This window comes from Vibrio sp. Vb0667 (assembly GCF_033391095.1).
Genome location: NZ_JAWPOL010000025.1, coordinates 1 through 57,671 on the forward strand (window position 1 = coordinate 1; position 57,671 = coordinate 57,671).

Below are 57,671 nucleotides of genomic sequence, written 5' to 3' on the forward strand. Positions count from 1 at the left end.
TTCTTTTAGTTGTTGATTTCATAACACTCTCCAATTTTGGGGGGTGGAAAGTGTCAACCTTATTTAGGACGGCACAGGTACAACAAAAAAAGCAGCGATTTCTCGCTGCTTTTTACTATCACGAACAGTGTCGTTATACGTCTAGGTTCGCTACTTTCAGTGCGTTCTCTTCGATGAAGTTACGACGAGGTTCTACTTGGTCACCCATTAGCGTAGTGAACAGTTGATCTGCACCTACCGCATCTTCAATCGTTACCTGCATCATACGACGAGTTTCTGGGTCCATGGTGGTTTCCCAAAGTTGGTCTGGGTTCATCTCACCTAGACCTTTGTAGCGCTGACGGCTTAAGCCACGCATTGACTCTTTCACTAACCAGTCAAGCGCTTCTGCAAAGTTTGCCACTGGCATAGTACGCTCACCACGTTTGATGTACGCGCCTTCTTCCAGAAGTCCATCAAGTGCTTCTGATAGATCAGCCAACTTGCCGTACTCTTTCGAGTTTAGGAAGTCGATGCTAATTGCATGTTCGTGCGTCACGCCGTGAGTACGAACCACAATCTTAGGCAAGTTTAAGCCTAGCTCTTCGTGCTGCTCAACTTCGTAGCTGTACTGGCTTGCACCCACTTCTTTCGCATTCAGCTGTTCAATAAGCTGCTTCGTCCAAGCTTCCACAACTGATGCGTCATGGCATTGCTCTGGCGTTAGGCGAGGAGTGTAAATCAACTCGTTTACCAAAGCACTTGGGTAGCGACGGCTCATACGTTCCGCCAGTTTAATACCCGCATTGTACTGTTGAACAAGCTTCTCTAGTGCTTCACCAGCCAGTGCAGGTGCTTCTGCGTTTACGTGTAGCGATGCATTATCCAGAGCTAATGATACTTGGTATTGGTTCATCGCTTCTTCATCTTTGATGTACTGCTCTTGTTTGCCTTTTTTCACTTTGTATAGTGGTGGCTGAGCGATGTACACGTAACCACGCTCGATAAGCTCTGGCATTTGACGGTAGAAGAAGGTCAACAGTAGCGTACGGATGTGCGAACCATCGACATCGGCATCGGTCATGATGATGATGTTGTGGTAACGAAGCTTGTCCGGGTTGTACTCGTCACGACCGATACCACAACCTAGTGCGGTGATCAGTGTTGCTACTTCTTGAGAAGATAGCATCTTGTCGAAACGTGCTTTTTCTACGTTAAGAATCTTACCTTTTAGCGGTAGGATTGCTTGGTTCTTACGGTTACGGCCTTGTTTTGCGGAGCCGCCTGCCGAATCACCCTCCACTATGTATAGTTCAGAGAGTGCCGGATCTTTTTCCTGACAGTCTGCAAGTTTACCTGGAAGGCCAGCTAGGTCTAGCGCACCTTTACGGCGCGTCATTTCACGAGCTTTACGCGCTGCTTCACGAGCACGTGCTGCATCGATGATTTTCGAACAAACCATCTTCGCTTCTGTCGGGTTCTCAATCAGGAACTCAGACAGTTTTTCACCCATTGCAGACTCAACAGCTGATTTCACTTCAGAAGAAACCAGTTTGTCTTTTGTTTGGCTTGAGAACTTAGGATCAGGCACTTTCACCGAAACAACCGCAGTTAGACCTTCACGCGCATCGTCGCCTGAAGTCGCTGTTTTCGCTTTCTTCGAGAAACCTTCTTTATCCATAAAGCTGTTCAATGTACGTGTTAGCGCAGCACGGAAACCAGCAAGGTGAGTACCACCATCACGCTGTGGGATATTGTTGGTAAAGCAGAAGATGTTCTCTTGGAAACCATCGTTCCATTGCATCGCCACTTCAACTGAAATGCCGTCTTCACGCTCAGAATTAAAGTGGAAGATTTTTTCGATGATTGGCGTTTTGTTGGTGTTTAGGTGATCAACGAACGCTTGAATACCACCTTCATACATGAAGTGATCATGTTTGTCTGCTTCACGTTCATCAACCAATTTGATCGACACACCAGAGTTCAGGAATGACAGTTCACGCAGGCGCTTCGCCAGAATGTCATAGTGGAACTCTGTGTTAGAGAACGTCTCGGCACTTGGCCAGAAACGAATTTGTGTACCGGTTTTATCCGTATCACCCACAACGGCTAGTGGCGCTTGAGGCTCACCATGGCGGTAGGTTTGCGTATGGATATGGCCACCACGATGAATCGTTAGCTCAACTTTCTCTGATAGTGCGTTTACTACTGAAACACCTACCCCGTGAAGACCACCCGATACTTTGTATGAGTTATCGTCGAACTTACCACCCGCGTGAAGAACCGTCATGATTACTTCTGCTGCAGAGACATTTTCCTCTGAGTGGATTTCTGTTGGAATGCCACGACCATCATCGCTAACGGAAACCGAGTTATCCTCATGAATTGTCACAACGATGTCTTTACAGTGACCTGCCAACGCTTCATCAATTGAGTTATCCACCACCTCGAAAACCATGTGGTGAAGGCCGGTGCCGTCGTCCGTATCGCCGATGTACATTCCTGGACGCTTACGTACCGCATCCAGACCCTTCAGTACCTTAATACTCGATGAATCGTAATTTTCAGACATGAGTTTCTCTCTTCTAGTTTGACTCTATCCTGCCATGTTCCACATGAAACAATTTACCGTTATCGTCCAACATATCGGCGATTTGGCTTTCAGTGATAGAGCTTACAAATACTTGTGCGCCCGTCTCTTTTAAGCAGTCAGCAAGACGCTTGCGACGTTGGCTATCTAATTCCGACGCGAAGTCATCAATTAGGTAAATGCATTGTTTACCGGCCATCTCTGTCAGGTGTTGCCCTTGCGCTACACGCAATGCACACACCATGAGTTTTAATTGACCGCGTGACAGAACATCTTCAACGGGCGTTCCGTTCACTTTAATGCGCAAATCAGCTTTGTTTGGGCCACTAAAGGTGTATCCCAATGCCTGATCACGCTCAAAATTCTTTTCTAGTATCTCGTGGTATGGAGTGTCTTTATCCCAGCCACGATAATACTTCAATTGGATCTCAAATTCTGGCAAAAATGTCTGACAGATAGTTTCTGCGACAGTTTTCATCTGCTCGATGTAACTTGCTCGCCATTGGCTGATGTTTTCAGCCAATCCTGCCATTTCCTGATCCCAATAACTGAGCTCACGATAACTATTGGCGGTTTTCAACAACGCGTTGCGCTGCTTGTTCAGGCGCTTGAACCTTCCCCATGCTTGATAAAAAGCGGGCTCGGTATGAAACACGCCCCAATCAATAAACGCACGACGATGTTTAGGGCCATCTGTCAGTAAATCAAACCCTTCTGGGTGTATCAACTGCAGAGGCAGAACTTGTGCCAACTGCGCTAATTTTTGTCCAGATTGACCGCCTATTTTAACCTCTGTTGAGCCATCACGCTGCTTATTAATGCCGATAGGTAGCTCAAATTGATCCGAGTTCAAAAAACGACCATGAACAAACAGTTCGTCACACTCATTTTGTATCACTCGTCCGGTGAGAGAGCTCTTGAATGAGCGGCCATGCCCGAGCAGATAAACCGCTTCTAAGACACTGGTTTTACCGCTGCCGTTCGGCCCGATAAGAAAGTTAAAGCCTGCTGATAACTCAATATCACAGGCTTTAATGTTTCGAAACTGCTGAATGATGAGACGAGAAAGAGGCATTCAGTTGGCTTATAGACGAATTGGCATCACCACGTACATGGCACTGTCATCGTCGGCATTTTCAATCAATGCGCTAGCGTTAGCATCCGACATCGACACACGTACATTTTCACAACGCAACGTGTTCAGAACATCAAGCACATAGCTTACGTTAAAGCCGATTTCGATGGCGTCACCTTCAAAGGTTACATCAAGCATCTCTTCCGCTTCTTCTTGCTCTGGGTTATTCGCGGTTATGCGCATTTCAGTATCAGCCAGATTCACACGCACGCCACGGAATTTTTCGTTGGAAAGAATCGCAGCACGAGAGAAGGCTTGGCGCAACTCGTCACAACTTGCTATTAGTGTCTTATTGGTGCTCTGAGGCAATACACGGCGGTAGTCAGGGAAACGACCATCAACCAACTTAGAGGTAAAAGTAAAGTTATTCACCTCAGCACGAACATTGGAGCTACCGATCTGAAGTACTACAGGCTGCTCTGGCGCATCCATCAACTTTACTAATTCTTGCACACCTTTGCGTGGCACGATGATTTGCTTCTGCGCAAAGTCTGCACCTAGCTGAGTTTGCGATACCGCCATACGGTGGCCGTCCGTCGCCACGCTGCGTAACGTGGTGCCGTCAATTTCAAACAACATGCCGTTGAGGTAGTAACGAACGTCTTGATTCGCCATCGAGAACTGAGTTTTGTCGATCAGCGTACGTAGATCGGCTTGGCTCAGTGATACTTCCACTTCGCTTTGCCAGTCTTCAATATTAGGGAAATCGTTCGCAGGAAGCGTTGCCAACGAGAAACGGCTGCGACCAGAGCGAACTTGTACGCGATCACCTTCTAATACAAATGTGATGATCGCATCGTCCGGTAAACCACGGCAGATATCGAGAAACTTACGCGAAGGAACGGTAATGCTGCCCGCTTCAAAATCACCTTCTAGCGTCACTTTGCTTACTAACTCTACTTCAAGATCGGTTGCCGTCATCGACAATACGTTCTCTTCTACTTTAAGAAGTAGGTTACCCAGGATTGGCAGAGTTGGTCGGCCACCTAAAGCGCCCGAAACCTGCTGTAGCGGTTTGATTAAATGACTACGTTCAATGGTAAATTTCATGCTTGGCTCTTTACGCTGTCAGCTCAATAAATGATTTGCTTAGAATACCGTTATTCTAACCGATTACGAAGACAGGGTGCGAATCAAGTTAGAGTAATCTTCTTTAATGTCGTGGCTCTCTTCACGCAGCTGCTCAATCTTGCGACAAGCATGAAGTACGGTCGTATGATCGCGGCCACCAAACGCATCGCCAATTTCAGGCAAGCTATGGTTGGTTAGTTCTTTTGCTAACGCCATAGCCAGCTGACGAGGACGCGCTACAGAACGAGAACGACGCTTAGACAGCAAGTCCGCTACTTTAATCTTGTAGTATTCCGCCACGGTCTTTTGAATGTTATCGATCGTCACCAGCTTCTCTTGTAGAGCAAGCAGATCGCGCAGCGCTTCACGAACAAAATCAATCGTAATTGGACGACCAGTAAAGTTCGCGTTCGCGATAACACGGTTCAGTGCACCTTCGAGCTCACGAACGTTCGAACGCAGACGCTTTGCAATGAAGAATGCCACTTCATCAGCAAGGTGGATTTGGTGATCTTCGGCTTTTTTCATCAAGATCGCCACACGCGTTTCAAGCTCAGGCGGCTCGATCGCAACAGTAAGCCCCCAACCAAAGCGAGATTTAAGACGATCTTCAACGCCATTAATTTCTTTAGGATAACGGTCAGACGTTAGAATGATCTGCTGATTACCTTCCAATAGTGCGTTGAAGGTATGGAAGAATTCTTCTTGTGAACGTTCTTTATTAGCAAAGAATTGGATGTCATCGATAAGGAGCGCATCCACGCTGCGGTAGTAGCGTTTGAATTCTTCAATCGCATTGTTTTGCAGCGCTTTTACCATGTCTTGCACAAAACGCTCTGAGTGCATGTAGACCACTTTTGCGTTCGGGTTGTTATCCACAATCGCGTTGCCCACCGCATGCAACAAGTGCGTTTTACCCAAGCCCGTGCCGCCGTATAGGAATAGCGGGTTGTATGCTGCACCAGGATTATCCGATACCTGACGCGCCGCAGCCAAACCCAATTGGTTCGACTTACCTTCAACAAAGTTGTCGAACTTGTGTTTTGGGTTCATGTTTGAGCGGTGATTGATAGCCGCAATCGCTTGAGCGTCGTCATCCCAGGTTTTGTGTACTGGCTTACGCGCTTGTAATTGTGCAGGTGCAGATGACTCGGCAGCCACATCTGCAGGCGTACGTGTCGGCGCTGGTTTTGGAGCAGAGACAGGTCGGCTCCCCACTTCAAAGCGTAAGTTAGGAATATCGCCACCGCAGTATTCCTGCAGTAAGCGAGTAATATTGTTCAGATACTTATCACGCACCCAGTCCAACACAAAGCGGTTTGGCGCGAATAGAGTGAGAGTATTGTCATTGAGCTCCGCTTGTAGCGGACGAACCCACATGCTGAATTCTGTAGCTGGTAGCTCTTCTTGAAGCTGCTGCAAACATTGCAGCCAAAGCGAAGATGACACGGTGCCCCCACTGAGTAATTGAATTATCGGAAAAGACTGGCAATTTTACCTGTTGATAACCAAGATCGCCAGCGATTGATCGACGATCCAGTGAATAAGATCCAAGTTATTCACAATTATTTCTGCAAACTTGATGAGATCAACACACCTTGCCCCAAATTTGCCCACACAACGATCCACAATTGGGCAAAGTTCACAAGATCGAGCGATTGGTGATAAGTCTGTGTATTATTTTATTCCCAATGCTGATTTTGTCGATCATTTCGCTAGGTTCAGTTCGCATTTTCGTCACATTTAACATTCTTCTTCTATTATCTAATAACTCACAGGTCTAGGTTATTGCTCTTGGTTATTTATTTAATTGAGCTAACTAACAGTAGTATTTCCAACCATAAAATTATGGAGATGTATTATGAAAAACTGGATTAAGGTTGCCGTTGCAGCCATTGCACTGTCGGCAGCAACCGTACAAGCCGCTACTGAAGTCAAAGTTGGTATGTCAGGTCGCTACTTCCCGTTTACTTTTGTAAAGCAAGACAAGCTACAAGGCTTTGAAGTCGACATGTGGGATGAAATCGGTAAACGTAACGATTACAAAATCGAATACGTAACAGCCAACTTCTCTGGTTTATTTGGTCTTTTAGAAACTGGTCGTATCGATACGATCTCCAACCAAATCACCATGACTGATGAGCGTAAAGCTAAATACCTATTTGCTGACCCTTACGTTGTAGATGGCGCACAAATTACCGTGCGTAAAGGCAACGACAGCATCAAAGGTGTTGACGATCTTGCGGGCAAAACCGTTGCGGTGAACCTAGGCTCTAACTTTGAGCAACTGCTGCGTCAATACGACAAAGACGGCAAGATCAACATTAAAACGTACGACACAGGTATCGAACATGACGTGGCGCTCGGTCGTGCAGACGCGTTTGTAATGGATCGTCTTTCTGCGTTAGAGCTGATTAAGAAAACTGGCCTTCCTCTGGAATTGGCAGGCGAACCGTTTGAGACCATTCAAAACGCATGGCCTTTCGTTGACAACGAGAAAGGTCGTAAGCTGCAAGAAGAAGTAAACAAAGCACTGGCTGAGATGCGCGCAGATGGTACAGTAGAGAAAATTTCCGTGAAGTGGTTTGGCGCTGACATCACGAAATAAGAACTCTTTGTACTTTAGGCCGCAAAGTGGTATCACTCTCGGACTAAAATAAACTTACGTAAAGGTGGAACTTGTTTTCCACCTTTTCTTTTCTCTAGCCTTTAGGTAAGCCGTATGGGATTTGACTTTAATTACATGTTGGAACTGCTGCCGATATTGCTGAAATATCTTGGCACAACCATGGAAATGGCGACATGGGGATTGGTGTTTTCGCTGATTTTATCCGTCATTTTAGCCAATATTCGCGTATTTAAACTGCCAGTTCTGGATCAATTAAGCCAACTGTACATCAGCTTCTTCCGTGGCACCCCACTGTTGGTTCAGCTTTTCCTGCTTTATTACGGCTTACCGCAAATTTTTCCATTGATGGTCGGTATCGACGCCTTTTCAGCAGCGGTTATCGGTTTAACGCTGCACTTTGCCGCTTATATGGCGGAAAGTATTCGTGCCGCCATTATTGGCATTGATCGCAGCCAAATGGAAGCGAGCTTATCGGTCGGTATGACGACATCCCAAGCAATGCGCCGAGTGATTTTACCTCAAGCAACGCGTGTCGCACTGCCTTCATTGATGAACTATTTCATCGATATGATCAAGTCAACGTCTCTTGCTTTCACGCTTGGTGTGGCCGAAATCATGGCGAAAGCACAGATGGAAGCCTCATCAAGTTTCCGTTTCTTTGAAGCTTTCCTTGCGGTTGCTCTTATTTACTGGGGCGTGGTGGTAATTCTGACTCGCGTACAAATCTGGGCAGAAGCAAAACTGAATAAGGCGTACGTACGATGATTAAGTTAGAAAATATTCACAAACGTTTTGGTGAGACTGAAGTGCTGAAAGGCATCGACCTCGATATTAAGCAAGGTGAGATCATCGTGATTATCGGCTCAAGTGGTACGGGTAAATCAACCTTGCTGCGTACGGTGAACTTTCTAGAACAAGCAGATGAAGGTCGTATCACGATAGATGACATCTCCGTTGATACTCAAAAACACACTAAAGCCGAAGTATTAGCGCTGCGTCGTCGAACTGGCTTTGTGTTCCAAAACTATGCCCTGTTTGCCCATATGAATGCGCGCCAGAACATTGCCGAAGGTCTAGTGACCGTTCGAGGTTGGAAAAAAGCCGATGCTCTCAAACGAGCGCAACAAATTCTGGATGACATCGGCCTTGGGGATAAAGGCGATAGTTATCCAGCGGCATTATCTGGCGGCCAACAACAACGCGTGGGTATCGGCCGAGCGATGGCGCTGCAACCAGAACTGCTGTTGTTTGACGAACCAACTTCTGCGCTGGATCCTGAATGGGTCGGTGAAGTTCTCTCATTAATGAAGAAGTTAGCTAATCAGCATCAAACCATGCTGGTGGTGACGCACGAGATGCAATTCGCGAAAGAAGTCGCTGATAGAGTGATCTTCATGGCGGAAGGCAATATCGTTGAGCAAGGTTCTCCACAGGATATCTTCGATAATCCACAAGATCCTCGTTTGAAAAAATTCCTTAACCAAGTAGGAATAGAGTAACGATCAAGCATCAGGATCGATTGATCCTTGAGATTTTACTCACACTACGTATAATCGCCCGGCCGGAATTTCGTACTCATTGAGTCATTGACACATTATGTGAGTGTGATTACAATTCCGCCTCTTTGTTGAGAGGCGTCGGTTGTCCTTCTCTATATAAAGAGCTTCTTTATATAAGAAAGCAAATACCCACGCCGGGTTTAACAAGAACCTAAAACTACTGATCAGTAAAGGTAATTATCATGAAACGCACTTTTCAACCTACAGTTCTAAAGCGCAAGCGTACTCACGGCTTCCGTGCTCGCATGGCAACTAAGAACGGTCGTAAAGTTATCAACGCACGTCGTGCAAAAGGCCGTGCGCGCCTATCAAAATAATCGCTAGTTTATTTTGAACACGTACGCGTTTAATCGGGAGTTACGTTTGTTAACTCCCGAGCATTATCAAAACGTCTTCCAGCAAGCTCATCGAGCTGGCTCGCCTCATTTCACCATCATTGCTCGCAATAACAAACTTTCTCACCCACGATTAGGTTTAGCGGTTCCCAAAAAGCAAATCAAAACGGCTGTCGGTCGTAACCGATTTAAGCGTTTGGCTCGTGAAAGCTTTCGTAACAATCAACATCAGCTTCCAAACAAAGATTTTGTTGTGATTGCAAAGAAAAGCGCGCAAGATTTAAGCAATGAGGAAATTTTTAAGTTGTTTGATAAGCTATGGCAACGCCTGTCTCGCCCTTCACGTGGATAGCCATTGGGCTCGTTTATCTGTATCGCTGGTTTATCAGCCCTTTGATTGGTCCTCGTTGCCGGTTCACACCAACCTGTTCCACTTACGCGCTAGAAGCTTTGAGAGCTCACGGTTTTGTAAAAGGATGTTGGTTATCAGGCAAACGTCTATTAAAATGCCACCCTTTGAATGAAGGGGGGTATGACCCCGTTCCACCAGTCCAAAAACAAGACAGAGATAACTAACGATGGATTCTCAACGTAATATCCTGCTCATCGGTTTGGCCCTGGTTTCTTTTTTGCTGTTTCAACAATGGCAAGTTGCAAAGAATCCAGAACCTCAAGCAGTTGAACAGGCTCAATCAAGCAGCACTCTACCTGCACCATCTTTTGCTGATGAACTTGACCCAGTTCCTGGTCAACAGCAAGCTTCTGCAAAAACTATCACAGTAACGACTGATGTTTTAACTCTGTCGATCGACACCGTTGGTGGCGATGTGGTACATGCCAACCTTAACGAATACTCTGCTGAGTTAGATTCATCAGATTCCTTTGTTCTGCTTAAAGACGCTCAAGGTCACCAATTTATCGCTCAAAGCGGTCTAGTGGGTCCTCAAGGTATCGACTTGAGCAGCACAAATCGCCCTCACTACAACGTAAGTGCAGACAGCTTCACAATGGCTGACGGTCAAGATGAACTTCGCGTTCCGATGACATTCACTGCAAACGGCATCGAATACACCAAAACTTACATCTTTAAACGCGGCAGCTACGCGCTTAATGTTGAATACGATGTAGTGAACAACTCAGGCAACAACGCAACATTTGGTATGTACGCTCACCTACGTCAAAACCTAATGGACGATGGTGGTAGCATCACAATGCCTACTTACCGTGGTGGCGCATACTCAACAGAAGATACGCGTTATAAGAAGTACAGCTTTGATGATATGCAGGATCGCAACCTGTCTCTTAACCTAGCCGATGGCCAAGGTTGGGCAGCAATGATTCAGCACTACTTTGCCGCAGCTTGGATCCCACGTAACGAACCAGGTACTAACCTATACACTCGTGTAATTGGCAACCTAGGCGACATCGGCGTTCGTATGCCGAACAAAACTATCGCAACAGGCGATCAGGCTAAGTTTGAAGCAACACTTTGGGTTGGTCCAAAACTGCAAGATGAAATGGCAGAAGTGGCACCTAACCTAGACCTAGTAGTGGACTACGGCTGGTTATGGTTCATTGCGAAGCCTCTTCATATGTTGCTTTCATTCATCCAGAGCTTTGTTGGCAACTGGGGTGTGGCAATCATCTGTCTGACCTTCATCGTTCGTGGTGCAATGTACCCACTAACAAAAGCGCAATACACGTCTATGGCGAAAATGCGTATGCTTCAGCCTAAGCTGCAAGCTATGCGTGAGCGCATCGGTGATGACCGTCAGCGCATGAGCCAAGAAATGATGGAACTGTACAAGAAAGAGAAAGTGAACCCACTAGGTGGTTGTTTACCTCTTATCCTACAGATGCCTATCTTCATCGCGCTTTACTGGGCACTAATGGAATCGGTTGAGCTACGTCACTCTCCATTCTTCGGTTGGATTCATGACCTTTCAGCGCAGGACCCTTACTACATCCTGCCTCTACTGATGGGTGCGTCAATGTTCCTAATCCAGAAGATGAGCCCGACAACGGTAACGGATCCAATGCAGCAGAAGATCATGACCTTTATGCCGGTTATGTTTACCTTCTTCTTCTTGTTCTTCCCATCAGGTCTCGTTCTGTACTGGTTGGTGTCGAACATCGTAACGCTTATCCAGCAAACTCTGATCTACAAAGGATTAGAGAAAAAAGGCTTACACAGCAAGTAACCTTTTAGGAAATGATTGAGAAAGGCGGCCAAAAGGTCGCCTTTTTGTTTTTGGCTGATTACAATTCAGCTAATTAATTGTGATGGCTCCCTAGGTATCTTCCCTATAGCCCAGCTCAAAAGGCAAAATTATGACTACAGATACGATTGTCGCTCAAGCGACCGCGCCTGGTCGTGGCGGTGTCGGTATTATTCGAGTTTCTGGCCCTAAAGCCAACCAAGTGGCGTTAGAGGTCACTGGCAAAACACTAAAGCCCCGCTACGCAGAGTACCTGCCGTTTAAGTCAGAAGATGGCACTGTGCTTGATCAGGGCATCGCACTGTACTTCCCTAACCCACACTCATTTACAGGTGAAGACGTACTTGAGCTGCAAGGCCATGGCGGCCCTATCGTGATGGATATGCTGATAAAACGCATTCTAGGTATAGATGGTATTCGAGCTGCTCGTCCTGGTGAGTTCTCTGAGCGCGCGTTTCTGAACGATAAACTCGACCTCGCTCAAGCCGAAGCGATTGCAGACCTCATTGATGCCAGTTCTGAAGAAGCCGCAAAATCAGCGCTGCAATCCTTACAGGGCGCATTTTCAGGCCGCATTAATACCTTAGTTGAGTCGCTGATTCATTTGCGTATCTATGTTGAAGCAGCCATCGACTTCCCTGAAGAAGAGATCGACTTTTTGGCCGACGGTAAAGTGGCTGGTGACCTACAAGCCATCATCGACAACCTAGATGCGGTGCGCAAAGAAGCTAACCAAGGCGCTATTATGCGTGAAGGGATGAAAGTCGTGATTGCGGGTCGCCCAAATGCGGGCAAATCAAGCCTACTGAACGCGCTATCGGGTAAAGAATCTGCAATCGTAACCGACATCGCAGGAACCACGCGTGATGTACTGCGTGAGCATATCCATATTGATGGCATGCCTCTGCACATCATCGATACTGCAGGTTTGCGTGATGCTTCCGATGAAGTAGAGAAAATCGGTATCGAACGCGCGTGGGATGAAATAGCCCAAGCAGACCGCGTGTTGTTCATGGTGGATGGCACGACAACCGATGCCACCGATCCGAAAGATATCTGGCCAGATTTTGTGGATCGCCTACCAGACAACATTGGCATAACGGTGATCCGTAATAAAGCGGATCAAACGGGTGAAGATATGGGGATCTGCCACGTCAATAACCCTACCCTTATCCGTTTGTCAGCGAAGACTGGTGCAGGGGTTGAAGCTCTGCGCGATCATCTCAAGGAGTGTATGGGCTTCTCTGGCAACAGTGAAGGTGGGTTTATGGCTCGTCGTCGTCATCTCGATGCATTAGAGCGTGCCGCACAGCACCTTCAAATAGGCCAGGAGCAGCTTGAAGGCTATATGGCAGGTGAAATATTGGCTGAAGAGCTACGCATCACCCAACAACATCTCAATGAGATTACCGGTGAGTTCAGTTCTGACGACTTACTGGGACGAATCTTCTCTTCATTCTGTATCGGGAAGTAAATAATCGAACGCGCGGTGCTGAGCTTAACTCACACCGCGTTTCTTTTTGTACGGCAAGCCATCCATGAGCTTTAGCCGTCGCATTCAATAAGGAAGAAGTATGATCCACATTATTACAGGCAGCACGTTAGGTGGCGCAGAATACGTAGGGGATCACCTGAGTGATCTACTCAACGAGAATGGATTTGAAACAACGATCCACAACCAGCCTTCCCTCAGTGATATCGAAAATCAAGGTACGTGGTTGGTGATCACCTCTACACATGGAGCTGGTGAGTATCCTGATAATATCCAACCTTTTATCGCAGCATTACAAAATACACCGCCAAAAATGACTGATGTAAAATTTGCGGTGATTGCGATTGGTGACTCTAGCTACGATACGTTCTGTGCCGCTGGTCAACACGCTTATGATTTATTAGAGGATATTGGTGCAACCCCTCTCGCAGATTGCTTTAAAATCGATGTACTGAGCCATGATGTGCCAGAAGACGCCGCAGAGATGTGGTTAAAAGAGAATATCGAACGTTTTTAAACTCACGACTTTCCCTTCAACAGAGTCGAAATTCGGCTCTGTTTTCTCCCATGTGAATAACTCCCACCAAATTATTTTGTTTAACCGCTCAAAAACCAACCAAACAGACTGTGGATAACTACAATAAGATCCAGTGATTTTCCTTTAGTTATCCCAATAACAACTTTGATCAATTTTATCCCCTGTGCATAACTGCCACTTTTGATCCCAGGTAATCCTCGATCTGATCCAATCATGATCACAAGATATGATCCAAAGAAGATCCATGATCTTGTTGATCATTTTTAGGTTATCCACAGAAACGGTCGATCCTAATAGTAGATCTAATAAAAGATCATATATATAGATCTTATATATATTTATCTTGAAGCTTAAAACGGATAAAACGAGAAAACGTTTTTCTCTCTGGCATAAAGCAGGTAAAATACGGCTCCTTTATCTGTCCATTAAATCCCTTTGAATACCTGAGGTCAGTTCATGCTTTATCACGAAAACTTTGACGTCATTGTTGTCGGTGGCGGACACGCAGGAACGGAAGCCGCGCTCGCATCTGCACGCACAGGACAAAAAACGCTTCTCCTTACCCATAACATCGATACATTAGGCCAGATGTCTTGTAATCCGGCGATCGGTGGTATTGGTAAAGGTCACTTAGTAAAAGAAGTAGATGCTATGGGCGGTTTGATGGCTGAAGCCATCGACCATGCAGGTATTCAGTTTCGTACACTAAATGCCTCCAAAGGTCCTGCAGTACGAGCAACTCGAGCTCAAGCCGATCGCGCTCTGTACAAAGCGTACGTTCGTAATGCATTAGAAAATGCGCCTAACTTAACGTTGTTCCAGCAGTCAGTTGATGATCTGATTGTTGAACAAGATCGCGCAGTTGGTGTGGTAACTCAAATGGGACTTCGCTTTCATGCGAAAGCCGTTGTGCTAACCGTGGGTACCTTCCTTGGTGGTAAGATCCACATAGGTATGGAAAGCTCGTCTGGTGGTCGTGCCGGGGATCCACCATCGATCGCATTAGCGGATCGACTGCGTGAACTGCCGTTCCGTGTGGATCGTTTAAAAACAGGTACTCCACCGCGCATTGATGCTCGTACTGTTGATTTTTCAGTGCTAGAAGCTCAGCACGGTGATAACCCAACGCCTGTATTCTCGTTCATGGGCAAACGTGAACAGCATCCGCGTCAGATTCCATGTTTCATCACCCACACCAATGAACAAACTCACGATGTGATCCGCAGTAACTTGGATCGCAGTCCAATGTACGCAGGTGTGATTGAAGGTATTGGTCCTCGTTACTGTCCGTCTATTGAAGACAAAGTGATGCGTTTCGCTGACAAAAACAGCCACCAAATCTTCATTGAGCCAGAAGGCCTAACCACGCACGAGTTATACCCTAATGGTATCTCGACCAGCTTGCCATTTGATGTGCAAGTACAAATCGTGCGCTCAATGAAAGGGTTTGAAAATGCACACATCGTTCGCCCAGGTTATGCGATTGAATATGATTTCTTCGATCCACGTGATTTGAAGCAAACGTACGAGACGAAGTTCATCCATGGTTTGTTCTTTGCTGGCCAGATTAATGGTACGACTGGCTACGAAGAAGCCGCAGCGCAAGGCTTGATGGCGGGCCTAAACGCAAGCTTGTTTAGCCAAGACAAAGAAGGCTGGAGCCCACGTCGTGACCAAGCTTACATGGGCGTGTTGATTGATGACTTATCGACCATGGGTACCAAAGAGCCGTACCGCATGTTCACTTCTCGTGCGGAATACCGCCTGCTACTTCGTGAAGATAACGCCGATTTACGTTTAACGGAAAAAGCGCGCGAGCTAGGCTTGATTGATGATGTTCGTTGGGCTCGCTTTAACGAGAAAATCAACAATATGGAAACGGAGCGTCAGCGTTTGAAAGCAACGTGGATGAATCCGAAATCAGAGGGTGTTGATGAGCTGAACAAGCTGCTGAAAACCCCAATGGCCCGTGAAGCGAGTGGTGAGGATCTTCTGCGTCGTCCAGAGATCACTTATTCGCAACTGACGCAACTTGAAGCGTTTGCTCCTGCACTTGAAGATCAGCAAGCGGCTGAGCAAGTTGAAATTCAAGTGAAATACGATGGTTACATCAAGCGTCAGCAGGAAGAGATCGAAAAATCACTGCGTCACGAAAATACCAAGTTACCTGCTGATTTGGATTACCGCGATGTAAAAGGTTTATCAAACGAAGTCGTTGCTAAACTGAGCGAGGCCAAACCAGAGAGCATCGGTATTGCATCACGCATTTCTGGTATTACGCCTGCTGCAATTTCTATTCTACTTGTTCACTTGAAAAAGCATGGTTTGCTGAAGAAAGGTGAGGAAGAATAATGAGCGCATTGCGAACAAAGCTGGATTCACTGATCGCGAAAACCGACTTGGAAGTGTCAGAACAGCAACGAGAGCAGTTAGTTGGTTATGTCGAACTGCTCGATAAATGGAACAAAGCGTACAATTTAACATCGGTACGTGATCCGCTTGATATGTTAGTGAAACATATTCTTGATAGTATCGTTGTAAGCGCACACCTGCCCGGTGAGCGCTTCATTGATGTTGGTACTGGTCCGGGGTTGCCGGGCATCCCTTTGGCAATCATGAACCCTGAGAAAACCTTCTTTTTGCTCGACAGTCTTGGCAAACGCATTCGTTTTATCAAGCAAGTCGTGCACACATTAGGGCTGAAAAACGTGACACCAATTCAAAGTCGCGTCGAAGAATTCCAACCTGAAGAAAAATTTGATGGCGTTTTGAGTCGAGCTTTTGCTTCAATGACAGACATGGTGGAATGGTGCCACCATTTGCCGAAACAAGAGCACGGGGTGTTTCTAGCGCTGAAAGGACAGCACCCTAAAGATGAAATGGATCAGCTTCCTGAATGGTGCAGTGTGACAGAGATCATATCTTTGGCTGTTCCTGAGTTGGAAGGTGATCGTCATCTAGTAATCTTATCGCGCAAGGAAAATTAGCGAGGTAATCGTGGGTAAAATTGTAGCAATCGCCAACCAGAAAGGTGGGGTCGGCAAAACAACAACGTGCATTAACTTAGCGGCTTCGATGGCGGCAACAAAGCGCAAGGTTTTGGTGATCGATCTCGACCCGCAAGGCAATGCTACGATGGCCAGTGGCGTGGATAAGTATATGGTCGACGCCACCGCATACGATCTTTTGGTCGAAGATACACCGTTCGATCAAGTCGTTTGTACCCAAACAACAGGGAAGTATGATTTGATCGCGGCGAACGGAGACGTCACCGCGGCAGAAATCAAATTGATGGAAGTTTTCGCTCGTGAAGTGCGTCTAAAAAATGCATTGTCGTCAGTTCGCGATAACTATGATTTCATCTTTATTGATTGTCCTCCTTCTCTAAACCTTCTTACAATCAATGCGATGGCGGCAGCTGACTCTGTGCTGGTGCCGATGCAATGTGAATACTTTGCGTTAGAAGGTTTAACTGCTCTTATGGATACAATCAGCAAGTTAGCGGCTGTCGTGAATGAAAACCTCAAAATCGAAGGTTTATTGCGTACCATGTACGACCCACGCAACCGCTTATCGAATGAAGTATCCGATCAACTTAAAAAACACTTTGGGAATAAAGTTTACCGTACTGTCATTCCGCGTAATGTTCGTTTGGCTGAAGCACCAAGTCACGGTAAGCCTGCAATGTACTACGATAAGTACTCCGCAGGTGCCAAAGCGTATCTTGCTCTAGCGGGCGAAATGCTCCGCCGCGAAGAAATCCCAGTTTAACTCTAACCTAAGGAATTCAATCCCATGTCTAAGCGTGGTCTCGGAAAAGGACTGGATGCGTTATTGTCGACCAGTTCGTTTGCTCGTGAAAAACAGCATATTGCATCGCATAGCCAAGAATTATCGGCAGACGGTGAGTTAACCGATTTAGCGATTGGTCAATTGCAGCCGGGCGTATACCAACCGCGTAAAGATATGGCGCCTGAAGCGCTAGAAGAACTAGCGGCTTCGATTCAATCACAAGGCATTATTCAACCAATCGTGGTTCGCCAGGTCGAAAATGGTCAGTTTGAGATCATCGCAGGTGAGCGCCGCTGGCGTGCTGCAAGGCAGGCGGGTTTAAAACGCGTGCCGTGTTTGGTGAAAAAAGTTGAAGATCGTGCCGCCATCGCCATGGCGTTGATTGAAAACATTCAACGTGAAGACTTGAATGTGATTGAGGAAGCCCAAGCGCTTGAGCGTCTACAAGATGAATTCACGCTGACACATCAGCAAGTGGCCGATGTGATTGGTAAATCAAGAACGACGGTGAGTAACCTATTACGTCTGAATCAGTTGGAAGTTGATGTAAAAGGTCTGGTTGCAGATAAAAAATTGGAAATGGGTCATGCTCGAGCTCTGTTAGCGTTAGAAGGCGAACAGCAAGTCGAAGTAGCTCAACAAGTGGCTAAGAAGCAAATGACTGTTCGCCAAACCGAACAGTTAGTAAAAAAGTGCTTAGCCCCACAAAATGAGCAAAAAGGGCAACAAGAGGATACCGAAGCCGAGCAAATGTCGCATAAATTGAGTCAGCTGCTTGATGCAAAAGTTTCTCTTACCCGTTCTGCAAACGGAAAAGCGAAATTGACGATAAGTCTTGATGAGCCTCACAAATTGGACCAACTAATTGCCAAGCTTGAGGCCTAGATGAGATAATTGATTTAGGTCAATTAATCTAATTAATCGAATTTTGTGCGAAAGTTGTCGTTTTGTAAACAAAACTGTAAGTTTTTGATGCAATCGAATTGCTTTACGTTGAACTGAACGTATAATTTTCGCCAATTTCCCAGCACAGAGAGTTAAGTGCGAAGTGGATATTACTAGAGGTACGAATACATGGTAGCTGCGTTAGCTAGACCAGGACGAGAGCTCGCAAGGCAATTGTTAATGATCCAGTCTGGCGCGGTTATTTTTGTGGCAGCAGGAATGGCGGTAGCCATAAATCCTGACTGGGGATTTTCAGCGCTGATTGGCGGAGGCATTTTTGTTGTTGCCAATGCAGTATTCGCGCTGTGTGCTTTCATGTTTAGTGGAGCTCGCGCTGCCAAGCGCATCGCTGCTTCCTTCTATACGGGTGAAGTACTGAAAATTCTCATCACGGTTGCACTGTTCTATGTTGCCTACATGTATATGCAGGTGGAACTTGTTCCCCTCAAACTAACCTATTTGCTGGTACTAGGTATTAATATCTGTGCACCAGTGCTATTCATTAACAACAAAAAATAGGATGAGTTATGGCTGCGCCAGGTGAAGCGCTAACATCGTCCGGTTACATTGCCCACCACCTTTCTAACCTATCGCTATACAAGTTGGGTTTAGTAGGGTCGGAGACAAGTTTCTGGAACGTACATATCGATAGCCTGTTTTTTTCTTGGTTTACTGGTTTAATTTTCCTCGGAATTTTTTACAAAGTAGCAAAGAGAACAACAGCGGGTGTACCGGGTAAGCTTCAGTGTGCTGTAGAAATGATCGTTGAATTTGTCGCCGATAACGTCAAAGACACGTTCCATGGACGCAACCCACTGATCGCGCCTTTAGCACTGACTATCTTTTGTTGGGTATTTTTGATGAACGTGATGGACTTAGTTCCTATCGACTTCTTACCATACCCAGCAGAGCATTGGCTAGGTATTCCTTACCTTAAGGTTGTACCGTCTGCTGATGTGAATATCACCATGGCTATGGCTCTAGGCGTTTTTGCATTGATGATTTACTACAGCATCAAAGTAAAAGGTCTAGGTGGATTCGCAAAAGAACTTGCACTACATCCATTCAATCACCCACTGATGATTCCGTTTAACCTACTAATTGAAGTGGTATCGCTATTAGCGAAACCTCTATCACTTGGTATGCGTCTATTCGGTAACATGTTCGCGGGTGAGGTTGTATTCATTCTTTGTGCGGCAATGCTACCATGGTACTTACAATGGATGGGTTCACTACCGTGGGCAATCTTCCATATCTTGGTTATTACGATTCAAGCCTTCGTATTCATGATGTTGACAATTGTTTACCTGTCAATGGCACACGAAGATCCTGATCATTAATTTTTTTAAAGCTTTTTATTTGGGCACTAAGCCAACAACTATAAATTGGAGATAGTAATGGAAACTTTACTGAGCTTTTCTGCAATCGCCGTAGGTATTATCGTCGGTCTTGCTTCTCTTGGTACAGCGATTGGTTTCGCACTGCTAGGTGGTAAATTCCTAGAAGGTGCTGCACGTCAACCAGAAATGGCTCCTATGCTACAAGTTAAGATGTTCATCATCGCGGGTCTACTTGATGCGGTTCCAATGATCGGTATCGTAATCGCGCTACTATTCACTTTCGCAAACCCATTCGTTGGTCAACTAGGTTAATCACCTTTAACTCGGGACGGGCGATTATCGCTTGTCACTGATTAACACTAAGTCCAAATAGAGGGGTAGCTGTTGTGAACATAAACGCAACTCTGCTAGGTCAAGCAATCTCGTTCGCACTATTTGTGTGGTTCTGCATGAAGTATGTATGGCCACCATTGATGCAAGCGATCGAAGAGCGTCAGAAGAAAATTGCTGATGGTCTTCAAGCAGCAGAACGTGCTGCGAAAGACTTGGATCTAGCACAAGCCAACGCTTCTGATCAATTGAAAGAAGCGAAGCGCACAGCAACTGAGATCATCGAACAAGCGAACAAACGTAAGTCTCAAATTCTTGATGAAGCTCGCGAGGAAGCTCAGGCAGAACGCCAGAAAATCCTAGCGCAAGCAGAAGCAGAACTTGAAGCTGAACGCAATCGTGCACGCGATGAGCTGCGCAAACAAGTTGCTACTCTGGCTGTAGCTGGTGCTGAGAAAATCCTTGAGCGTTCTATCGATAAAGATGCGCAAAAAGATATTCTCGACAACATTACTGCAAAACTTTAAGTCTGGGGGCGCATATGTCTGATTTGACTACTATCGCACGCCCCTATGCTAAAGCAGCCTTCGACTTTGCTTTAGAGAAAGACCAGTTGGACCAATGGGGCCAAATGTTATCTTTTGCTGCTGAAGTGGCCAAAAACGAACAAATGAACGAACTACTAACGGGTTCGGTTTCTGCTGACAAAATGGCAGAAATTTTTGTTGCAGTTTGCGGCGAACAAGTTGATGCGCACGGTCAAAACCTTTTGAAGGTAATGGCTGAGAATGGTCGTTTAGCGGCCCTTCCTGATGTTTGCACGGAGTTTTTTACTCTGAAAAAAGAACATGAGAAAGAAATTGATGTTGAAGTAATTTCAGCAACAGAGCTTTCTGATGAACAACTTGCAAACATTGGCAGCAAACTTGAAAAGCGTCTTGAACGCAAAGTGAAGCTGAATTGCAGTGTAGATGAGACCCTACTTGGTGGGGTTATTATTCGAGCCGGAGACCTAGTCATCGATGACTCAGCGCGTGGTCGTTTGAACCGCCTGAGCGATGCATTGCAGTCTTAATGGGGATTGGAGCATGCAACTTAATTCCACGGAAATTAGCGATCTGATCAAACAACGTATCGAATCTTTCGAAGTTGTTAGTGAAGCTCGCAACGAGGGTACTATCGTATCGGTAAGCGATGGTATCATCCGCATCCACGGCCTAGCGGACGTGATGCAAGGTGAAATGATTGAATTACCGGGTGGCCGTTATGCACTGGCACTTAACCTTGAGCGTGACTCGGTTGGTGCGGTTGTAATGGGCCCATATGCTGACCTTAAGGAAGGCATGAAAGTTACAGGTACTGGCCGCATTCTTGAAGTGCCAGTTGGTCCAGAACTACTAGGCCGCGTAGTAAACACGCTGGGTGAGCCTATCGATGGTAAAGGTCCAATCGAAGCGAAAATGACTTCACCTGTAGAAGTGATCGCACCAGGTGTAATCGACCGTAAATCGGTAGACCAACCTGTGCAAACTGGTTATAAGTCAGTTGACTCTATGATCCCAATCGGTCGTGGTCAGCGTGAGCTTATCATCGGTGACCGTCAGATTGGTAAAACAGCACTGGCGATCGACGCGATCATCAACCAGAAAGACTCTGGTATTTTCTCTATCTACGTAGCAATCGGTCAGAAAGCATCGACTATCGCTAACGTTGTTCGCAAACTAGAAGAGCACGGCGCACTACAAAACACTATCGTTGTAGTTGCATCAGCTTCTGAATCTGCAGCGCTTCAATACCTAGCGCCTTACGCAGGTTGTGCGATGGGTGAATACTTCCGCGATCGCGGTGAAGACGCACTGATTGTTTACGATGATCTATCTAAGCAAGCGGTAGCTTACCGTCAGATCTCTCTACTACTTAAACGTCCACCAGGCCGTGAGGCATTCCCAGGTGACGTATTCTACTTACACTCGCGTCTACTAGAGCGTGCAGCTCGTGTAAACGAAGAGTACGTAGAGCGTTTCACTAACGGTGAAGTGAAAGGTAAGACTGGTTCTTTGACTGCTCTTCCTATCATCGAAACTCAAGCAGGTGACGTTTCAGCATTCGTACCGACTAACGTAATCTCGATTACCGATGGTCAGATCTTCCTACAAACTGAGCTATTCAACGCTGGTGTTCGTCCTGCTGTTGACCCAGGTATCTCAGTATCTCGTGTAGGTGGTTCAGCTCAGACGAAAATCATCAAGAAACTATCAGGTGGTATCCGTACAGCACTAGCTGCATACCGTGAACTAGCGGCATTTGCTCAGTTCTCTTCTGACCTTGATGACGCAACGAAGAAACAGCTAGACCATGGTCAAAAAGTTACAGAACTAATGAAGCAGAAGCAGTACGCTCCAATGTCTGTATTTGACCAAGCTCTAACTATCTTCGCGGCAGAGCGCGGTTACCTTGATGATGTAGAACTTAACAAAGTTCTAGATTTCGAGGCGGCTCTACTATCGTACGCTCGCGGTCAATACGCTGAACTAGCAGCTGAGATCGACAAGTCTGGCGCTTACAACGATGAAATCGAAGCTCAGTTGAAGAAACTGACTGACGACTTCAAAGCAACCCAAACTTGGTAATTAGGTCGGTGGCAGTTTCTGCCACCAACTAACGGAGAGTAACGATGGCCGGCGCAAAAGAGATACGTAATAAAATCGGTAGTGTTAAAAGCACTCAGAAAATTACGAAAGCGATGGAAATGGTAGCAGCTTCAAAAATGCGTCGTTCTCAAGATGCAATGGAAGCTTCTCGTCCATACGCTGAAACAATGCGTAAAGTGATCGGTCATGTGGCTAACGCAAACCTAGAGTACCGTCATCCGTACCTAGAAGAGCGTGAAGCTAAACGTGTTGGTTACATCATCGTTTCGACAGACCGTGGTCTGTGTGGTGGTTTGAACATTAACGTGTTCAAAAAAGCCGTTACAGACATGCAAGCATGGAGAGAGAAAGGTGCTGAGATTGAGCTAGCCGTTGTTGGCTCAAAAGCAACAGCTTTCTTTAAACATGGTGGCGCAAAAGTTGCGGCACAGGTTTCTGGTCTTGGAGATAATCCAAGCCTACAAGACCTAATCGGCTCTGTTGGCGTAATGCTGAAGAAATACGATGAAGGTGAACTGGACCGTCTATATGTAGTATTCAACAAGTTTGTAAATACTATGGTTCAGCAACCAACGATCGATCAATTGCTACCTTTGCCTAAATCGGACAGCGAAGAGATGCAGCGTGAGCATTCATGGGACTACATCTATGAGCCTGAACCAAAACCTCTACTGGATACGCTATTAGTGCGTTACGTAGAGTCTCAGGTATACCAAGGTGTGGTTGAGAACCTTGCTTGTGAGCAAGCGGCTCGAATGATTGCGATGAAGGCTGCAACGGATAACGCAACCAGTTTGATTGACGATTTGGAACTTGTGTACAACAAAGCCCGTCAGGCTGCGATTACACAAGAACTATCAGAAATCGTTGGTGGTGCAGCTGCGGTTTAAGCTTAGGTAAAACGAAATAGTTTAGAGGATTAACGATGGCTACAGGTAAGATCGTACAGATCATCGGTGCGGTAGTCGACGTAGAGTTCCCACAGAGCGATGTACCTAGTGTATATGACGCTCTAAACGTAACGGACTCAAAAGAGCGTCTAGTTCTTGAAGTTCAACAACAGCTAGGCGGTGGCGTAGTTCGTTGTATCGTAATGGGTAGCTCTGATGGTTTACGTCGTGGAGTAGAAGTGGTTAACACTGGCGCTCCAATTTCAGTACCAGTAGGTACTAAAACTCTAGGTCGTATCATGAACGTCCTAGGTGACGCGATTGACGAGCGTGGTGAAGTGGGTGCGGAAGAGGTTTACTCTATCCACCGTAGTGCACCAAGCTACGAAGAGCAATCAAACGAAATTGCACTTCTAGAAACGGGCGTTAAAGTAATCGACCTAATTTGTCCATTCGCTAAGGGTGGTAAAATCGGTCTATTCGGTGGTGCTGGTGTAGGTAAGACCGTTAACATGATGGAACTTATCAACAACATCGCACTACAGCACTCAGGTCTATCAGTATTTGCTGGTGTTGGTGAGCGTACTCGTGAAGGTAACGATTTCTACTACGAGATGCAGGAAGCGGGCGTTGTAAACGTTGAGAAGCCTGAAGAATCAAAAGTAGCGATGGTTTACGGTCAGATGAACGAGCCACCAGGTAACCGTCTACGTGTTGCACTGACTGGTCTAACAATGGCAGAGCGTTTCCGTGACGAAGGTCGTGACGTACTACTGTTCATTGATAACATCTACCGTTACACACTTGCAGGTACAGAGGTATCAGCACTACTAGGTCGTATGCCTTCTGCGGTAGGTTACCAGCCAACTCTTGCAGAAGAGATGGGTGTACTTCAGGAGCGTATCACGTCAACGAAATCAGGTTCTATCACGTCTGTACAGGCGGTATACGTACCAGCGGATGACTTGACTGACCCGTCTCCAGCAACAACGTTCGCGCACTTGGATGCAACGGTTGTACTTAACCGTAACATCGCTGCAATGGGTCTATACCCTGCGATCGACCCGCTAGATTCAACATCTCGTATGCTTGATCCACTAGTCGTTGGTCAAGATCACTACGAAGTTGCTCGTGGTGTTCAGCAGACTCTTCAGCGCTACAAAGAGCTGAAAGATATCATTGCTATCCTAGGTATGGACGAGCTATCTGAAGAAGATAAGCAAGTTGTATCTCGTGCACGTAAGATTGAGCGTTTCCTAACTCAGCCTTACCACGTAGCAGAAGTATTTACAGGTGACCCTGGTATTTACGTACCTCTAAAAGAGACTCTACGTGGCTTTAAAGGCCTACTAGCTGGTGAATACGACGACATTCCTGAGCAGGCATTTATGTACTGCGGTAGCATCGACGATGCTATTGAGAATGCGAAGAAGCTATAAGGCTAACTAGGAGGCGATATGGCAGCAATAACCTTTCACCTAGACGTAGTAAGCGCTGAGAAGAAAATCTTCTCTGGTCGTGTTGAAACGTTTCAGGTGACCGGTAGCGAAGGTGAACTTGGTATTTTCCATGGTCACACACCGCTGCTGACCGCTATCAAGCCTGGTATGGTGCGTATTGTGAAACAGCACGGCCACGAAGAAATTATTTATGTTTCTGGTGGTATGGTAGAGATTCAGCCTGGTACAGCGACTGTACTAGCTGATACAGCTATCCGTGGTGAAGAGCTAGACGCAGCGAAGGCAGAAGAAGCCAAACGCCGCGCTGAGGAGCAAATCCAGAATCAGCATGGTGACATGGACTTCGCACAAGCGGCCAGTGAACTGGCTAAAGCCATTGCTCAGCTACGAGTTATCGAGCTGACAAAAAAGCGTCGCTAAGCTCAATTAGCAACGTTGCATGAAAAAAGGCGGCCAATTGGTCGCCTTTTTGATTAATTTTAGTTGGAAATTTACATCCCACCATTAACTAATCCTTCCAAGGTGTTTAAAATAACGCCCAATTAAAATAGAACGTCAATAGGTTATTAATGAAATTCAGTGCTGTGATCCTTGCTGCGGGTAAAGGTACCCGTATGTATTCAAACATGCCTAAAGTGCTACACACTTTGGCAGGGAAGCCAATGGCAAAACATGTTATCGATACATGTACAGGTCTTGGCGCACAAAACATCCACTTAGTATATGGTCACGGTGGTGATCAAATGCAGCAAACGCTAGCAGAAGAGCCTGTAAACTGGGTACTGCAAGCGGAGCAACTAGGTACAGGTCATGCGGTTGATCAAGCGTCTCCGAAGTTTGAAGACGATGAAAAAGTACTGGTGCTTTACGGTGATGTTCCACTGATTTCAGCTGAAACGATTGAAAACCTATTAGATGCACAGCCAACAGGCGGTATTGCACTACTAACAGTGATTCTAGATAACCCGACAGGCTACGGTCGTATTATCCGTAAGAATGGTCCTGTTGTTGCGATCGTTGAGCAAAAAGATGCAACAGAAGAACAAAAACAAATTAAAGAGATCAACACTGGCGTGATGGTTGCGACTGGTGGGGATCTTAAGCGTTGGTTGTCTGGCTTAAACAACAACAACGCACAAGGCGAATACTACCTAACTGACGTTATTGCAGCTGCACACGATGAAGGTCGTGCCGTTGAGGCAGTACACCCAGTCAATGCCATTGAGGTGGAAGGGGTCAACGACCGCGCACAGCTTGCTCGTCTAGAGCGTGCTTTCCAGTCAATGCAAGCTCAGAAACTACTAGAGCAAGGTGTCATGCTACGCGATCCAGCACGCTTTGATTTGCGTGGTGAGTTACAGTGCGGTATGGACTGTGAAATCGACGTGAATGTTATCATCGAAGGTAAAGTTTCACTGGGTGATAACGTGGTTATCGGTGCGGGTTGTGTACTGAAAGATTGTGAAATCGACGACAACACCATCGTTCGCCCTTACAGTGTGATTGAAGGTGCAACGGTTGGTGAAGAATGTACGGTTGGTCCATTTACTCGCCTTCGTCCTGGTGCTGAAATGCGTAACGATTCCCATGTGGGTAACTTCGTTGAAGTGAAAAATGCGCGCATCGGAGAAGGTTCAAAAGCGAACCACCTAACTTACTTAGGTGATGCAGAGATCGGTCAACGTACTAACATCGGTGCAGGTACTATCACTTGTAACTACGATGGTGCGAACAAGTTTAAAACCATCATCGGTAATGATGTTTTTGTTGGTTCTGATAGCCAGCTGGTGGCGCCTGTCACTATCGCTGATGGCGCAACCATCGGTGCTGGCACGACACTAACAAAAGATGTTGAAGAAGGTGAGTTAGTAATTACTCGCGTCAAAGAGCGCAAAATTACTGGCTGGCAGCGTCCTGTAAAACAGAAATAAGCAATACCTGCACTCTATCGCTATATTGTCAAAGCCGCTCAACAAGTGCGGCTTTGTTGTTTCTAGCTAATGCTTCATCGCTAGTAGCTAGGAATGGCAATACGTTTTTCGAGCCAACGAACGGCTTGAGATACAAATAGGATGAGCAACAAGTACTCCAAAACGAGGAAGGTATAAATCTCTAAGGGTAAGTACTCATTCACCACCAGCTCATTAGCACGGCGAGTGAGATCGCTTAAACCAATCACGCTGACTAAAGAACTCATCTTGAGAATGTAGACAAATTGATTACCCAGTGGTGGGAGAATTTGCCGAAACGCTTGGGGAAGAATTACCAAGCGCATCTTTTGCCAATAGCTTAAGCCCAAAGACTCAGCTGCTTCATGCTGGCCACGGCTGATAGCTTGTATCCCACCGCGAAACACTTCCGCCATAAACGCACTCTCAGCGATAGTCAGTGCAATAACACCCGCCCAAAAGTGATTGAGTGAGACATCCAATAGCGTAGGCATGCCGTAATACACCCAAAGTAGTAAGACTAAAACTGGCACTGAACGGATCACCTCGACATAAATACGGTTTATCCACTTCAGAGAGGCAGAGTCCGACAGAGCGGGTAACGCAACGATCAGACCCAAGCTCATCGCAAATAACATACTGAGGAGTGATACCTGAATGGTGTCATTAAACCCAGCGATTAAAAACTTTAGATTGGTGAGCCCTTGATCCGTCGAAGGGTCAAGTACATACCAGCCCCATTGATAATCTGAACAACCAGTGAGTAATAGCAGTGAAAACAGCCATAGAGTTCGAAACGTCACATTTACTCCCTGAATTAACTAAAAAACTTCCTTTGTTGCTGCTATGTTATCAGTAGAGCTCTAATAAAGGTTAATTATTAAACCGTATAAGGTCATTATTTTTAAGGGAATAAAAATGAGAAAGATTTTACTAGTGCTAGGAATGTGTTTGCTTGCTGCGACTCAAGTCGCTCACGCTGAAAGCCGTCTTCAATCTATTTTAGACAATGGCGTACTCCGAGTTGGAACGACGGGAGATTGGAATCCGATGACGATGAAAGACCCCGCGACAAACAGTTATCGTGGCTTCGATATCGATGTAACAACAGAACTTGCTAAAGATCTCGGTGTAAAAGTGGAGTATGTTCCCACGGATTGGAAGACGCTAGTTAATGGCATTACCGCCAACAAGTACGATATTACTGGCAGCGCATCTCTGAACATGTCGCGCGCGAAAGTAGCTGGATACAGCCAGCCATATTTCTACCTTGCCTTTGTACCTGTGGTGCAAAAGAAAGATCTCGCCAAATTCTCTGATTGGGCGGATTTTAATAAACCAGAAGTAAAAGTCGCGGCGACGTTAGGTACGGTACAAGAAAAAATGGTGAAAGAGTTCTTCCCGTCTGCTCAGCATATTGTTATTGAAGCGCCAGCGCGCGACTTCCAAGAACTACTAGCTCGCAGGGCCGATGTATCGGTGACGTCCAATGTGGAAGCTGCGACGTTGGTGGATAAGTTTAAACAATTGGCGATAGTGCCAGTGACCGCACCGCGTAAACCAACCCCAATTGCTATGTTGTTGCCGCAAGACGATCAAGTATGGATTAATTACATCAATCACTGGGTAGAGTTGAAAAAGACTCAAGGCTTTTTTAAGCAGACTGCCAGGAAATGGGGGTTGAAAAGCTTATAAACAGAAAGAGCCGCATTGCGCGGCTCTTTTTATTATCTGAACGATTAAAGTTCGTCTTCACTCACGACTCGGGCGTTGTCAGGAGTCGTAAAGTGCTTGGATAATTCGCGATTCGACAGAATGTATCCCATCCACAGCCCACCCATACAGATGATGATTGCGATGCCAGTAACCATCTGAGCTTGGCTTGCCATTGCGGCTACCAATGCACTTGAGAAGCTACTTACACAGATTTGCAGGCTGTTTTGCAGACCTGCTGCTGTTGCAGGGCTCTGTTGTGCGCTGGCCAATGCACGGTTTACCACGATTGGGTACAGCGCGCCGTTAGCAACGGCAATCAAACAGAATGGCGCAAGAATAGGCCAAATCGATGACAGATCCCACTGTGAAGCAATGAAAATCATTAATGCCGCGACACTAAATAGGCCAATCAGTTGGCGCAGAACCTTTTCATCACCAAATTTTCGAACGCCTACTTTACCTAAGTAGCCACCAGCCATAAACGCGATGGTTTGTGGGATAAAGCTCAAACCAATATCTTTTGCTTCGTAGCCCAGTTGCGCCATGATTTCTGGCATCCCAGTTAGGTAAGCAAAGAATGCAGCTGAAGCCGTCGCAAACATAAACACGTTGCCAAGGTATTTTTTAGAACTCAGCAGCGCTTTGATGTCGGCAGACATACTGGTTTGTTTGATTTCTGCTTTCTCGTCTTTTTGTGCCATGGTCGCAAAGACCAAAAAGACACCAACCAGTGTTAGCGTAATAAAGATACTGTGCCAGCCGAAGTTATCTGCCAACACAACCCCTAATTGAGGTGCTAGTGCTGGTGATAGCGCGACGAGTGGCATGATTGTCGCAAAAATTTGTTGGCTACTGCTTGAGTAGCGTTTAATGACCATAGCCTGCCAGATCACGGCTGGTGCACACACACCGATAGCTTGGATAAAGCGCAGTGTGAGTAGTTGCCATACTTGATCACAGAAAGCCAAACCGAATGACGCGATAGTAAATAGCACCAACCCGGCTGCGAGTGTATTACGATGGCCAAATTTATCGGATGCCAATCCCCACATTAGCTGGCCAATCGCCATACCAACGAGGAATACCGTTAAAGAGAGCGCAATTTGCTCAGGGCCTGTTGCAAAGTCGATTTCCATCGCTTTGAATGCTGGCAGATACATATCGGTAGCAACGAAGCCAAGCATCGATAATGCTGCCAGATAAATGAGCTGTAGTTTTGAGATTTTCATGATTCAACCAGTCAAATTATTTAATCATTTTTTAATCAACATCAGTTGGCGCCAACCCTGATTTATTTACTTTATTATTCTATTTTTCGATTTTGAGAAAATAAAACGCTAAAATTGTTGGTTATCAATCAAATTTTTTGAAAGGTTAAATCATGTTCTCTAAAGCGTCTTTGGAAATGCTGGATACGGTTGCCCGTTTAGGCAGTTTCACCGCTGCGGCTGAGGTATTGCATAAAGTCCCCTCAGCCATCAGCTATGGAGTAAGGCAGGTCGAGCAAGATTTAGATGTGGTGCTGTTTCGACGTTTACCAAGGAAAGTCGAGCTAACTCCAGCGGGTGAACTTTTTATGGCCGAGGCGCGCTCTTTGCTGCGTCAAATGGAAGAGGTGAAAGCACAAACGCGGCGAGCGGCTCAAGGATGGAAAAGCACGTTAAAGCTGACCTTAGATAACGTGGTGAAGTTAGAAAAACTCAAACCTTTGGTGGAAGATTTCTATCGCGAGTTTGAATTTGCTGAATTGCAGATCAATATGGAGGTCTTCAATGGTTCTTGGGAAGCCATAGCACAAGGTCGAGCCGACATTGTCGTTGGCGCGACATCTGCGGTTCCCGTTGGGGGAGATTTTGAAGTCAAAGATATGGGCGTATTAGATTGGGCATTTGTAATGTCACCCGCTCATCCTTGCGTTCGACAACAAGTGCTTACTGAAGCGTTTGTGAGTCAATTTCCGGCGATCTGTCTTGATGATACTTCGAACGTGCTGCCAAAACGCCATACTGGCCATTATCCGCAACAGCGCCGATTATTATTGCCCAATTGGTATAGTGCGATTGAATGTTTAAAAAATGGGGTGGGCGTGGGTTACATGCCACGTCATATTGCAACACCCTTAATCAATGATGGTGTGCTGGTGGAGAAGGTCATGCCGGATGATAAACCGCTCAGTCACTGCTGCTTAGTATGGCGCAAAGATGATAATCATAAATTGATCCAGTGGATGGTGGACTATCTTGGGTCGCCTAATCAGCTACATAAAGATTGGTTACAGTCATAAAAAACACCTCGCATTAGCGAGGTGTTTTCATTGATATGTTTAAAATGTGGCGTTTTATGACAAGAAAAACTTATACGATGGGTTGTCTGTCTCGTCTTTGCATTGATAGCCAAGTTCACGTAAATGTGCAGAAAACTGAGCTAAATCGCTTTCATCTAACTCGAAACCACATAAAACACGTCCGTAGTCAGCGCCGTGGTTACGGTAGTTGAACAAACTGATATTCCAGTGTGTGCCGAGTGTGCTTAAGAACTTAAGTAGCGCCCCAGGGTACTCTGGGAATTCAAAGCTGTAGAGGCGCTCTTTAAGCGGCTTAGACGGCTTACCACCAATCATGTAGCGCACGTGCAGCTTCGCCATTTCATCATCAGACAGGTCAACCACTGGGTAGCCACCATCACGTAAGTCGTGAATGATATGTTCTAGCTCTTCCTGACCGCCTTGCAAACGCACACCGACAAAGATATTTGCCAATGCGTCATCGTTGTAGCGGTAGTTAAACTCTGTCACGGCACGGCCGCCAATGAGATTACAGAACTCAAAGAAAGCACCTTGACGCTCAGGGATGGTGACGGCAAGCAGACCTTCACGTTTTTCACCAAGCTCGCAGCGTTCAGAAACATAACGCAGACCGTGGAAGTTGGTGTTTGCGCCAGACAATACCGTACCTAGGTTTTTGTCTTTCAGCTTGTTCTGTTCAGCAAACTTCTTCAAACCCGCCAGAGCAAGCGCGCCAGAAGGCTCTGCAATCGCACGGGTGTCTTCAAAGATGTCTTTTACTGCTGCGCAGATTTCATCGCTAGAGACTGCAATATGGCCATCAATGTACTTTTGGCATAGACGAAACGTCTCTTCACCAATGCGTTTTACTGCAACGCCATCGGCAAACATGCTGACCTGGTCTAATACTACTGGTTCACCTGCATCCAATGCCGCTTTGAGGCATGACGAATCTTCTGGCTCAACTGCAATCACTTTGATTTCTGGCATCAGTTGCTTCACAAGTACCGCAACACCCGCAGCCAAACCGCCACCACCGACAGGGACGAAAATGTAATCAAGATGACCATTTTGCTGCAGCATTTCCATGCCGATGGTGCCTTGACCTGCAATCACCAGTGGGTGATCGAAAGGAGGGACAAAGGTGTACCCGTTTAACTCGGATAGACGCTCTGCCTCGGCTTTTGCCTCATCAAAGTTGCTGCCGTGCAGCACTACATTGCCACCGAAGCCACGTACCGCATCGACTTTGATGTCTGGTGTGGTTTTGGGCATCACGATGGTGGTCTTGATGCCTAGCTTAGTACCAGAGAGCGCCATGCCTTGAGCGTGGTTACCTGCCGATGCTGCAATGACACCAGCGGCTTTCTGTGCTTCAGATAAACTCGCCACCATGTTGTATGCACCGCGCAATTTGAACGAGTGTACGGGTTGGCGATCTTCACGCTTGATCTGCACATTATTCCCGATACGTGCAGATAAACGAGGCATTTCTTGCAGTGGCGTCACTGTTGCTACTTCATAAACAGGTGCGCGAAGGATTTGGCGCAGATAATCTGCGCCAGTTTGGTTCACTTGTTTTTCGGGTTGAGCTTCCATCATTGCTAGCCCTCTAGCTTCGACTTGTCTCGTACTGCACCCTTGTCAGCACTGGTTGCCATACTCGCGTACGCTTTGAGTGCAAATGAAACTTCACGTTGGCGGTCAACTGGTTTCCAGCCTAGTTCGTCTTGTTTTGCACGGCGCTCAGCAAGTTCTTGTTCAGACACTTGGAGTGAAATTGAACGGTTTGGAATATCAATTGCGATCATATCGCCTTGTTTTACCAGACCAATTGCACCGCCGTTTGCTGCTTCAGGAGAGGCGTGGCCGATAGACAGACCTGATGTGCCGCCAGAGAAACGGCCGTCAGTCAGAAGTGCACACTCTTTGCCAAGGCCCATCGATTTTAGATAAGTGGTTGGGTAAAGCATTTCTTGCATGCCCGGACCACCTTTAGGGCCTTCGTAACGGATAACAACCACGTCGCCAGCTTTTACTTTGCCACCCAAGATGCCTTCTACGGCGTCTTCTTGGCTTTCAAATACCACAGCTGGACCAGTGAATTTATGAATGCTCTCATCCACACCAGCAGTCTTAACGATACAACCATCTAATGCGATGTTGCCTGATAGAACGGCTAGGCCACCTTCTTGGCTAAAGGCATGATCGATAGTACGAATACAACCTTCCGCACGGTCGTCATCAAGGCGATCCCAGCGGCAATCTTGTGAGAACGCTTGAGTAGTACGAATACCCGCAGGACCTGCGCGGTAGAACTTAAGTACTTCTTCGTCTTCAGTTTGGATGATGTCGTATTTCGCCAGCTGCTCTTTCATCGAAAGGCCAAGCACGGTGCGCGCATCATTGTGTAGAAGACCTGCACGATCTAACTCACCAAGAATCGCCATGACGCCACCTGCGCGGTGTACGTCTTCCATGTGATATTTCTGGGTAGATGGTGCCACTTTACATAGGTGTGGTACTTGACGTGATAGGCGATCGATATCTTCCATATCGAAATCCACTTCACCTTCTTGCGCTGCAGCCAACAGGTGCAAAATGGTGTTGGTTGAGCCACCCATTGCAATATCCAGTGCCATCGCATTTTCGAACGCATCAAACGTAGCGATGTTGCGTGGCAGTGCTGATTCGTCATCTTGCTCGTAGTAACGACGAGTCAGTTCAACGATGCGACGACCTGCATTAAGGAACAGTTGTTCACGGTCAGCGTGCGTTGCCAGCATAGAACCGTTACCTGGTTGAGAAAGACCCAGTGCTTCCGTTAGACAGTTCATTGAGTTTGCAGTGAACATGCCTGAACACGATCCACACGTTGGACATGCGCTGCGTTCGATCTGCTCGCTTTGCTCATCAGACACTTTTGGATCCGCGCCTTGGATCATCGCATCTACAAGGTCTAGTTTGATGATCTGATCAGAAAGCTTGGTTTTACCCGCTTCCATTGGACCACCAGAAACAAAGATAACCGGGATGTTGAGACGCATAGATGCCATCAACATTCCCGGAGTGATTTTGTCACAGTTAGAGATACATACCATGGCATCGGCACAGTGCGCGTTGACCATGTACTCCACAGAGTCTGCGATCAGTTCGCGTGAAGGCAGTGAGTACAGCATGCCGCCGTGACCCATTGCGATACCATCATCAACCGCGATGGTGTTGAATTCTTTTGCGATGCCGCCGGCTTTTTCGATTTCACGCGCTACAAGCTGGCCCATGTCTTTCAGGTGTACGTGACCCGGAACAAATTGAGTAAACGAGTTTACAACGGCGATGATTGGTTTACCGAAGTCTTCTTCTTTCACACCCGTTGCACGCCACAGTGCTCGTGCACCCGCCATGTTACGACCATGTGTGGTGGTTGCTGATCTATATTTTGGCATTTCTTAAATCCTTCTTACTGCTGCTCTGTGTACACATAGTCTAACCAGCCCCACTTATCTTCCGTGGTGCCGTTAAATAGGCCAAAGTAGGCTTCTTGCAATTCTTTGGTAATCGGACCGCGTTTACCGCTGCCCACTTCAATTTTGTCGATGGTTGCCACAGGCACAACTTCTGCTGCGGTACCGGTCATGAATACTTCATCGGCAAGGTAAAGGGCTTCACGAGCAATGTTCGCCTCACGTACTTTGTAGCCTTTATCGCGTGCAATTGTCATGATCGAGTCACGAGTGATGCCCGGTAGAATCGCGCTAGTTGCTGGTGGTGTAGTGATTACGCCATCTTTGATAACGAAGATGTTTTCACCAGCCCCTTCCGATAGGTAACCATCTACGCTTAGAGCAATACCTTCGTCGTAACCGTGACGACGCGCTTCACCACCAACCAGTAGTGAAGATAGGTAGTTACCGCCTGCTTTAGCCGCAGTTGGGATGGTGTTTGGCGCAGCGCGATTCCAGCTTGAAATCATCGCATCGACACCTTTTTCTAGCGCTTCTTCGCCTAAGTAAGAGCCCCAAGGAAATGCTGCAATGATTAGATCCATCTCAGTGCCAACTGGTGGACATACGCCTAAGCCAACATTCCCGACAAAACCCAATGGACGAATGTAAGCGCTGTCGAGTTTGTTTTGGCGCAGTGTTTCGCGGGTCGCTTCCATGATTTCTTCTACAGAGAAAGGGATCGGAAAGCGGTAAATCTTGGCAGAATCTTTTAGACGTTGTGCATGCTCACGGTGACGGAAGACAATTGGGCCTTTTGGTGTGTTGTAACAGCGCACGCCTTCAAACACGGATGTACCATAGTGCATTGCGTGAGTCAGAACGTGAACGTTCGCCTCTGCCCATGGAACCATCTCACCATTAAACCAAATGAAATCTGCAGTTTTCGTTGCCATTTGTTGCCTTCCTTATGCACTTACGTGTTGTTGTAAGTTGTGATTTGGCAGTTCATCGTTGCGGATTTTTAGCACCTCAACCTTACGAACGTCCCACAACTTCTCTATTTGATTGATCAAAAACGAGATTGGTCGATCGCTGTCGACGATGATCTCGACGCTGGCTACTTTGCTTTCGTGGTTTTGCGTAGCAGCGACTTGTTTGATCACGAAACCTCGGTGACGAATCACACGTAGAACGCGCTCCAACAGTACCGGTTTGTCATCGGCTTTGATGTCGAGTAAATATCTGTCCATGCGATTGTCTCCTATGTATTTTCCAACATATCACTGTTTGATGCGCCAGGTGGCACCAATGGCCACACGTTTTCTTCTTCATCAATCAAAACGTGAAGCATGTAAGAAGTTTCACTCGCTAGCATCTCTTTGAGAGCAGGTTCGACTTCTTCTTTCTTGGTGATGGTTTTGCCCGGGATATCGAACGCTTTTGCTAACATCACGAAATCTGGGTTGTCATCAAGAATGGTTTCACTGTGGCGACCGTCAAAGAACAATGACTGCCATTGGCGAACCATGCCAAGACGTTGGTTATTAAGAAGGACAATCTTCACTGGAATCTGACGACGCTTCAGCGTGCCCAATTCCTGAACGTTCATCATAAATGAACCGTCACCTGTAATAAGGATAGACTGATCATCAGGACGTGCGACTGCAGCACCCATCGCCGCTGGCAAGCCAAAGCCCATGGTGCCAAGGCCAGCAGAAGTGATGAAATTTTGTGGTTCGCGTGGCTGGATATGTTGCGCTGCCCACATCTGGTGCTGACCGACGTCGGTCGAGACAATTGAGCTATCTGGCATCATGTCAGACAGCTGTTTAAGCAATAGCGGTGCGTAGATTAACTCGCCCGGGTGGTCGTAACGCCACTTAAAGCCGCTGCGCAGACTTTCACTGTGATGAACCCACGGTGAGATATCTTGAGTCAGTTCTAGCTGAGGGAGAATGGTGTTGATGTCGCCACGTAATGGTGCGTTGGCGTGGCGCAGTTTATGAATCTCCGCAGCATCAATGTCGATGTGAATCACTTTCGCATTTGGTGCAAACGTATCGAGCTTACCCGTCACACGGTCATCAAAACGCGCGCCAACCACAATCAATAGATCAGCTTCTTGAACCACTAGGTTGGCGGCTTTGGTGCCATGCATACCCAACATACCAAGATAGTGGGGATCATGGCGTTCAATGGTACCGAGGCCTTTTAATGTGCTAACTGCAGGCATTGGGTTTAAGCGAAGAAATTCGCGTACTGCATCGGTTGCTTTCGCAAGTTGCACGCCACCACCAACATACAACACTGGGCGAGTAGATGCTGCCAGCACATCTTGCGCACGTTTGATATCTTCAGCGCTGACATCTTCGATTGCTGGTGCTATGTATGGAGGAAGAAGGTCTGTGGGTGCTTGAGCGAGTTGAACGTCTTTGGCGATATCGACAATGACTGGACCCGGACGACCGGTTTTTGCGACCTCAAAGGCTTCGGCAAGTGTCGGAGCTAGATCTTCAATTTCGGTCACGAGATAGCTGTGCTTAGTACAGGCTAGGGACATTCCGATCACATCCATTTCTTGGAATGCATCGGTACCGATATGAGAGCTAGCAACCTGGCCTGTGATGGCAACTAGAGGTACGGAGTCAAGGAAAGCGTCGGCAAGGCCGGTAACAAGGTTAGTGGCTCCTGGGCCAGAAGTTGCCATGCACACAGCAACGTCTTGAGTGGAACGAGCCATCCCGATAGCTGCCATAGCGGCCCCTTGCTCGTGACGGCATAGGATGTGTTCCACCCCACCGTCATACAAAGCATCATAGATTGGCATGATGGCCCCGCCGGGGTAGCCAAAAACGGTTTCGATGCCTTGCTGTCTTAAAGCGGCTACGACAAGTTGTGCACCAGTCATCGTAAACCTCCTTTGCTACGTTGTGGCTCGTAGCGATTGCCATATTTATTGCACTTCATGTGCACTCCCATTCTTCCCGTTAAACTGTCCGAGGGTTAGACAGATGACAACTTGTAGTTGTAAAAAAACCCCCGGACTTTTCAGTGCGGGGGTTTTTTGTAATTTGTGGTTACCTTTCGCCCACAATACCCCGCGCGGTGCCAATAATGACCACGATAATCAGGGCTAGCAGTGCGTTGATATGAGCGAAAAGGTTCATCTGTCTGTCGTTCTTTTTTCGTTAAAAAATGTTGTGTAATGTTCTACGAAATTGTTTGCGTCATTAGTGGTATCACACAATTCCGCTGCATGACAAGCAAAAAGTCATTCTTTTTTCACATTAACTCTCAATTGGGACGCGGTATATAACATAACCAACCAGATAAAACATTTGTTTACAGAGTGTTCAAAAAAATTGAGGAACGTATGGGGCTGGCAATCATTCATAGTCGAGCAAGCGTCGGGGTGCAAGCGCCATCGGTTAGTGTAGAAGTTCATATAAGCAACGGCATGCCAGGGTTTACCTTAGTAGGCTTGCCAGAGACAACGGTAAAAGAGTCCAAAGATCGCGTACGCAGTGCGATCATTAATTCTAACTTTCAATTTCCTGCTAAGCGGATCACCGTGAACTTGGCTCCGGCAGATCTACCCAAGGAGGGAGGACGTTTTGATCTTCCTATTGCATTGGGAATTTTGGCCGCTTCGGAGCAAATCGCGACAGATAAGCTCAAAAACTACGAATTTGTTGGTGAGTTAGCACTATCTGGTGGTCTGAGACCTGTAAAAGGTGTGCTGCCTGCTGCGCTGGAAGCTAGTAAGATTCAACGCCATTTGGTCGTCCCACATGTGAATGGCGATCAGGCGGCGCTGGTGGGGAAGGAACAACATAAATCGGCCCAATCATTACTGGAAGTATGTGCCGAGCTTTGTGGTCAACATCGACTGAATCTTTTTCAAACGCCTAAGCGAAAAACGATCGAAAAACATGGTCGAGACTTACAAGATATTATTGGCCAACAACAAGGTAAGCGAGCACTGGAGATTGCTGCCGCTGGAAACCACAACTTACTTTTCCTTGGCCCGCCAGGTACTGGAAAAACGATGTTGGCTTCGCGTTTGTGTGACTTATTACCGGAAATGAGTGACGAAGAAGCAATGGAAACCGCTTCGGTGGCATCGTTGACTCAGAGTGAAATTAATGAGCATAACTGGAAGTCGCGTCCGTTTCGTTCTCCGCATCATTCAAGTTCAATGGCGGCATTAGTCGGCGGTGGCTCGGTACCCAGACCAGGGGAGATCTCTTTAGCCCACAACGGGTTATTGTTTCTCGATGAAATGCCCGAATTTGATCGTAAAGTTCTAGACTCGTTACGCGAACCGCTCGAATCTGGCGAGATCATTATCTCTCGAGCGCAAGGTAAAACACGCTTTCCGGCTCGCTTCCAATTAGTAGGAGCCTTGAACCCAAGCCCGACAGGATATTACGAAGGCAATCAAGCGCGCACCAATCCACAAGCTATTTTGCGCTACCTTGGTCGATTATCTGGACCACTGTTAGATCGCTTTGATATGTCTTTAGAAATCCCAGCTTTGCCCAAAGGGACATTAGCAGAAGGTGGTGATCGCGGTGAGCCGACTGCTATCGTAAAAGCGCGTGTGAGCCATGCGCGTAACAATATGCTAAACCGCAGTGGTAAGGTCAATGCACTGCTAGGTAGTCGAGAAATTGAGGCGTTTTGTCCCTTGCACAAGAGTGATGCTGAGTTTCTTGAAACCGCTTTGCACCGTTTAGGACTCTCGATTCGTGCGTATCATCGTATTATCAAAGTGGCGCGAACAATCGCCGATCTGGATGGGGCGGAGCAAATTGAACGAACGCACTTGGCCGAGGCACTTGGGTATCGAGCGATGGACCGTTTACTGAAACAGCTTACGGCGCAAGCGGTATAGACAGCAAAGTGTCATCGCAACAAGTTTTGTAAGCACCTTGTTGCGATGAAGGACGTTAGAAGGTGTAGTTGAGACCAAGCGACAATAGGTACTCTTTCTCCTCATAAAACGTGATATTCGAGTCAGTTTGGCTATAGCCGGCTAAAGAAATGAACGACCAGTCTTGCCAGTCAAATACGTTTTGATATTCGTAGGCCGCAAATAGGCTGATGGTGTCGTCATTTCGTGTTTTAGCAAAAGTTTGGCTAGCTCCTTGATAGTCTTTCCATGCATAACCCGCGGTGAGAGCCAATCGATGGCGATTGATAAATTTAAACCAGCTGATGTCAAACCCGTACGAATCAAATGATTCCGCCTTACCGTCGGCATCTTGATTGATGTAGGTGAAAGCGGGTTGCAACATAGACGTTTGGTTGAGTGGAATGCGATAGTCGCCTTTGACATAGTAAAGGTTAGCATCGCGAGCAAGTGAGCGGTCTGTCACTTCCTCCTGCTCGATGTCTTTATCAGCATAAGCAAGATCAAGGTTGAAGTTCTTATCAATTAACCCTTTGATCTGAAAGCGATACGCATTGCCGTCAACATCCGTCTCTTTACGTGCGGTTCCTACTTGATAAGGGTTGCGCCAAGTTTCGCCTTTGAGTACCGTCGGCAGATAGGAAACATCGAGCACGGTGCCAGATTGTAGCTCGTGTTGATAGCCCAACTGAAAAGCGAGTGTACCTACCGCGACATCTGAGCGTGTGGTACCGGCGTAAACTTGGTGGTTGAGTCGGCTACCAAAGGTGTATGTCACACTCCCTAGCGGTGCAGCGATAACGGAACTGTCACTATCGGCACGCTTATCGAGAGAATCGATGGTGTTACTATTTTCTGTATTGAAATTGGATTCTGATGATATGAATCCGGCATTCAGCGAAATTTCACCGCCAAAACCTGCGGTTTCAGCGAGTTGAGCCTGAGCAGAACTGACGACAAAGGCCAAAGGCAAGAGAAGTAGCCTTGGTTTCATTCGTTATCTCCTTGTTGTCGAATGAGTGGTGCACATATTGGTTGCGGTAACAAATCTGACCATTCCCACGCATGTTCCAATGTGGCAAAGGCGCAGTATAATTACACGCTGTTTTATTCTTCACACATTATCACTGTTGTTTGACTATCATGTTGGCATATTTGTTATTTTTTTTTAACGCTTCTTTTGTGATTCTCAATTCTGCGGTTTGTTCACTCGCAATTTGTGTTATCGCTGTATTTAAAATATTGCTTCCTGGCGTAAAGCTAAAAGCGATAGCGACCGCTTGTGCCAATAAGGTGATGTGGTTATGGGCTACCGTTAATGCGTGCATTCTGGCGGTATCTAACCGTGTTGAGTGGGATGTTCAGGGCGGTGAAGCGCTTAAAAAAGACGGGTGGTATCTGCTGATCAGTAATCATCTCAGTTGGACAGATATTGTTGTGCTTTGCTGCGTGTTTAAAGACCGTATTCCCATGCCGAAGTTTTTCCTCAAGCAACAACTGCTGTATGTGCCTTTCATCGGGATGGCGTGTTGGGCGCTCGATATGCCATTTATGCGTCGCTATTCGCGAGAGTATCTGATCCGCAATCCTCATAAGCGAGGTCAAGATTTAGAGACGACACGTCGCTCGTGCGCTAAATTCAAACACACTCCAACCACAGTGGTTAACTATGTCGAAGGAACCCGATTTACCGAAGAAAAGCAGCGTAAGAGTAAAGCAAACTATCAATATTTGCTGCAACCAAAGTCGGGCGGGATTGCGTACACGTTAGCGGCGATGGGGGAGCAGTTCGAGAGCATTATCGACGTTACGTTGGCGTACCCAGAAAATACGCATAAACCGTTCAAGGATTTATTGATGGGCCGCATGAGCAAGGTGGTTGTGCGTGTAAATGTGTTACCCGTTGATGAAAGAGTGCTTGGTGATTACTTCAACGATAAGCCCTATAAGCGACAATTTCAGCAATGGTTGGGGGATGTGTGGCAAGAAAAAGATCGGTTGCTACAAGAGATTTACAAATAAACAAAAGGGGAGCGACGTGTTCCCCTTTTGATTGATATCGATGTGCTTATTTTAGTGTCAGCAAGTAGTTCACCAGAGAGAAGTACTCATCCATCGTTTTGATGCTTTGTGCTTGAACTAGGTATTTGTTGTTAACGATAACCGCAGGAACGCCGGTTAGACCGCTGTTTTCAAATTGCTTGTCCATACGGCGAACCATTGAATCAACCGCGAAGCCTTTGAATGCAGAATCGAATTTTTTCGCGTCTACACCTTCATCAAGGAAGATTTGACGAAGTTCTTCATCATTACGTGGCGCCTTCTTTAGATTGTGGATGCGGTTAAACATCACTGGCACCATTTTGTCTTCCACTTTTAATGCAACCATCGTTGCGTAGGCTTTGCTCATTGATGGGCCCATGTTGCCACCCATGAAAGAAACGTGGTTTTTTAATAGCTTAGTACCTTCTGGCAACTGCTTTTTCAGTTGCTGGATAACCGGTTCAAAGCTATTACAGTGCGGGCAGTAGAAAGAGAAAAACTCCGTCACAAGAGGTTTTTTTGATGCCTCAAGATCCAATACTTTGTAATGTTCACCTTCTTTGAATTGCGCTGCATGTGCCGACAGGCTTAACATCAGCATAGAAAACAGTGCGAACAGTTTTTTCATCGAAATATCTCCATTTTTGAATTTTTGGCCTGACTTACCATTGAGGCATTAAAGACAGCGGTGCTTCTTCTAAAGCGGCGATCTGCTCTTTAAATGCAAGGACCTGACCTTCCCAGTATTTTGGCTCATTAAACCATGGAAAAGCGAGAGGAAATGCAGGGTCATGCCAACGTTTTGCTAGCCATGCCATATAGTGCACCATTCGTAGACCGCGAAGTGGCTCGATTAGTTTCAATTCTGCAGGATTAAAATCGCAAAACTCTTGGTAAGCCTCTAAAACAATATCCAACTGCATCAGTTTGTCTTGGCGTTCACCGTTCAGTAGCATCCATAAGTCTTGTACTGCAGGGCCGTTACGAGCGTCATCCAAATCAACAAACATAGGGCCATCTCGCCACAAAATATTGCCTGGGTGGCAATCGCCATGCAAACGAATCATATTGAAGCCTTCTTGCCAGTGGCTTTCAATTGATTTGATCAGCATATCCAAGTCATTGAAGAAGCTGTTCTCCAAGTGCATTGGAATCATATTGGCGTTTTGCAGAATCTCTCTTGGTTGATACAGGTATTCTTGTAAGCCGATCGTAGGGCGATGTTGGAAGGCTTGGCGGCTGCCGACTTTATGGATTCGGCCAAGGAAACGCCCTACACCTTCGAGCTGATCTAAATTGTCAACCTCGTATTGGCGACCACCCACGCTATCAAACAGCGCAAAAGCATAGCCTTGATAGTGATGCAGGGTTTCACCGTTGATGCGCACAGGTGGTGCGACGGGGATCTCATTGCCAATCAGCTCTAAAGTAAAGTCGTGCTCCTCTTGGATCTGTTCATTGCTCCAACGTTCAGGACGGTAAAACTTGACGACATAACGACGACGCTCTTCGTCAGTCAATTGATAAACACGGTTTTCGTAGCTATTGAGGGGAAGAAAGCCTGATTCTGCGCGAACGCCGATGCTTTCTAACGCGTACCACATAAAGTCTGGGGTAAGGGCGTCAAAGTTAAACATACTTTGGGACATATAAACAAAAAGGCTCATTACTGAGCCTTTTTCCATTAGTCATCGAAGTTATAGCTTCTTGATAAATCGGCTTTCCACTTCAATGGTGAATTCGTTGCTCTTATCGGTGAGTATAAACTGAATTGTCGTAATCGCAGAGTTTAGCTTGTCAGGATCGGCACCAAGACTCATTGGCAGGTTCAATACCTCACCTGGCTGGACCTGAATTGTCTGCTTACCATACCAGCTTACATCGGATAGCCCTTCAACATCCAACGAGTACTCTTGCACTTGCTGAGTTTTGTTGATCACCTTGAGGGTGTAGGTGTTTTCTACTTCTCCCGAGCTATTAACGCGGAACAGTTGGTTACGGTCGCGAATAACACTCATGCCGGCTGGGTCTACCGCTGCAATTTGGGCAAAGAAAAGACCGACCATGACGAGTAGTACGGCACCATAGCCTAGCAGCTTCGGACGCATGACTTTGGTACTCTTACCCGATAAGCGATGCTCGGTGGTGTAACTAATTAGGCCTTTCTCGTAGCCCATGCGATCCATGGTGTTGTCACACGCATCAATACAGGCGCCACAGTTGATACATTCATACTGCAAGCCGTCACGAATATCGATACCTGTTGGGCACACCTGCACACACAAATCACAATCAATACAATCACCCAAACCAAGCTGCTTTGGATCGGCTTTACGCGGACGTGGGCCACGTTTTTCCCCACGTTTTGCATCGTAGCCAACGATGAAGGTGTCTTTATCAAACATGGCAGACTGGAAGCGCGCGTAAGGACACATGTGAATACACATGATGGAACGCATCCAACCAGCATTACCATAAGTACAAATGGCAAAGAACATTACCCAAAAGACGGGCCAGAAGTTGGCGTTAAAGGTGAAAAAGTCGATAACCAATTGCTTCATTGGTACGAAGTAGCCAACAAAAGTAAAACCAGTGGCGAGTGCAATGGCAAACCAAGCTATATGTTTGACGGCTTTACGCATCGCTAAATTCGCCGTCAGCTTATTGGAGTCTTGTTTACGGCGTTTATTGGCACTACCTTCGAGCTTCTCTTCAAACCAGATATACATGAAGGTCCAGACGGTTTGTGGGCAGAGATAGCCACACCAAACCCGACCTAAGAAGGTGGTAATAAAGAACAACCCAAACGCCGCGATCACAAACAGCAAGGCGAGTAGGGTAAGATCTTGTGGGTACAGGGTGGTACCGAAAAAGTTGAACTGCTGGTTGCCAATATCAAGCAAGATCGCTTGACGTTCACCGTAAGGGATCCACGGTATCAAAGCGAAGAGAAGCAGTAAGAACCAACCACCGTAACGACGCAGTTTCTGGTAAGTCCCTTTGCTTTCGCGTACATAGATGCGATTACTTGGGTTGAACCGATCCCCGTTTCCTTTATGGGTTTTGGGATTATAGGTTTTAGGAGTCACATCTTTGATATCGATCTTGTCCTGACTCATGCACTCATCCTTCTTAGGCTTTTATAATGTACGGCGTCATTTCTATTGATGTCGCTCGATGACATTGCTGCTCGTTCCGTCATAAAGATGACCGAACATAATTATTTTAGTAAATACTGATGAACGGCGATTATACAATCAATAACAATTCCGTTTCTTTAACGCAGTCAATGTTTAACAACAAAAATCAGTACAGTTAACCTGATAATTGGCTGAACAGTTATAACCAATTGTGGGACTAAAAACTTTGGTTATAAAAAAGCGACTCACAGAGAGAGTCGCTTAAAGAATACTGGCTGTTGAGCTGGTTATTTGATGATGCCACGAGCGCGTAGGATCGCCGTTTTAAAATCGTCCTCTTGGTCTTTTTTGAGTCCAGGGATCATTTCATCTTTGCTGCTATTACGCATTTTAAGGTGGTAGATCAGTACATCGTCGGTCAGATCTTCTAGCTTTCCTTTATAGCCTGCTTCTTTTGCCAGCTTAACGATGAACTGCAAGAGGTTCAGCTCTTGATCTTTATGCCATTCAGGCTCTAGTAGCTCAAGCAGCTCTTCAATGCGATGACACTTCATTTCTTTCTCCACAGAATTTATAGGTGTAATTAGCAGTAAAGGTACCAAATTGCTTTGCTAAGACCAAATAGGAAAAACTATCTCTTTCTCTGTAGTTTGTTTTATGTCTTTGAAGTTTTATGAATAGCGCGCAAAGAAAAAAGCGCAGCTGGCGCCGCGCTTTTGATTAAGCTGCTTTGATAACTTTGGCCGGAACACTCGACATCATTGCTGTCTTCTCAACCAATGTCATTGCTGGCGCAACTTGCTTTGCCTTTGGTGCAGTAGTAAAGCCACTGCGGCGGCGCATTGCACTAGTATTAGTGTGTGCGAACCTGACTGTTGTTGGGCGCATTAATTTACCTAACTGTCAGGCATATCCATTGCCGATGTAATGGCCTGAATCATTATGAGCTAGGCTCCAACAAGATTGAAGAATCACTCTTCTGGCTCTCGCCAATCCAGTTAATGAGTCAGGAATACCGATATGCATGCATATCAAGTGTAAGATTAGCATCCTTGTAATAATTGGTCGATAGTTGAGCAATTGAATTGTTTAGATTTTGTCATTTTGTCGCGATGTTCGAGGCAATTTTTGTTTGATCCCACGATCAGCAGTAGTAGTATGAGATCTCGATGAAGGAGGTGCCTATGTCATTTTTGAAGAAGACACTTGCCAGTTTTGGGATTGGGAGCGCGAAGGTCGACTCAATCTTAAACCAAGACGTGCTATACCCAGGTCAAAGTGTGGATGTGTCTATCCATGTATATGGTGGTGCGACTGAACAAGCGATCGACAACATTGATTTAAAACTCTGTTGCCGCTACATCGCAGAAGCCCCTGATGACCGTGGTGCGCGAGAAGGACACAGCATGCGCCGAGTACCTCAAACTCATGTGCTTGCTAAGTGGAGTCTCCCTTACGCATTTACCATCCATTCCGGCGAAGAGCGTACCTTCGATGTTAAGCTCGATGTGCCTTGGAACACGCCTATCACCATTGGTGATGCCAAAGTATGGTTAGAAACCGGCTTAGACGTTGCCGCTGCTTTGGATCCGACTGATAAATACATCCTCACCGTTCGACCTGATCCACTGATGGATGCGGTACTATCTGCATTTGAAGCGCAAGGTTTACCAATTCGCCAGGTGGAATGCGAGGAAGTGAAAGGATTCGATCTACCATTTGTGCAAGAGTTTGAACTGGTGCCAACCGACGGACCTTACCACGGCGTGTGGCGCGAATTAGAATTTGTTGCCCACCGCAGTGAGCAAGAGCTCAAGTTGTGGTTTGAAGTTGACCGCACACGCAAGGGGCAAGGTGGCATGCTCGCGAGCTTACTGAGTAGTGGCAAACTCAAGCGAGAGCTGACCATTCCTGCCACGACTAAGCCAGATCAAGTTGGCGAACTGGTACTCAATTATCTCGATCAAACTACTGCCGTTCATGAGTCTTAATTTAAGCTTACACGTGTAAGCCTAATGTGCCATACTAGAGCAAATTTCAAACTCTAGTATAGGCGCATTGATGTCCGAGCTGCAGAAACCTCAATACAGTCAACGTGAAGAACTGGCCAATACCATCACCCACGGTATAGGGATGATTTTTGGTATTGTTGGCTTGATACTGCTGTTAGTTAAAGCCATAGACCATCAAGCTGACACTTTAACGCTTACCAGTATGGCGATTTATGGTGCGAGTATTATCGTGCTATTTTTGGCCTCGACGCTCTATCATGCGATCCCTCATCCCAAAGCGAAACGTTGGCTAAAAACCTTCGACCACTGTGCTATTTATCTTTTGATAGCAGGCAGCTATACCCCTTTCTTGTTAGTCAGCTTAAGAACACCTCTAGCATTTGGGTTGATGATCGTTATTTGGAGCATTGCGTTGATCGGCATCATCATGAAAGTTGCGTTCGTCTATCGATTTAAAAAGCTTTCTTTGATGACGTATTTGGTGATGGGATGGTTATCGTTGATTGTGATTTATCAGTTGGCGATCAACTTGGATGTCGGCGGACTTACACTGCTTGCCGCTGGTGGAATTGTGTATTCACTGGGCGTGATTTTCTACGTTGCGAAGCGCATTCCCTTTAACCATGCGATTTGGCACGGCTTTGTTTTGGCTGGCTGCGTGTGCCATTTCTTTGCTATTTATTACTTTGTTGAGCCTATCTAGCCGATAGGCTCAACAAAGAATATTAAACACGTATTAGCGAGTTTTTACCTCTAGCACTTTGGCAGAAAACTGGTATTGCTGTGATTGCGGTACAGCCAGTTTTATGCTCTTACCTTGCTCCGCTTGCTGAGGTCGCAGGTAGGTATCCGCCATGCGCTTGATGGATTGCCAAACAGTCACGTTTTCTTTTGCCAGTTGCTGACCAGACATATCAAACACTTGCACCTCAACTTCCACTTGAATGACAGATTGAGAGCTTTGGTTAGTGATTGATGTAGGTAAAACAAGCTCACCGCTTTGATAGCTTGCTGAACCAATCAATACATCCACACCTGAATCTGATAGCTGCATGGTTGGCTTTTTGGCGTTTACCACCACGGTCGTGCCAACGGTTTTCGTTATCACTGGGATTGTCGCAATCGCAGGAGCTGCGATTGTTTCAACTACGCTTGCTGTTGTTTGTGTCTCCGTCGCTTGCTGCGCCGTTTTTTTCATGACGTATTCCCAGGTAAAGTCATCGTTCAACTTCACTTCTCGACCATCGGCTAAAGTGATGACCTCGGCGGCGTATGTGGATGAGGCGGCAAGTAGGGTCGCCAGAGTAATCCATGTTTTCATTGTTATACCTTTTAATTAGAGTCTGCTTAGCGGCGCCAAAACGCAGGAAAGAACAGTACAAGAATAGTCAGAATTTCCAAGCGGCCCATTAACATCCCAAAGCTTAAGAGCCATTTGGCAGTATCGGGCAGAGGCGCGAAGTTGCCTGTCGGGCCAATCACACTGCCCATACCAGGGCCAACATTGGCAACGGCGGTGATTGAGCCAGAAATACTGGTCACAGGGTCGAGGCCAAGTGCACTTAAACAACCCGCGATAAAGATAATGGTGATAAAAAACATCAAGCCAAATGCCACCACTGAGCGAACAATATCATCATTCACCGGTCGCTGGTTATAACGCTGTACAAACACCCCTGAAGGGTGAATCAACTTCATCATTTGTTTGTTTAGCAGCGTCATCGCAATTTGGAAGCGGAAGATTTTGATCCCGCCAGACGTTGATCCTGAGCATGCTCCCGCCATCATTAAGAATGCGAAAAGAGTTGTGGGTAATGCGCCCCATGCGGTGAAGTCTTCTAAGCCAAAGCCAGTTGTGGTGACGACAGAGACAATATTAAACATCGACACTCGCAGGGCATCCAAAATGGTGTACCCATCTCGAATCACTAGCCAAGCTGAAATCACTAAGCTTGAGAATACGAACAGGTACGCAAATCCTCTAACTTGAGCGTCGTTAACCAACACATCAATACGGCGTTTACGTAATGCGGCGATAAAGAGCAAAAACGGCAAACCACCTAAGAACATAAAGGTAGTGGCCACCCAATGTGCGCCATTAGAGAAGTGGTTCATTGACCCATCAGATGTAGAGTATCCACCCGTCGATAGCGTAGTAAAGGCATGGTTGATTGCTTCGAACAGGTTCATGCCGGTGATCAAGTAGCCCAAAATACATAGGCCCGTTAGCATCAAATAAACCGCTACGATGTTTTTGGCGACCGTTTTCGCTCTTGGACTACTTTTATCCGACCAATCTGATGATTCGGTTTGGAATAGCTTCATACCACCGACATTCAGCATAGGTAACACTGCTACCGCCATCACGATAAAACCAATGCCACCAAGCCATTGTAAAATAGAGCGCCACAGCAATATGCTCGGCGCCATGTTGTCTAGGCCACTGAGCACCGTTGAGCCCGTCGTGGTGATACCCGACATCGTTTCGAAGTAGGCGTCGGTGAAGCTGATGTGGTTGATAAACACAAATGGCAAGGCGGCAAACGCACTCGCGATGGTCCAAACCAAACTGGTGATGAGGAACATATCGCGTACGCTGAGTTTGAACTTGGCGGTTCGACCTATCGTTAGGCAGATGAAGGCGGCAAGGTGCGTGATCACAACGGCTTGGGCGAAATCGAGGAATCCCCCCGTACCGGTAAAGAAAGCGACCAAAGTCGGCACGTACATAAACAGGGCCAGTTTGGATAAAACCAGCCCGATAACAAACAGTACGGGACGTAAGTTGACCATAGGAAAATCCTAGAGGAAGAATGGACTCGGCTGGAATAGCGCTTCGACGTCTGATACGTATTTTTTGTTGACCAGGAACATCACCACATGGTCATCCTGCTCGATGACCGTACGGTCGTGGGCAATAAGAACTTCTTCGCCACGAACGATAGCACCAATGGTGGTCCCAGGTGGAAGCTTTATATCTCCAATCGCACGTCCAACCACTTTAGATGTACTTTCATCACCGTGAGCGACGGCTTCAATCGCTTCCGCAGCACCGCGGCGAAGTGAGGACACGTTTACGATATCAGCGCGACGAACGTGCGTTAGCAAGGCTGAAATAGTGGCTTGCTGAGGTGAGATTGCTACATCAATTACGCCGCCTTGTACCAGGTCTACATAAGCGCCACGTTGGATCAGCACCATCACTTTTTTAGCGCCCATGCGTTTTGCCAACATTGCAGACATGATGTTGGTTTCATCTTCGTTGGTCAGCGCGATGAAAACGTCGACTTGGTCGATGTTCTCTTCCGAGAGAAGCTCTTGGTCTGCCGCATCACCGCAGAACACGATGGTGTTTTCTAGTTGCTCAGAGAGCTTTTCTGCACGCTGGTAGTTACGCTCAATCAGCTTCACGCTGTAAGTTTGCTCTAGGCGTTTAGCCAAGCTTGCGCCGATGTTACCCCCGCCAACAATCATGATGCGGCGGTACGGTTTTTCTAGACGCTGAAGCTCACTCATCACTGAGCGAATATGATTACTTGCTGCAACGAAGAACACTTCATCGTCGGCTTCAATAATCGTGGTGCCTTGTGGGCGAATCGGGCGACCCTGGCGGAAAATAGCCGCCACACGGGTATCGATGTGCGGCATGTGCTCACGCAAAGCAGACAGCGCATTACCCACCAGCGGGCCACCATAGTAGGCTTTCACCGCCACTAGGCTGACTTTCTGTTCAGCAAAGCTCACCACTTGCAGCGCGCCTGGGTATTGGATCAGACGTTCGATGTAGCTCGTGACGAGTTCTTCTGGTGCGATAAGGTGATCAACAGGAATAGCGCCAGATTTAAACAGGGCTTCTTTTTCTGCCAAGTATTCTGGAGAGCGAATACGTGCAACGCGGTTTGGGGTATTGAATAGAGTGAACGCGACCTGACAGGCAGCCATGTTGGTTTCATCAGTGTTGGTTACTGCGACGAGCATATCGGCGTCTTGCGCGCCAGCTTCATGCAGCACGTCTGGGTGGCTCGCATGGCCATTGACCACACGCAGGTCGTATTTGTCCTGCAATTCACGCAGTCGGTCGGCATTATTGTCGACGATGGTGATGTCGTTGTTTTCACCCACTAGGTTTTCTGCCAGTGTGCCGCCAACCTGACCTGCACCAAGAATAATGATCTTCATACTCTTTTCTCGTATCTGAAAAAGGCGATTGAAATCACTTCAATCGCCCTATTTAGCATGCTGTTACGCGTGTGTTTTAGTTAGCACTGCGTAGTAGAAACCATCCATATCTTCTTCGCCTGGTAGAATTTGACGACCAGGCTGGTCGGGATCAGAATCCAGCAGTTGCGCATCCGCGGTACGTGCTAAAAACGCTTTTACTTGCTCCACGTTTTCTTGCGGTGTGATTGAACAAGTCGCGTAAACCATGGTGCCGCCGGGTTTCAGTTGCGTCCACATGGCATCAAAAATTTCACTTTGCAGCTCTGCTAATGCGGCGATGTCGTCTGCACGACGTAGCCATTTGATGTCTGGGTGACGACGAATCACGCCAGTCGCAGAACATGGGGCATCCAGCAAAATGCGATCAAATTGCTCGCCTTGCCACCATTCTTGTGGATTACGCGCATCACCGCAAACCACTTTTGCCTGAAGGTTGAGACGCTTCAGGTTTTCATGCACACGTTTCAAGCGTGTGTCGTCGCAGTCAATCGCGACCACTTCACTGCCCGACGTGCGCTCTAGAATGTGCGCAGTCTTGCCACCTGGCGCAGCACAGCAATCTAAAATCAGTTCGCCGTCTTGTGGTTTTAGGTAGTTGATCGAAAGCTGCGCCGCCGCATCTTGTACCGAAACCCAACCTTTATCAAAACCAGGTAGCTTCATCACGTCACATGGTGTGGCCAATTTTATGGCGTCCATTGCTTCTGTGTGTGGCGTGCTATCAATGTTTTCATTTTTGAGCAGCGCAAGGTATTCATTTCGAGTGTGGTGTTGGTGATTTACACGGAGCCACATTGGTGCTTTTTGGTTGTTCGCTTCAACTATGCTTTCCCATTGCTGTGGGTAGGCCTCTTGCAGCAGTTTTAGTAACCAGCTTGGGTGACCGTACTTGCCAGCGTTGTTGCTGACGGCCATTTGGTCGAGTTCTTCTTGGTTGCGCTGGTAGTTACGCAATACAGCGTTAATCAAACCACGCAGACGAGGACCTTTCAGCTCTTTAGTGCCTTCAACCGTTTCACCGACAGCTGCGTGCGCAGGAATGCGCATGAAGCTCAGTTGGTAAATACCAACCAGAATTAGGTGATGGAATACACGTTGTTTGCCTTTTAGCGGCTTATCCATCAATTGGTTTGCGATCATTTCTAGGCGAGGTAGGTAACGTAGCGCACCGTAACAGATCTCTTGTAACAGAGCGTGGTCACGAGGTCGTACCGTTTGTTGAGCCGCTGGAAGAGCGCTTGAAAGTGAGTGGCCCTTGTCGACGACAAGATACAGGACGTTAGCAGCCGCAGCGCGAACATTCATGATGAGTACCTTAAAGTAAAGGAGGGCATCTCTGCCCTCTAAAAGTTCGTATAATTGGGGATAATAACCCCTAGTATGGCTTAAACCAGCAGAGTGCCAACTTCAAACCAAGCCGCACGCGAATTCAGAATATCCTGAACTGACATGGCTTTTTTGCCAGGAACTTGCAGTTGCTCTAGCACCAGTACGCCGTTGCCTGTCGCAACATAAATACCGGTTTTATCTGCTTGTACGATGGTGCCGGCTGGCTTGTCACTGGTTTGCTCTGCCACACGGCTTTGCCATACTTTGATGCTGTTTTCTGCCGCCTCAAAGTGGCTCATTGGCCATGGGTTAAATGCACGAACGCAGCGCTCAATGTGCGCCGCATCGTCGTTCCAGTTGATGCGTGCTTCTTCTTTGCTGAGCTTTTTCGCGTAGTTCGCGAGCTCATCGTCTTGCTTCACTGGCACTGCTTTACCCGCAGCAATGTCTGCTAGGCAGTCAATCAGGGCTTCTGGGCCAAGCTCAGCCAATTTTTCGTACATTGAAGCGCTGGTATCTGTCGCTTCGATTGGCAGAGTTGCAATCTTCAGCATATCACCAGTGTCGAGACCGATGTCCATCTGCATGATGGTCACGCCAGTTTCTGCATCGCCCGCCCAAATAGAGCGTTGGATTGGAGCCGCACCACGCCAACGAGGTAGGATAGAACCATGTACGTTGATACAACCCAGTTTAGGGGTATCAAGAACCGCTTGTGGCAGCAGCATACCGTACGCCACGACAACCATGAGGTCGGCGTTCAGATCGGCAAGTTCTTGTTTCGCTTCGTCGGACTTAAAGCTTTCAGGTTGGTAAACCGGGATATTGTGTTCTAGCGCCAGTTGTTTTACCGGTGGCGCAGCCATTTTTTTGCCACGACCCGCTGGACGATCTGGGTTTGTGTAAACCGCGATGACTTCATGCTCCGAAGACAACAACGCCGCCAAGTGACGGGCGGCGAAATCCGGAGTACCTGCAAAGACAATTCGTAAAGACTGACTCAAGGTAGACTTCCTTCTAATTGGTATGGTTCGAGATTAAGCGTTTTGCTGCTTCTCGTTAAAGCGTTTGATTTTTGCTAGCTTGTCCTGAATGCGTTTGCGTTTCAGTGGCGATAGGTAATCCACGAACAGCTTACCTTGTAGGTGATCAAGCTCGTGTTGAACACAAATCGCTAGCAGGTCGTCGGCTTCAAAGGTGAACTCTTTGCCATCACGATCCAGTGCTTTAACGGTAACTTCTGCAGCGCGAGGCACAAGTGCGCGTGCACCTGGTACCGACAGACAGCCTTCTTCGATGCCATCTTCGCCACGCTTTTCCAGAATCTCAGGGTTGATTAGCACCATCGGCTCATCGCGAGTTTCTGAAATATCAATCACTACGATACGTTTGTGGATATCAACCTGCGTTGCAGCAAGGCCAATACCTTCTTCGTCGTACATGGTTTCAATCATGTCATCGACGATTTTTTGAATCTCAGGTGTCACCGCTTCAACAGGCTTTGCGACTGTGCGCAGGCGATCATCCGGGAATGTTAATACTTGTAATACAGACATATTCACTCGAAATATTGAACTGTGCCGAAACAGCACAAACCTTGTTGGCTCAATTCTAGACATTTTATAGCCTAAATGACAGCATCCTTGCACCAATTTCCATTCTGGTTCCTGCTTAATAGACCAAGGACGAGGGTCATGAATCGAATTTTCCGCAACGTTGCCAGTGTTACGTTGCCGTTACTTTTCTCTTTCAACGCTGTAGCAAATGTGGATGCAAACCCACTGACTGTTAAAGATGATGCGCCACAAACATATGTAGTCGTGAAGGGCGATACGCTATGGGATATTTCGGCCATGTACTTGGATAGCCCGTGGTTGTGGCCTCGTTTATGGCAAGTAAACCCGGAAATCGACAACCCTCATTTAATTTATCCCGGTGACAAGCTGTCTTTGGTGTGGATTAACGGTCAGCCCGTATTGAGCCTAAAACCGGTTAAGAAGCTGAGCCCGAAAGCACGTATCACGGAAAAGAAAGCGGTACCAACGGTCGCGGAAGGTTTGGTGATGCCTTACCTCAAATCGGATCGGTTGCTGGATCAAGATGCGTTGAACAGTGCAGCAAAAGTGATGGGTAGCAGCAAAGGCAGTAAGTATCTGACTGCAGAAGATGTGCTGTATATCAATGGTAATCAGACCGCGACAGGTTGGGCTATTTACCGACCAGTAGCTACCTTTTCGCGTGACGATGTGTCCGAAGAGATTACCGCGCTGCGTTTGATTGCCAAAGGCGAGCTCGTTGAAGCTTCGAGTGATTATTCAGGTTTGAAGCTTACATCGCAGATGCAAGAAATTCTACGTAACGATATCGCGTTGCCAAATCAATCGGTTGAGAATACTGACTTCACGACTACGTTCTACCCGCTGCCGTCGCCACAAGGCAGTTCGGCAAAGTTGCTAGGTAATATCGAAGGTATTCGCTTTAGTTCAACTAACCAAGTCGTGGTGATTGATAAAGGCACGTCAGACAATCTGAAGCAAGGCAGTGTGTTTGATTTAAAAGAAGACGCGCACCCAGTTTACAAAGACGGCGATGAGTTCAAGAAAGAGTTTGGCGTGCTTGATAAGAAAATTACTTTGCCTCAAAGCAAAGTTGGTGAGTTGCTGGTCATTCGTCCTTATGAGTACTTTAGCTTGGCACTGATCACTAACAGTACGAAACCCATTAACCAAGATATTTCGGTGGTGTCACCGTTGGCGGACGAATTAACCATCGATGAATCGACGAAATAACGATGATCTCGATGCCTGGTTAAAACTGAGTTGTTTACCAGGCATTGGCGGCGTCAAAATGAATAAGCTACTGGCAAGAGACACGCCACGTAACATCGTAAACTTCTCTCCTGAACAGCTACAACAACTTGGGTTAACAACTAAGCAAATTCAAGCTTGGGCTTCAACAGATAAAGAAGTCGATGCTTGTTTAAGTTGGCTTGAGGCTTCTACAAATCATCATATCCTGACACTGACTGACCCGCGTTATCCACCTCAACTCAAACAAATCGTTGCGCCGCCACCTCTACTTTTTGTTCAAGGAAACCCTGCTTGTCTTTCTCTGCCACAAATCGCGATGGTTGGCAGCCGAAATGCGAGTATTGATGGATTACAGCATGCACGTCAGTTCGCTGCAGAGTTTGTTCAGCACGATTTTATTGTCACCAGTGGTCTCGCTTTAGGCATTGATGGTCATGCGCATGATGGTGCGTTGCAAGCGGGTGGTAAGACGATTGCGGTGCTAGGATCTGGCTTAGCAAATATTTATCCGGCACGTCATCGTGGTTTAGCGCAACGTGTTATTGAACATGGGGCTTTGGTGTCTGAGTTTCGGCCTAATGCCAAGCCGCGCCCAGAAAACTTCCCGCGTCGTAATCGTATTATTAGTGGATTATCGCTTGGTGTACTGGTCGTCGAGGCGGCGAAAAAGAGCGGCTCGTTAATTACAGCTCGTTACGCGCTTGAGCAAGGTCGAGAAGTATTTGCGCTGCCAGCGTCAATCAATGCCCCCAATGCTTGCGGAGGAAACCAGTTGATACGTCATGGCGCTTGCCTCGTAGAAAAGACGAAAGATGTCTTAGATGAAATACAGTCCTTGCTTGATTGGTCTATTAATCAGAGTACCGATTTATTTTCTACGTTAAATGAAGAAGAAGAATTGCCATTTCCTCAGCTGTTAGCTAACGTAGGAAGTGAAGCTACACCGGTTGATATTCTTGCAAACAGGACCAATATACCTGTCCAAGAAGTCATGATGCAGCTCTTAGAGTTAGAACTCTCTGGGCATGTCGTTGCGGTTTCAGGTGGCTATATTCGAAAGGGGAGGGGCTAGCTATGATGATGGATATACTGATGTATCTATTCGAAACCTACATCCATAGCGATGCAGAGTTACAGGTCGAACAAGACGAGTTGGAAGAAGAATTGCTCCGTGCAGGCTTCCAACAAAAAGATATCTACAAAGCCCTTGTCTGGTTAGAAGAGCTTGCCGCATTGCAGCAAAGTGACACCTCTTCTGCAATCTCGACTTGCATGGCTTCGTCATCAACTCGTATCTACACAGCGAAAGAGATGCAGCGTTTAGATTTGGAATGCCGAGGATTTCTATTGTTTCTCGAGCAAATCAATGTGTTAACCACAGAAACTCGCGAAATGGTGATTGACCGAGTGATGGGATTAGAAACGAGTGAGTTTGAGCTTGAAGACCTCAAATGGATCATTCTGATGGTGCTGTTTAATGTGCCTGGCAACGAAAACGCTTACACGCTAATGGAAGAGCTGTTGTACACCAAGGAACAAGGGATTCTTCACTAACCATCTGGGCAAGTTCGAGTTTAGCCAGAATAAACGCGAGCTTGTCTTTTTGTGTGTTTTTCACGAAACGGTAAGTATGAGTAGTAAAATCGACAACACCCTTTTCTCTGCCCATGAACACGCTTTGGAGCACGAGCCGTGTCCAAAATGTGGTGGTGAGCTGACTCTCAAGCACGGAAAACATGGCCCATTTCTCGGCTGTAACCATTACCCAAGCTGTGATTACATTAAACCGCTACACAGCAATGATGGTCACATCGTGAAAGAGTTGGGTGTGCCTTGTCATGAGTGTGGCAATGAGTTGGTACTCCGCCAAGGGCGCTACGGTATGTTCGTTGGTTGTAGCCATTACCCGGCTTGTCATCATATTGAGTCGATTAATCAACCTGAGCCAGAGGCGCAGTCACAAGAGCAACACGCTTGCCCTGAATGTGGCAAAGGACATTTGGTGGAGCGTAAAACCCGATTTGGCAAAACATTCTACGCATGTGATAACTACCCTAAATGCAAATTTGCAGTGAATCTCCCTCCGGTTAAAGGGAGATGCGAAGAATGTGGTTTTACTTTGTTGGTGGAGAAGAAACTCGCCAGTGGTGTGAAATTGCAATGTGCCAACCGTAAGTGCCAGCACACCCAGCAAGGTTAAATGAATTAAAGGAATTGAAAAGGGTCGCATCGTGCGACCCTTTTTTGTTTTTTTGCTGCCAAACGTTAGTGTTGAGGCTGTTTAGCGAACGCTTGCACGGCTGGGAAAGCTATTGGGTCTAAGATGTCTGCCAGGGCGCACAACCTACGGTGCAATTCTCCTGGGTAGTCGCCACACACGTTGATGTGTCCCATCTTGCGACCTGCACGTTTCTCTTTGCCATACCAATGAAGGTGGCAACCATCCATTGATAACAATGCATCTGGTAGTGTGTCTTCACCAAGAATATTGATCATTGAGGTTTCACGAACCAATTTCGTACTACCTAATGGTAAGCCGCACACTGCGCGCAGATGGTTTTCAAACTGACACGTTTCTGCACCTTGCTGTGTCCAGTGACCAGAGTTGTGCACGCGTGGAGCAATCTCATTCACTAAAAGTGCCCCATCGACATCAAAGAACTCAAGCGCTAATACGCCAACGTAATCTAGGCTATCTGCGACAGCCGTGAACATTTGCTTTGCTTGTTCCTGTAACCCTGGCGCATCAATCGCAGTAGAAAGACTCAATACACCGTTGGTGTGAACATTCTCTGCCAGAGGGTACACTTCCACACTGCCATCTTTGCTTCGAGCACCAACCAGTGATACT

General features: G+C 46.8%; 57 protein-coding genes (1 of these 57 running past the window's edge). 33 read left to right on the forward strand and 24 right to left on the reverse strand.

Annotated features, from left to right (window positions below; all coding sequences use genetic code 11):
* Nucleotides 1-133 precede the first annotated feature (133 nt).
* From gyrB to dnaA, 4 genes are all read right to left on the reverse strand, one after another.
* On the reverse strand, nt 134-2,551 hold the full coding sequence (gene gyrB, locus R8269_RS18175) for a DNA topoisomerase (ATP-hydrolyzing) subunit B (protein ID WP_005378841.1): 2,418 nt from the start codon (nt 2,549-2,551) through the stop codon (nt 134-136).
* Between the two features lie 13 nt (nt 2,552-2,564).
* The gene (recF, locus tag R8269_RS18180) at nt 2,565-3,644 is read right to left on the reverse strand and encodes a DNA replication/repair protein RecF (RefSeq protein ID WP_005378839.1); all 1,080 of its coding nucleotides are present in this window, start codon (nt 3,642-3,644) and stop codon (nt 2,565-2,567) included.
* 9 nt (nt 3,645-3,653) lie between these two features.
* Nucleotides 3,654-4,754, reverse strand: coding sequence for a DNA polymerase III subunit beta (gene dnaN, locus R8269_RS18185; RefSeq protein WP_005394106.1), 1,101 nt, complete (start codon nt 4,752-4,754; stop codon nt 3,654-3,656).
* A gap of 63 nt (nt 4,755-4,817) precedes the next feature.
* A complete protein-coding gene (gene dnaA / locus R8269_RS18190; protein ID WP_005378835.1) occupies nt 4,818-6,224 on the reverse strand; it encodes a chromosomal replication initiator protein DnaA in 1,407 nt (468 codons plus the stop codon).
* Nucleotides 6,225-6,636: 412 nt separating this feature from the next.
* Here dnaA and R8269_RS18195 point away from each other — a divergent pair, with 412 nt between their 5' ends.
* The 23 genes from R8269_RS18195 to glmU all read left to right on the forward strand — a co-directional run bounded on the left by R8269_RS18195 (nt 6,637) and on the right by glmU (nt 26,886).
* Nucleotides 6,637-7,383, forward strand: coding sequence for an amino acid ABC transporter substrate-binding protein (locus R8269_RS18195; RefSeq protein ID WP_005378831.1), 747 nt, complete (start codon nt 6,637-6,639; stop codon nt 7,381-7,383).
* 114 nt (nt 7,384-7,497) lie between these two features.
* Nucleotides 7,498-8,169, forward strand: a complete 672-nt coding sequence (locus R8269_RS18200) for an amino acid ABC transporter permease (RefSeq protein WP_005378829.1) — start codon at nt 7,498-7,500, stop codon at nt 8,167-8,169.
* Complete coding sequence (locus tag R8269_RS18205) at nt 8,166-8,903, forward strand: amino acid ABC transporter ATP-binding protein (protein WP_005378827.1); 738 nt, start codon at nt 8,166-8,168, stop codon at nt 8,901-8,903. Before R8269_RS18200 ends, R8269_RS18205 begins: the two co-directional genes overlap by 4 nt.
* Before the next feature lie 242 nt (nt 8,904-9,145).
* Complete coding sequence (gene rpmH / locus R8269_RS18210) at nt 9,146-9,280, forward strand: 50S ribosomal protein L34 (protein WP_005378825.1); 135 nt, start codon at nt 9,146-9,148, stop codon at nt 9,278-9,280.
* A gap of 46 nt (nt 9,281-9,326) precedes the next feature.
* Entirely contained in the window at nt 9,327-9,650 is a 324-nt protein-coding gene (gene rnpA / locus R8269_RS18215) for a ribonuclease P protein component (RefSeq protein ID WP_005394102.1), read from the forward strand.
* Entirely contained in the window at nt 9,617-9,874 is a 258-nt protein-coding gene (gene yidD, locus R8269_RS18220; RefSeq protein ID WP_005378822.1) for a membrane protein insertion efficiency factor YidD, read from the forward strand. Before rnpA ends, yidD begins: the two co-directional genes overlap by 34 nt.
* Nucleotides 9,875-9,876: 2 nt before the next feature.
* Complete coding sequence (gene yidC / locus R8269_RS18225; RefSeq protein ID WP_005383834.1) at nt 9,877-11,499, forward strand: membrane protein insertase YidC; 1,623 nt, start codon at nt 9,877-9,879, stop codon at nt 11,497-11,499.
* 130 nt (nt 11,500-11,629) lie between these two features.
* Nucleotides 11,630-12,991, forward strand: coding sequence for a tRNA uridine-5-carboxymethylaminomethyl(34) synthesis GTPase MnmE (gene mnmE / locus R8269_RS18230; RefSeq protein WP_318222607.1), 1,362 nt, complete (start codon nt 11,630-11,632; stop codon nt 12,989-12,991).
* Nucleotides 12,992-13,091: 100 nt separating this feature from the next.
* The gene (mioC, locus tag R8269_RS18235; RefSeq protein ID WP_005378900.1) at nt 13,092-13,526 is read left to right on the forward strand and encodes an FMN-binding protein MioC; all 435 of its coding nucleotides are present in this window, start codon (nt 13,092-13,094) and stop codon (nt 13,524-13,526) included.
* Between the two features lie 477 nt (nt 13,527-14,003).
* Nucleotides 14,004-15,899 carry a tRNA uridine-5-carboxymethylaminomethyl(34) synthesis enzyme MnmG gene (gene mnmG / locus R8269_RS18240; protein WP_005378901.1) on the forward strand — a complete coding sequence of 632 codons (1,896 nt, stop codon included), beginning with the start codon at nt 14,004-14,006 and terminating at the stop codon, nt 15,897-15,899.
* The gene (gene rsmG, locus R8269_RS18245; RefSeq protein WP_005378902.1) at nt 15,899-16,534 is read left to right on the forward strand and encodes a 16S rRNA (guanine(527)-N(7))-methyltransferase RsmG; all 636 of its coding nucleotides are present in this window, start codon (nt 15,899-15,901) and stop codon (nt 16,532-16,534) included. The genes mnmG and rsmG overlap by 1 nt, the downstream gene beginning before the upstream one ends.
* A gap of 10 nt (nt 16,535-16,544) precedes the next feature.
* Nucleotides 16,545-17,318 carry a ParA family protein gene (locus tag R8269_RS18250; protein ID WP_005383838.1) on the forward strand — a complete coding sequence of 258 codons (774 nt, stop codon included), beginning with the start codon at nt 16,545-16,547 and terminating at the stop codon, nt 17,316-17,318.
* Between the two features lie 24 nt (nt 17,319-17,342).
* Nucleotides 17,343-18,224, forward strand: a complete 882-nt coding sequence (locus R8269_RS18255) for a ParB/RepB/Spo0J family partition protein (RefSeq protein WP_005383840.1) — start codon at nt 17,343-17,345, stop codon at nt 18,222-18,224.
* 189 nt (nt 18,225-18,413) lie between these two features.
* Complete coding sequence (locus R8269_RS18260) at nt 18,414-18,803, forward strand: F0F1 ATP synthase subunit I (RefSeq protein WP_005378921.1); 390 nt, start codon at nt 18,414-18,416, stop codon at nt 18,801-18,803.
* An 8-nt stretch (nt 18,804-18,811) separates the two neighbouring features.
* Nucleotides 18,812-19,624, forward strand: a complete 813-nt coding sequence (atpB, locus tag R8269_RS18265; RefSeq protein WP_005378922.1) for a F0F1 ATP synthase subunit A — start codon at nt 18,812-18,814, stop codon at nt 19,622-19,624.
* 57 nt (nt 19,625-19,681) lie between these two features.
* Complete coding sequence (gene atpE / locus R8269_RS18270; RefSeq protein WP_002540812.1) at nt 19,682-19,936, forward strand: F0F1 ATP synthase subunit C; 255 nt, start codon at nt 19,682-19,684, stop codon at nt 19,934-19,936.
* Between the two features lie 74 nt (nt 19,937-20,010).
* Nucleotides 20,011-20,481 (forward strand): F0F1 ATP synthase subunit B, encoded by a 471-nt coding sequence (gene atpF, locus R8269_RS18275; RefSeq protein WP_005378929.1) that lies wholly within the window; start codon nt 20,011-20,013, stop codon nt 20,479-20,481.
* Nucleotides 20,482-20,495: 14 nt separating this feature from the next.
* The gene (atpH, locus tag R8269_RS18280; protein WP_017635596.1) at nt 20,496-21,029 is read left to right on the forward strand and encodes a F0F1 ATP synthase subunit delta; all 534 of its coding nucleotides are present in this window, start codon (nt 20,496-20,498) and stop codon (nt 21,027-21,029) included.
* A gap of 13 nt (nt 21,030-21,042) precedes the next feature.
* Nucleotides 21,043-22,584 (forward strand): F0F1 ATP synthase subunit alpha, encoded by a 1,542-nt coding sequence (atpA, locus tag R8269_RS18285; protein ID WP_005378931.1) that lies wholly within the window; start codon nt 21,043-21,045, stop codon nt 22,582-22,584.
* A 44-nt stretch (nt 22,585-22,628) separates the two neighbouring features.
* Nucleotides 22,629-23,495: a F0F1 ATP synthase subunit gamma gene (atpG, locus tag R8269_RS18290; RefSeq protein ID WP_005378932.1), complete on the forward strand. Its 867-nt coding sequence runs from the start codon at nt 22,629-22,631 to the stop codon at nt 23,493-23,495.
* A gap of 35 nt (nt 23,496-23,530) precedes the next feature.
* Nucleotides 23,531-24,934 (forward strand): F0F1 ATP synthase subunit beta, encoded by a 1,404-nt coding sequence (atpD, locus tag R8269_RS18295; RefSeq protein WP_005378933.1) that lies wholly within the window; start codon nt 23,531-23,533, stop codon nt 24,932-24,934.
* An 18-nt stretch (nt 24,935-24,952) separates the two neighbouring features.
* Nucleotides 24,953-25,375 (forward strand): F0F1 ATP synthase subunit epsilon, encoded by a 423-nt coding sequence (locus R8269_RS18300; protein WP_005378937.1) that lies wholly within the window; start codon nt 24,953-24,955, stop codon nt 25,373-25,375.
* A 149-nt stretch (nt 25,376-25,524) separates the two neighbouring features.
* Nucleotides 25,525-26,886 (forward strand): bifunctional UDP-N-acetylglucosamine diphosphorylase/glucosamine-1-phosphate N-acetyltransferase GlmU, encoded by a 1,362-nt coding sequence (gene glmU, locus R8269_RS18305; protein WP_017635597.1) that lies wholly within the window; start codon nt 25,525-25,527, stop codon nt 26,884-26,886.
* A gap of 80 nt (nt 26,887-26,966) precedes the next feature.
* Here glmU and R8269_RS18310 read toward each other — a convergent pair whose 3' ends face one another.
* Nucleotides 26,967-27,707 carry an amino acid ABC transporter permease gene (locus R8269_RS18310; protein ID WP_005383852.1) on the reverse strand — a complete coding sequence of 247 codons (741 nt, stop codon included), beginning with the start codon at nt 27,705-27,707 and terminating at the stop codon, nt 26,967-26,969.
* Nucleotides 27,708-27,822: 115 nt separating this feature from the next.
* On the opposite strand from R8269_RS18310, the gene R8269_RS18315 reads away from it, so the two are divergent.
* Nucleotides 27,823-28,599, forward strand: coding sequence for a transporter substrate-binding domain-containing protein (locus R8269_RS18315; RefSeq protein ID WP_170890920.1), 777 nt, complete (start codon nt 27,823-27,825; stop codon nt 28,597-28,599).
* Nucleotides 28,600-28,643: 44 nt separating this feature from the next.
* Here R8269_RS18315 and punC read toward each other — a convergent pair whose 3' ends face one another.
* Entirely contained in the window at nt 28,644-29,849 is a 1,206-nt protein-coding gene (punC, locus tag R8269_RS18320) for a purine nucleoside transporter PunC (RefSeq protein WP_054579443.1), read from the reverse strand.
* A gap of 152 nt (nt 29,850-30,001) precedes the next feature.
* Between punC and punR the strand changes: the two genes are divergently transcribed.
* On the forward strand, nt 30,002-30,904 hold the full coding sequence (gene punR, locus R8269_RS18325) for a DNA-binding transcriptional activator PunR (protein ID WP_005378948.1): 903 nt from the start codon (nt 30,002-30,004) through the stop codon (nt 30,902-30,904).
* A 54-nt stretch (nt 30,905-30,958) separates the two neighbouring features.
* On the opposite strand, the gene ilvA is transcribed toward punR, so the two are convergent.
* Genes ilvA through ilvG form a run of 5 tightly spaced genes read right to left on the reverse strand, consistent with a single transcriptional unit; the run spans nt 30,959 to nt 37,258 of the window.
* Nucleotides 30,959-32,506: a threonine ammonia-lyase, biosynthetic gene (gene ilvA / locus R8269_RS18330; protein WP_215810514.1), complete on the reverse strand. Its 1,548-nt coding sequence runs from the start codon at nt 32,504-32,506 to the stop codon at nt 30,959-30,961.
* A gap of 2 nt (nt 32,507-32,508) precedes the next feature.
* Entirely contained in the window at nt 32,509-34,350 is a 1,842-nt protein-coding gene (gene ilvD / locus R8269_RS18335; RefSeq protein ID WP_017635601.1) for a dihydroxy-acid dehydratase, read from the reverse strand.
* 14 nt (nt 34,351-34,364) lie between these two features.
* Nucleotides 34,365-35,303, reverse strand: a complete 939-nt coding sequence (gene ilvE / locus R8269_RS18340; protein WP_258477518.1) for a branched-chain-amino-acid transaminase — start codon at nt 35,301-35,303, stop codon at nt 34,365-34,367.
* 12 nt (nt 35,304-35,315) lie between these two features.
* Nucleotides 35,316-35,600 (reverse strand): acetolactate synthase 2 small subunit, encoded by a 285-nt coding sequence (ilvM, locus tag R8269_RS18345; protein ID WP_005378958.1) that lies wholly within the window; start codon nt 35,598-35,600, stop codon nt 35,316-35,318.
* Nucleotides 35,601-35,611: 11 nt separating this feature from the next.
* Nucleotides 35,612-37,258 (reverse strand): acetolactate synthase 2 catalytic subunit, encoded by a 1,647-nt coding sequence (gene ilvG / locus R8269_RS18350; RefSeq protein ID WP_005378960.1) that lies wholly within the window; start codon nt 37,256-37,258, stop codon nt 35,612-35,614.
* A 465-nt stretch (nt 37,259-37,723) separates the two neighbouring features.
* On the opposite strand from ilvG, the gene R8269_RS18355 reads away from it, so the two are divergent.
* Nucleotides 37,724-39,247: a YifB family Mg chelatase-like AAA ATPase gene (locus R8269_RS18355; RefSeq protein WP_005383862.1), complete on the forward strand. Its 1,524-nt coding sequence runs from the start codon at nt 37,724-37,726 to the stop codon at nt 39,245-39,247.
* A gap of 55 nt (nt 39,248-39,302) precedes the next feature.
* On the opposite strand, the gene R8269_RS18360 is transcribed toward R8269_RS18355, so the two are convergent.
* Nucleotides 39,303-40,259 carry a DUF2860 domain-containing protein gene (locus tag R8269_RS18360; RefSeq protein WP_054729808.1) on the reverse strand — a complete coding sequence of 319 codons (957 nt, stop codon included), beginning with the start codon at nt 40,257-40,259 and terminating at the stop codon, nt 39,303-39,305.
* Nucleotides 40,260-40,408: 149 nt separating this feature from the next.
* On the opposite strand from R8269_RS18360, the gene R8269_RS18365 reads away from it, so the two are divergent.
* On the forward strand, nt 40,409-41,287 hold the full coding sequence (locus R8269_RS18365; RefSeq protein ID WP_005379035.1) for an acyltransferase: 879 nt from the start codon (nt 40,409-40,411) through the stop codon (nt 41,285-41,287).
* A 46-nt stretch (nt 41,288-41,333) separates the two neighbouring features.
* On the opposite strand, the gene R8269_RS18370 is transcribed toward R8269_RS18365, so the two are convergent.
* From R8269_RS18370 to R8269_RS18390, 5 genes are all read right to left on the reverse strand, one after another.
* The gene (locus tag R8269_RS18370; protein ID WP_005379036.1) at nt 41,334-41,936 is read right to left on the reverse strand and encodes a thiol:disulfide interchange protein DsbA/DsbL; all 603 of its coding nucleotides are present in this window, start codon (nt 41,934-41,936) and stop codon (nt 41,334-41,336) included.
* A 34-nt stretch (nt 41,937-41,970) separates the two neighbouring features.
* Nucleotides 41,971-42,957, reverse strand: a complete 987-nt coding sequence (locus R8269_RS18375; protein ID WP_318222609.1) for a serine/threonine protein kinase — start codon at nt 42,955-42,957, stop codon at nt 41,971-41,973.
* Nucleotides 42,958-43,005: 48 nt separating this feature from the next.
* Entirely contained in the window at nt 43,006-44,427 is a 1,422-nt protein-coding gene (gene ccoG, locus R8269_RS18380; RefSeq protein ID WP_005379038.1) for a cytochrome c oxidase accessory protein CcoG, read from the reverse strand.
* Nucleotides 44,428-44,735: 308 nt separating this feature from the next.
* Nucleotides 44,736-45,002, reverse strand: coding sequence for a YihD family protein (locus R8269_RS18385; protein WP_005379040.1), 267 nt, complete (start codon nt 45,000-45,002; stop codon nt 44,736-44,738).
* A gap of 166 nt (nt 45,003-45,168) precedes the next feature.
* Nucleotides 45,169-45,336 (reverse strand): hypothetical protein, encoded by a 168-nt coding sequence (locus tag R8269_RS18390; RefSeq protein WP_005379043.1) that lies wholly within the window; start codon nt 45,334-45,336, stop codon nt 45,169-45,171.
* Nucleotides 45,337-45,632: 296 nt separating this feature from the next.
* On the opposite strand from R8269_RS18390, the gene R8269_RS18395 reads away from it, so the two are divergent.
* Nucleotides 45,633-46,439, forward strand: coding sequence for a sporulation protein (locus R8269_RS18395; RefSeq protein ID WP_318222608.1), 807 nt, complete (start codon nt 45,633-45,635; stop codon nt 46,437-46,439).
* Nucleotides 46,440-46,509: 70 nt separating this feature from the next.
* A complete protein-coding gene (trhA, locus tag R8269_RS18400) occupies nt 46,510-47,163 on the forward strand; it encodes a PAQR family membrane homeostasis protein TrhA (RefSeq protein WP_005379047.1) in 654 nt (217 codons plus the stop codon).
* 33 nt (nt 47,164-47,196) lie between these two features.
* Here the strand turns inward: trhA and R8269_RS18405 are convergent, their stop codons facing one another.
* The 6 genes from R8269_RS18405 to def form a co-directional block, all read right to left on the reverse strand.
* A complete protein-coding gene (locus R8269_RS18405) occupies nt 47,197-47,781 on the reverse strand; it encodes a DUF3157 family protein (protein ID WP_017821574.1) in 585 nt (194 codons plus the stop codon).
* A 26-nt stretch (nt 47,782-47,807) separates the two neighbouring features.
* Nucleotides 47,808-49,253 (reverse strand): TrkH family potassium uptake protein, encoded by a 1,446-nt coding sequence (locus R8269_RS18410; protein ID WP_017821575.1) that lies wholly within the window; start codon nt 49,251-49,253, stop codon nt 47,808-47,810.
* 9 nt (nt 49,254-49,262) lie between these two features.
* Complete coding sequence (gene trkA, locus R8269_RS18415; RefSeq protein WP_005379062.1) at nt 49,263-50,639, reverse strand: Trk system potassium transporter TrkA; 1,377 nt, start codon at nt 50,637-50,639, stop codon at nt 49,263-49,265.
* A gap of 63 nt (nt 50,640-50,702) precedes the next feature.
* Nucleotides 50,703-51,986, reverse strand: a complete 1,284-nt coding sequence (rsmB, locus tag R8269_RS18420; protein WP_258477514.1) for a 16S rRNA (cytosine(967)-C(5))-methyltransferase RsmB — start codon at nt 51,984-51,986, stop codon at nt 50,703-50,705.
* Nucleotides 51,987-52,066: 80 nt separating this feature from the next.
* A complete protein-coding gene (gene fmt / locus R8269_RS18425) occupies nt 52,067-53,014 on the reverse strand; it encodes a methionyl-tRNA formyltransferase (RefSeq protein WP_054579447.1) in 948 nt (315 codons plus the stop codon).
* Between the two features lie 33 nt (nt 53,015-53,047).
* Complete coding sequence (gene def, locus R8269_RS18430; RefSeq protein ID WP_005379068.1) at nt 53,048-53,566, reverse strand: peptide deformylase; 519 nt, start codon at nt 53,564-53,566, stop codon at nt 53,048-53,050.
* A 138-nt stretch (nt 53,567-53,704) separates the two neighbouring features.
* On the opposite strand from def, the gene R8269_RS18435 reads away from it, so the two are divergent.
* From R8269_RS18435 to R8269_RS18450, 4 genes are all read left to right on the forward strand, one after another.
* Nucleotides 53,705-54,799 carry a LysM peptidoglycan-binding domain-containing protein gene (locus R8269_RS18435; protein WP_017635610.1) on the forward strand — a complete coding sequence of 365 codons (1,095 nt, stop codon included), beginning with the start codon at nt 53,705-53,707 and terminating at the stop codon, nt 54,797-54,799.
* Nucleotides 54,783-55,892, forward strand: a complete 1,110-nt coding sequence (gene dprA, locus R8269_RS18440; RefSeq protein ID WP_248487139.1) for a DNA-processing protein DprA — start codon at nt 54,783-54,785, stop codon at nt 55,890-55,892. The genes R8269_RS18435 and dprA overlap by 17 nt, the downstream gene beginning before the upstream one ends.
* A gap of 2 nt (nt 55,893-55,894) precedes the next feature.
* Nucleotides 55,895-56,374, forward strand: a complete 480-nt coding sequence (locus tag R8269_RS18445; protein WP_005379074.1) for a DUF494 family protein — start codon at nt 55,895-55,897, stop codon at nt 56,372-56,374.
* A 76-nt stretch (nt 56,375-56,450) separates the two neighbouring features.
* Nucleotides 56,451-57,020 carry a type I DNA topoisomerase gene (locus tag R8269_RS18450; RefSeq protein ID WP_258477501.1) on the forward strand — a complete coding sequence of 190 codons (570 nt, stop codon included), beginning with the start codon at nt 56,451-56,453 and terminating at the stop codon, nt 57,018-57,020.
* A 65-nt stretch (nt 57,021-57,085) separates the two neighbouring features.
* Here the strand turns inward: R8269_RS18450 and R8269_RS18455 are convergent, their stop codons facing one another.
* Nucleotides 57,086-57,671, reverse strand: the 3' portion of a protein-coding gene (locus R8269_RS18455) for a 5-(carboxyamino)imidazole ribonucleotide synthase (protein ID WP_226084079.1). It continues 548 nt past the right edge of the window; only the last 586 of its 1,134 coding nucleotides appear in the window; the start codon falls outside the window, past its right edge; the stop codon is at nt 57,086-57,088.

Bases quoted from the DNA above. Each gene is read 5' to 3' on its own strand.
- gyrB (WP_005378841.1), bottom strand. From the start codon at position 2,551: ATGTCTGAAAATTACGATTCATCGAGTATTAAGGTACTGAAGGGTCTG.
- recF (WP_005378839.1), bottom strand. From the start codon at position 3,644: ATGCCTCTTTCTCGTCTCATCATTCAGCAGTTTCGAAACATTAAAGCC.
- dnaN (WP_005394106.1), bottom strand. From the start codon at position 4,754: ATGAAATTTACCATTGAACGTAGTCATTTAATCAAACCGCTACAGCAG.
- R8269_RS18195 (WP_005378831.1), top strand. From the start codon at position 6,637: ATGAAAAACTGGATTAAGGTTGCCGTTGCAGCCATTGCACTGTCGGCA.
- R8269_RS18200 (WP_005378829.1), top strand. From the start codon at position 7,498: ATGGGATTTGACTTTAATTACATGTTGGAACTGCTGCCGATATTGCTG.
- R8269_RS18205 (WP_005378827.1), top strand. From the start codon at position 8,166: ATGATTAAGTTAGAAAATATTCACAAACGTTTTGGTGAGACTGAAGTG.
- rpmH (WP_005378825.1), top strand. From the start codon at position 9,146: ATGAAACGCACTTTTCAACCTACAGTTCTAAAGCGCAAGCGTACTCAC.
- yidD (WP_005378822.1), top strand. From the start codon at position 9,617: ATGGCAACGCCTGTCTCGCCCTTCACGTGGATAGCCATTGGGCTCGTT.
- yidC (WP_005383834.1), top strand. From the start codon at position 9,877: ATGGATTCTCAACGTAATATCCTGCTCATCGGTTTGGCCCTGGTTTCT.
- mnmE (WP_318222607.1), top strand. From the start codon at position 11,630: ATGACTACAGATACGATTGTCGCTCAAGCGACCGCGCCTGGTCGTGGC.
- mioC (WP_005378900.1), top strand. From the start codon at position 13,092: ATGATCCACATTATTACAGGCAGCACGTTAGGTGGCGCAGAATACGTA.
- mnmG (WP_005378901.1), top strand. From the start codon at position 14,004: ATGCTTTATCACGAAAACTTTGACGTCATTGTTGTCGGTGGCGGACAC.
- rsmG (WP_005378902.1), top strand. From the start codon at position 15,899: ATGAGCGCATTGCGAACAAAGCTGGATTCACTGATCGCGAAAACCGAC.
- R8269_RS18255 (WP_005383840.1), top strand. From the start codon at position 17,343: ATGTCTAAGCGTGGTCTCGGAAAAGGACTGGATGCGTTATTGTCGACC.
- R8269_RS18260 (WP_005378921.1), top strand. From the start codon at position 18,414: ATGGTAGCTGCGTTAGCTAGACCAGGACGAGAGCTCGCAAGGCAATTG.
- atpB (WP_005378922.1), top strand. From the start codon at position 18,812: ATGGCTGCGCCAGGTGAAGCGCTAACATCGTCCGGTTACATTGCCCAC.
- atpE (WP_002540812.1), top strand. From the start codon at position 19,682: ATGGAAACTTTACTGAGCTTTTCTGCAATCGCCGTAGGTATTATCGTC.
- atpH (WP_017635596.1), top strand. From the start codon at position 20,496: ATGTCTGATTTGACTACTATCGCACGCCCCTATGCTAAAGCAGCCTTC.
- atpA (WP_005378931.1), top strand. From the start codon at position 21,043: ATGCAACTTAATTCCACGGAAATTAGCGATCTGATCAAACAACGTATC.
- atpG (WP_005378932.1), top strand. From the start codon at position 22,629: ATGGCCGGCGCAAAAGAGATACGTAATAAAATCGGTAGTGTTAAAAGC.
- atpD (WP_005378933.1), top strand. From the start codon at position 23,531: ATGGCTACAGGTAAGATCGTACAGATCATCGGTGCGGTAGTCGACGTA.
- R8269_RS18300 (WP_005378937.1), top strand. From the start codon at position 24,953: ATGGCAGCAATAACCTTTCACCTAGACGTAGTAAGCGCTGAGAAGAAA.
- glmU (WP_017635597.1), top strand. From the start codon at position 25,525: ATGAAATTCAGTGCTGTGATCCTTGCTGCGGGTAAAGGTACCCGTATG.
- R8269_RS18315 (WP_170890920.1), top strand. From the start codon at position 27,823: ATGAGAAAGATTTTACTAGTGCTAGGAATGTGTTTGCTTGCTGCGACT.
- punC (WP_054579443.1), bottom strand. From the start codon at position 29,849: ATGAAAATCTCAAAACTACAGCTCATTTATCTGGCAGCATTATCGATG.
- punR (WP_005378948.1), top strand. From the start codon at position 30,002: ATGTTCTCTAAAGCGTCTTTGGAAATGCTGGATACGGTTGCCCGTTTA.
- ilvA (WP_215810514.1), bottom strand. From the start codon at position 32,506: ATGATGGAAGCTCAACCCGAAAAACAAGTGAACCAAACTGGCGCAGAT.
- ilvD (WP_017635601.1), bottom strand. From the start codon at position 34,350: ATGCCAAAATATAGATCAGCAACCACCACACATGGTCGTAACATGGCG.
- ilvE (WP_258477518.1), bottom strand. From the start codon at position 35,303: ATGGCAACGAAAACTGCAGATTTCATTTGGTTTAATGGTGAGATGGTT.
- ilvM (WP_005378958.1), bottom strand. From the start codon at position 35,600: ATGGACAGATATTTACTCGACATCAAAGCCGATGACAAACCGGTACTG.
- ilvG (WP_005378960.1), bottom strand. From the start codon at position 37,258: ATGACTGGTGCACAACTTGTCGTAGCCGCTTTAAGACAGCAAGGCATC.
- R8269_RS18355 (WP_005383862.1), top strand. From the start codon at position 37,724: ATGGGGCTGGCAATCATTCATAGTCGAGCAAGCGTCGGGGTGCAAGCG.
- R8269_RS18360 (WP_054729808.1), bottom strand. From the start codon at position 40,259: ATGAAACCAAGGCTACTTCTCTTGCCTTTGGCCTTTGTCGTCAGTTCT.
- R8269_RS18365 (WP_005379035.1), top strand. From the start codon at position 40,409: ATGTTGGCATATTTGTTATTTTTTTTTAACGCTTCTTTTGTGATTCTC.
- R8269_RS18370 (WP_005379036.1), bottom strand. From the start codon at position 41,936: ATGAAAAAACTGTTCGCACTGTTTTCTATGCTGATGTTAAGCCTGTCG.
- R8269_RS18375 (WP_318222609.1), bottom strand. From the start codon at position 42,957: ATGTCCCAAAGTATGTTTAACTTTGACGCCCTTACCCCAGACTTTATG.
- ccoG (WP_005379038.1), bottom strand. From the start codon at position 44,427: ATGAGTCAGGACAAGATCGATATCAAAGATGTGACTCCTAAAACCTAT.
- R8269_RS18385 (WP_005379040.1), bottom strand. From the start codon at position 45,002: ATGAAGTGTCATCGCATTGAAGAGCTGCTTGAGCTACTAGAGCCTGAA.
- R8269_RS18390 (WP_005379043.1), bottom strand. From the start codon at position 45,336: ATGCGCCCAACAACAGTCAGGTTCGCACACACTAATACTAGTGCAATG.
- R8269_RS18395 (WP_318222608.1), top strand. From the start codon at position 45,633: ATGTCATTTTTGAAGAAGACACTTGCCAGTTTTGGGATTGGGAGCGCG.
- trhA (WP_005379047.1), top strand. From the start codon at position 46,510: ATGTCCGAGCTGCAGAAACCTCAATACAGTCAACGTGAAGAACTGGCC.
- R8269_RS18405 (WP_017821574.1), bottom strand. From the start codon at position 47,781: ATGAAAACATGGATTACTCTGGCGACCCTACTTGCCGCCTCATCCACA.
- R8269_RS18410 (WP_017821575.1), bottom strand. From the start codon at position 49,253: ATGGTCAACTTACGTCCCGTACTGTTTGTTATCGGGCTGGTTTTATCC.
- trkA (WP_005379062.1), bottom strand. From the start codon at position 50,639: ATGAAGATCATTATTCTTGGTGCAGGTCAGGTTGGCGGCACACTGGCA.
- rsmB (WP_258477514.1), bottom strand. From the start codon at position 51,986: ATGAATGTTCGCGCTGCGGCTGCTAACGTCCTGTATCTTGTCGTCGAC.
- def (WP_005379068.1), bottom strand. From the start codon at position 53,566: ATGTCTGTATTACAAGTATTAACATTCCCGGATGATCGCCTGCGCACA.
- R8269_RS18435 (WP_017635610.1), top strand. From the start codon at position 53,705: ATGAATCGAATTTTCCGCAACGTTGCCAGTGTTACGTTGCCGTTACTT.
- dprA (WP_248487139.1), top strand. From the start codon at position 54,783: ATGAATCGACGAAATAACGATGATCTCGATGCCTGGTTAAAACTGAGT.
- R8269_RS18445 (WP_005379074.1), top strand. From the start codon at position 55,895: ATGATGATGGATATACTGATGTATCTATTCGAAACCTACATCCATAGC.
- R8269_RS18450 (WP_258477501.1), top strand. From the start codon at position 56,451: ATGAGTAGTAAAATCGACAACACCCTTTTCTCTGCCCATGAACACGCT.